The sequence below is a fragment of the Paenibacillus sp. J5 genome (genome assembly GCF_054955055.1).
In genome coordinates this window covers 403,076-460,746 of record NZ_JBUEDD010000003.1, presented here as the reverse complement: position 1 = coordinate 460,746, position 57,671 = coordinate 403,076, and the positions used below count along the sequence as shown (strand labels likewise).

45 protein-coding genes and 2 riboswitches (2 of these 47 running past the window's edge) are annotated in these 57,671 nt (G+C 55.7%); of the genes, 1 reads left to right on the top strand and 44 read right to left on the bottom strand.

Annotated features, from left to right (window positions below):
• The 41 genes from ACY1JZ_RS07180 to ACY1JZ_RS06980 form a co-directional block, all read right to left on the bottom strand.
• A protein-coding gene (locus ACY1JZ_RS07180) for a flagellar hook-basal body protein (RefSeq protein ID WP_270166272.1) crosses the window boundary here: on the bottom strand, positions 1-73 show its beginning. The gene continues 758 nt to the left of window position 1, outside the view; the window shows 73 of its 831 coding nt (coding positions 1-73); the start codon lies at positions 71-73; its stop codon lies off the left edge, out of view.
• Between the two features lie 10 nt (positions 74-83).
• Positions 84-950 (bottom strand): flagellar hook-basal body protein, encoded by an 867-nt coding sequence (locus ACY1JZ_RS07175; protein WP_270166274.1) that lies wholly within the window; start codon positions 948-950, stop codon positions 84-86.
• Positions 951-1,031: 81 nt separating this feature from the next.
• Positions 1,032-2,030 (bottom strand): rod shape-determining protein, encoded by a 999-nt coding sequence (locus ACY1JZ_RS07170; RefSeq protein WP_270166276.1) that lies wholly within the window; start codon positions 2,028-2,030, stop codon positions 1,032-1,034.
• A 157-nt stretch (positions 2,031-2,187) separates the two neighbouring features.
• Positions 2,188-2,475: a sporulation transcriptional regulator SpoIIID gene (gene spoIIID, locus ACY1JZ_RS07165; protein WP_270166277.1), complete on the bottom strand. Its 288-nt coding sequence runs from the start codon at positions 2,473-2,475 to the stop codon at positions 2,188-2,190.
• A 197-nt stretch (positions 2,476-2,672) separates the two neighbouring features.
• Entirely contained in the window at positions 2,673-3,407 is a 735-nt protein-coding gene (locus ACY1JZ_RS07160) for a M23 family metallopeptidase (RefSeq protein WP_270166278.1), read from the bottom strand.
• A gap of 74 nt (positions 3,408-3,481) precedes the next feature.
• On the bottom strand, positions 3,482-4,594 hold the full coding sequence (spoIID, locus tag ACY1JZ_RS07155) for a stage II sporulation protein D (protein WP_462628648.1): 1,113 nt from the start codon (positions 4,592-4,594) through the stop codon (positions 3,482-3,484).
• Between the two features lie 428 nt (positions 4,595-5,022).
• The gene (gene murA, locus ACY1JZ_RS07150) at positions 5,023-6,441 is read right to left on the bottom strand and encodes a UDP-N-acetylglucosamine 1-carboxyvinyltransferase (protein WP_462628647.1); all 1,419 of its coding nucleotides are present in this window, start codon (positions 6,439-6,441) and stop codon (positions 5,023-5,025) included.
• 200 nt (positions 6,442-6,641) lie between these two features.
• Complete coding sequence (locus ACY1JZ_RS07145; protein WP_333485635.1) at positions 6,642-6,896, bottom strand: DUF1146 family protein; 255 nt, start codon at positions 6,894-6,896, stop codon at positions 6,642-6,644.
• Positions 6,897-6,950: 54 nt separating this feature from the next.
• On the bottom strand, positions 6,951-10,070 hold the full coding sequence (locus ACY1JZ_RS07140) for a S8 family serine peptidase (protein ID WP_462628646.1): 3,120 nt from the start codon (positions 10,068-10,070) through the stop codon (positions 6,951-6,953).
• A gap of 128 nt (positions 10,071-10,198) precedes the next feature.
• Complete coding sequence (locus ACY1JZ_RS07135; protein ID WP_462628645.1) at positions 10,199-10,813, bottom strand: proton-conducting transporter transmembrane domain-containing protein; 615 nt, start codon at positions 10,811-10,813, stop codon at positions 10,199-10,201.
• An 8-nt stretch (positions 10,814-10,821) separates the two neighbouring features.
• Positions 10,822-12,447, bottom strand: a complete 1,626-nt coding sequence (locus ACY1JZ_RS07130; protein WP_462628644.1) for a complex I subunit 4 family protein — start codon at positions 12,445-12,447, stop codon at positions 10,822-10,824.
• A 3-nt stretch (positions 12,448-12,450) separates the two neighbouring features.
• Positions 12,451-14,187, bottom strand: a complete 1,737-nt coding sequence (locus ACY1JZ_RS07125) for a proton-conducting transporter transmembrane domain-containing protein (protein ID WP_462628643.1) — start codon at positions 14,185-14,187, stop codon at positions 12,451-12,453.
• Positions 14,188-14,385: 198 nt separating this feature from the next.
• Complete coding sequence (locus ACY1JZ_RS07120) at positions 14,386-14,853, bottom strand: Dps family protein (protein WP_462628642.1); 468 nt, start codon at positions 14,851-14,853, stop codon at positions 14,386-14,388.
• Positions 14,854-15,109: 256 nt separating this feature from the next.
• Positions 15,110-15,511: a F0F1 ATP synthase subunit epsilon gene (locus ACY1JZ_RS07115; protein ID WP_270166292.1), complete on the bottom strand. Its 402-nt coding sequence runs from the start codon at positions 15,509-15,511 to the stop codon at positions 15,110-15,112.
• Between the two features lie 25 nt (positions 15,512-15,536).
• Entirely contained in the window at positions 15,537-16,940 is a 1,404-nt protein-coding gene (gene atpD / locus ACY1JZ_RS07110) for a F0F1 ATP synthase subunit beta (RefSeq protein WP_462628641.1), read from the bottom strand.
• Positions 16,941-16,974: 34 nt separating this feature from the next.
• On the bottom strand, positions 16,975-17,835 hold the full coding sequence (gene atpG / locus ACY1JZ_RS07105; protein ID WP_270166296.1) for an ATP synthase F1 subunit gamma: 861 nt from the start codon (positions 17,833-17,835) through the stop codon (positions 16,975-16,977).
• Positions 17,836-17,939: 104 nt separating this feature from the next.
• Complete coding sequence (gene atpA, locus ACY1JZ_RS07100) at positions 17,940-19,454, bottom strand: F0F1 ATP synthase subunit alpha (RefSeq protein WP_462628640.1); 1,515 nt, start codon at positions 19,452-19,454, stop codon at positions 17,940-17,942.
• A gap of 25 nt (positions 19,455-19,479) precedes the next feature.
• Positions 19,480-20,019: a F0F1 ATP synthase subunit delta gene (locus tag ACY1JZ_RS07095; protein WP_462628639.1), complete on the bottom strand. Its 540-nt coding sequence runs from the start codon at positions 20,017-20,019 to the stop codon at positions 19,480-19,482.
• Positions 20,016-20,501 (bottom strand): F0F1 ATP synthase subunit B, encoded by a 486-nt coding sequence (atpF, locus tag ACY1JZ_RS07090; protein ID WP_270166302.1) that lies wholly within the window; start codon positions 20,499-20,501, stop codon positions 20,016-20,018. The genes ACY1JZ_RS07095 and atpF overlap by 4 nt, the downstream gene beginning before the upstream one ends.
• A gap of 105 nt (positions 20,502-20,606) precedes the next feature.
• Positions 20,607-20,822, bottom strand: coding sequence for a F0F1 ATP synthase subunit C (atpE, locus tag ACY1JZ_RS07085; protein ID WP_270166304.1), 216 nt, complete (start codon positions 20,820-20,822; stop codon positions 20,607-20,609).
• A gap of 100 nt (positions 20,823-20,922) precedes the next feature.
• Positions 20,923-21,693 carry a F0F1 ATP synthase subunit A gene (atpB, locus tag ACY1JZ_RS07080; RefSeq protein WP_462628638.1) on the bottom strand — a complete coding sequence of 257 codons (771 nt, stop codon included), beginning with the start codon at positions 21,691-21,693 and terminating at the stop codon, positions 20,923-20,925.
• Positions 21,694-21,701: 8 nt separating this feature from the next.
• Positions 21,702-22,082 (bottom strand): ATP synthase subunit I, encoded by a 381-nt coding sequence (locus tag ACY1JZ_RS07075; RefSeq protein ID WP_462628637.1) that lies wholly within the window; start codon positions 22,080-22,082, stop codon positions 21,702-21,704.
• Positions 22,075-22,296, bottom strand: a complete 222-nt coding sequence (locus tag ACY1JZ_RS07070) for an AtpZ/AtpI family protein (RefSeq protein ID WP_462628636.1) — start codon at positions 22,294-22,296, stop codon at positions 22,075-22,077. The genes ACY1JZ_RS07075 and ACY1JZ_RS07070 overlap by 8 nt, the downstream gene beginning before the upstream one ends.
• A gap of 188 nt (positions 22,297-22,484) precedes the next feature.
• Complete coding sequence (gene wecB / locus ACY1JZ_RS07065) at positions 22,485-23,633, bottom strand: non-hydrolyzing UDP-N-acetylglucosamine 2-epimerase (RefSeq protein WP_270166312.1); 1,149 nt, start codon at positions 23,631-23,633, stop codon at positions 22,485-22,487.
• Positions 23,634-23,646: 13 nt separating this feature from the next.
• Positions 23,647-24,282 (bottom strand): uracil phosphoribosyltransferase, encoded by a 636-nt coding sequence (upp, locus tag ACY1JZ_RS07060; RefSeq protein WP_270166314.1) that lies wholly within the window; start codon positions 24,280-24,282, stop codon positions 23,647-23,649.
• A 239-nt stretch (positions 24,283-24,521) separates the two neighbouring features.
• Entirely contained in the window at positions 24,522-25,769 is a 1,248-nt protein-coding gene (gene glyA, locus ACY1JZ_RS07055; protein ID WP_270166316.1) for a serine hydroxymethyltransferase, read from the bottom strand.
• A gap of 105 nt (positions 25,770-25,874) precedes the next feature.
• Positions 25,875-26,480: a TIGR01440 family protein gene (locus ACY1JZ_RS07050; RefSeq protein ID WP_462628635.1), complete on the bottom strand. Its 606-nt coding sequence runs from the start codon at positions 26,478-26,480 to the stop codon at positions 25,875-25,877.
• A 13-nt stretch (positions 26,481-26,493) separates the two neighbouring features.
• Positions 26,494-26,952 carry a ribose 5-phosphate isomerase B gene (gene rpiB, locus ACY1JZ_RS07045; RefSeq protein WP_270166321.1) on the bottom strand — a complete coding sequence of 153 codons (459 nt, stop codon included), beginning with the start codon at positions 26,950-26,952 and terminating at the stop codon, positions 26,494-26,496.
• Positions 26,953-27,148: 196 nt separating this feature from the next.
• A riboswitch (ZMP/ZTP riboswitch) is annotated at positions 27,149-27,229 on the bottom strand.
• Positions 27,230-27,285: 56 nt separating this feature from the next.
• Positions 27,286-27,870 carry a low molecular weight protein arginine phosphatase gene (locus ACY1JZ_RS07040; protein WP_462628634.1) on the bottom strand — a complete coding sequence of 195 codons (585 nt, stop codon included), beginning with the start codon at positions 27,868-27,870 and terminating at the stop codon, positions 27,286-27,288.
• A gap of 50 nt (positions 27,871-27,920) precedes the next feature.
• Entirely contained in the window at positions 27,921-28,481 is a 561-nt protein-coding gene (locus tag ACY1JZ_RS07035) for a manganese efflux pump MntP (RefSeq protein WP_270166323.1), read from the bottom strand.
• Positions 28,482-28,575: 94 nt separating this feature from the next.
• The gene (locus tag ACY1JZ_RS07030) at positions 28,576-29,652 is read right to left on the bottom strand and encodes an L-threonylcarbamoyladenylate synthase (RefSeq protein WP_462628633.1); all 1,077 of its coding nucleotides are present in this window, start codon (positions 29,650-29,652) and stop codon (positions 28,576-28,578) included.
• A 218-nt stretch (positions 29,653-29,870) separates the two neighbouring features.
• Positions 29,871-30,596, bottom strand: a complete 726-nt coding sequence (gene spoIIR, locus ACY1JZ_RS07025) for a stage II sporulation protein R (protein ID WP_462628632.1) — start codon at positions 30,594-30,596, stop codon at positions 29,871-29,873.
• Between the two features lie 285 nt (positions 30,597-30,881).
• A complete protein-coding gene (locus tag ACY1JZ_RS07020; RefSeq protein ID WP_462628631.1) occupies positions 30,882-31,595 on the bottom strand; it encodes an ECF transporter S component in 714 nt (237 codons plus the stop codon).
• Positions 31,556-33,451 (bottom strand): ABC transporter ATP-binding protein, encoded by a 1,896-nt coding sequence (locus ACY1JZ_RS07015; protein WP_270166329.1) that lies wholly within the window; start codon positions 33,449-33,451, stop codon positions 31,556-31,558. The genes ACY1JZ_RS07020 and ACY1JZ_RS07015 overlap by 40 nt, the downstream gene beginning before the upstream one ends.
• The gene (locus ACY1JZ_RS07010) at positions 33,424-34,329 is read right to left on the bottom strand and encodes an energy-coupling factor transporter transmembrane component T (RefSeq protein ID WP_270166331.1); all 906 of its coding nucleotides are present in this window, start codon (positions 34,327-34,329) and stop codon (positions 33,424-33,426) included. The genes ACY1JZ_RS07015 and ACY1JZ_RS07010 overlap by 28 nt, the downstream gene beginning before the upstream one ends.
• Positions 34,313-35,416 (bottom strand): DUF4430 domain-containing protein, encoded by a 1,104-nt coding sequence (locus ACY1JZ_RS07005; RefSeq protein WP_462628630.1) that lies wholly within the window; start codon positions 35,414-35,416, stop codon positions 34,313-34,315. Before ACY1JZ_RS07005 ends, ACY1JZ_RS07010 begins: the two co-directional genes overlap by 17 nt.
• A gap of 64 nt (positions 35,417-35,480) precedes the next feature.
• Positions 35,481-39,623: an S-layer homology domain-containing protein gene (locus ACY1JZ_RS07000; RefSeq protein WP_462628629.1), complete on the bottom strand. Its 4,143-nt coding sequence runs from the start codon at positions 39,621-39,623 to the stop codon at positions 35,481-35,483.
• A gap of 444 nt (positions 39,624-40,067) precedes the next feature.
• On the bottom strand, positions 40,068-40,865 hold the full coding sequence (locus tag ACY1JZ_RS06995; RefSeq protein WP_462628628.1) for a DUF4430 domain-containing protein: 798 nt from the start codon (positions 40,863-40,865) through the stop codon (positions 40,068-40,070).
• A gap of 191 nt (positions 40,866-41,056) precedes the next feature.
• Positions 41,057-41,237, bottom strand: a riboswitch (cobalamin riboswitch).
• Between the two features lie 260 nt (positions 41,238-41,497).
• A complete protein-coding gene (locus ACY1JZ_RS06990; RefSeq protein WP_462628627.1) occupies positions 41,498-51,874 on the bottom strand; it encodes a SpaA isopeptide-forming pilin-related protein in 10,377 nt (3,458 codons plus the stop codon).
• Between the two features lie 192 nt (positions 51,875-52,066).
• The gene (locus ACY1JZ_RS06985; RefSeq protein WP_462628714.1) at positions 52,067-52,663 is read right to left on the bottom strand and encodes a class D sortase; all 597 of its coding nucleotides are present in this window, start codon (positions 52,661-52,663) and stop codon (positions 52,067-52,069) included.
• A gap of 481 nt (positions 52,664-53,144) precedes the next feature.
• The gene (locus tag ACY1JZ_RS06980) at positions 53,145-53,402 is read right to left on the bottom strand and encodes a DivIVA domain-containing protein (RefSeq protein WP_462628626.1); all 258 of its coding nucleotides are present in this window, start codon (positions 53,400-53,402) and stop codon (positions 53,145-53,147) included.
• Between the two features lie 252 nt (positions 53,403-53,654).
• On the opposite strand from ACY1JZ_RS06980, the gene ACY1JZ_RS06975 reads away from it, so the two are divergent.
• Positions 53,655-54,326, top strand: coding sequence for a stalk domain-containing protein (locus tag ACY1JZ_RS06975; RefSeq protein WP_270166341.1), 672 nt, complete (start codon positions 53,655-53,657; stop codon positions 54,324-54,326).
• Positions 54,327-54,708: 382 nt separating this feature from the next.
• On the opposite strand, the gene ACY1JZ_RS06970 is transcribed toward ACY1JZ_RS06975, so the two are convergent.
• The 3 genes from ACY1JZ_RS06970 to ychF form a co-directional block, all read right to left on the bottom strand.
• The gene (locus ACY1JZ_RS06970) at positions 54,709-55,941 is read right to left on the bottom strand and encodes a N5-glutamine methyltransferase family protein (protein WP_462628625.1); all 1,233 of its coding nucleotides are present in this window, start codon (positions 55,939-55,941) and stop codon (positions 54,709-54,711) included.
• Between the two features lie 47 nt (positions 55,942-55,988).
• On the bottom strand, positions 55,989-57,062 hold the full coding sequence (gene prfA, locus ACY1JZ_RS06965) for a peptide chain release factor 1 (protein WP_270172676.1): 1,074 nt from the start codon (positions 57,060-57,062) through the stop codon (positions 55,989-55,991).
• 476 nt (positions 57,063-57,538) lie between these two features.
• Positions 57,539-57,671, bottom strand: partial view of a redox-regulated ATPase YchF gene (ychF, locus tag ACY1JZ_RS06960; RefSeq protein WP_270166343.1) — the 3' end only. Its footprint extends 968 nt past the window's final position; only the last 133 of its 1,101 coding nucleotides appear in the window; its start codon lies beyond the right edge, outside the window; its stop codon occupies positions 57,539-57,541.

The following is a 57,671-nucleotide window of genomic DNA, read 5'->3' as shown; positions in this document are numbered from 1 at the left end:
TGTCCGCCAGCACATCCAGCTTGCGCTGCATGCCGTTCATCGACACCATCGCATTAATCATCGAACTGTTCATGCCGCGCCTCCTATACTCGTCCTACTTCGTTCACTGCCTTCTCCAAGCTCCGGTCATAATACTGCACAACCTTCTGGTTAGCTTCATATGCCCGAAGCGCCGCCATGATGTCGATCATGGATTGGGAGGGGTCAACATTGGAACGTTCTACATAGCCCTGACGCACCTCGAACCGATCCTGATCATTCACAGGACGAGTCACGTTGCCCTCGCCAACAAGCTGGAATTTGCTGTTGCCTTCGCGCACGAGCTGATTCGGATTCTCGATCCGCGTCAGCAATAGCTGCTCTCCTGTCTCCAGCCCCGTCACGCTGTCAATGAACTGATGATTCGCCCCCAATATCAACTGGTTAATGGCAATATTCGGATCGAATTGAATCGGGTTGTTATCCGCGCCGAGCACGAAGGAGCCGTCTCCTGTTACGAGGAAGCCCTCATTATTGAGCGTAAACTTGCCGTCCCTGGTATAGCGGGTCTCCCCGTTGCGATCCTGCAAAGTGAAGAATACCTGCGGCTGGAAGGTCACCTGTCCGTTCGCATCGACGTATTTGCCCGAGGCGTCGAACGTCATGCCGGGAACGTCAATATCCGAGATAATCGCAAAGTCCGAGGCCCGGTCTGTCGCCGACAGATCGCCTTGAAGGTGAATGGACAAGCTCTCTTCCGCAAACACGCCAGTATTCACAGCTCCAAGGCGTTTACTATGCTCCTCACCCAGACCCGTCAGTTCAATCAGCATCTCAGGGAAAGAACGTGCGATCGCATTGACCTGCTTAAAGCCGGGGGTGTTGAGGTTCGATATGTTATTAGTCACGGTGTCGTGACGACGCTGCTGGGTCACCATGCCCGCCGCTGCGGTATACAGTCCTCTTAGCATAGAAGCTTGTCCTCCTTCAGGTAGTCCCGATAGTCTATACCTTCATGTATCGGATTCCAGGCGCTCATTATTTAGCTTCTATTAGAACATCTTCTTGACGACCTTGTCGAGATTATCCAGCATGATGCCGGTCCCTTTGACGACACAGTGCATCGGATCTTCGGCGATCAGCACAGGCACTCTCAATTCCTCTGCCAGCAGTGTGTCGAGACCGTCCAGCAGCGCTCCGCCCCCGGTAAGAATGACCCCACGATCGATAATATCCGCTGACAGCTCAGGCGGCGTGCGCTCCAGCACCGACTTGGCTGCTGCCACGATAGAGATGACGGAATCCCACAGCGCTTCGCGCACTTCATCCGAATGGATCGAGATCGTCAGCGGAAGGCCAGTTACCATATCCCGACCCCGTATGTCCATCTTTTCCTTGCGTCCGGTCTGATACACCGTACCGATCTTGATCTTGATGTCCTCGCTTGTGCGCTCCCCGATCAACAGCTTGTATTTGCTCTTGATGTACTTCATGATGGCCGAGTCGAACTTGTCCCCTGCAACCTTAATCGAAGAGGCGGTGACGACGTCGCCCATCGAGAGCACCGCTACATCCGTCGTCCCTCCGCCAATATCAACGACCATATTGCCGCTGGGCTGGAAAATATCCATTCCAGCCCCGATCGCTGCCGCCTTAGGTTCCTCCTCCAAAAATACTTCCTTGGCTCCGCTGCGCTCCGCCGCCTCGCGGATCGCCTTCTGCTCCACAGAAGTAATATTGGTAGGTGCACAAATCAGAATTCTCGGACGACTGTACCACTTACGGGCGCCAACCCGATCAATAAACGCTTTTAACATCATTTCAGTAATTTCAAAGTCGGCGATGACTCCGTCTCTCAAAGGGCGGATCGCTACAATATTGCCAGGCGTGCGCCCCACCATACGGTGCGCTTCCTCGCCAACTGCCAGAACCTTCTTGGTATCATTCTCGATCGCTACCACGGACGGTTCATCCAGAACGACGCCTCTCCCTTTGACATGAATGGAAACATTAGCTGTGCCGAGATCAATTCCGATATCATTGCTTAACATAAGGCGCAAATCCCCCACACTCTTTTATAATCAATTGTATTAGTTTTCTCACGCAAAATCCAGTTGCACTTCCCAGCAGGCAAACGCGCAGTGTTCCGAATCTAGTTCCTAATTCGCTATAAAAAGCGAAAATCCTCTATTTTTGTAGAAAAAAACGTTATCCCTTCCCCGCCGCAATCGCCTCCCTTTTCTTACCGCTCGTTTTCTTATATTTGATCTTGGTTGCTTCTCCTCCCCGCAAGTGGCGAATGGATTTGTGGTATTCGAGAATGTGCTTTACCTGATCCGCCAGGTCAGGATTTATCTCCGGAAGCCGCTCCGTCAAGTCTTTATGCACTGTGCTCTTGGAAACACCGAATTCCTTGGCGATCGTCCGAACCGTGTTCTTCGTTTCCACGATGCAGCGGCCGATTTTTATCGTTCTTTCTTTGATGTAATCGTGCACGTTCCCGCCTCCCTACTCGAGATAGTTTGGTACATTATATGAGTAGGTCGGGTAGATATTCTTTGTTGCCAAGCGTGACAAGCTAATTTGGCCCATAATTTTCTGAAATCGGCCGTTTTTGCGGCCATCGGCGTCACCTGGTCACAAAAGGAACGGACGAGGTCGCCCCCGCCCGTTCCTTTTGCGATGCTCGCAGCCTACGGTAGAACAGCCAGCGGATTAACCGCCTTGCCCTCCTGCCTCAGCTCAAAATGAATATGGTTGCCAAGCTCCTTCTTCAGCTCGCTCGTGCCCGACTTGGCAATCAGCGTGCCCTGCTTCACCTCATCGCCTGTCTTCACCTGCACATCCGACAGACTCTGATAGACGGTAAGGTAGCCGCCGGGATGAGTAATTTCGACAACATGTCCATTCAGCGGATGCTGCTCGACATGGGTGACCTTGCCACTGAGCGCAGCAACGACATCGAAGCTATCCTCGCTTGGACCGCCAAGATCAATCCCCATGTTCGGCGTGAAGGTGTTGTCATACTGCACCAGCGCTGCCTGACGCTCCTCATTGGTGGCGTTGGAATCGTAGAACGGCATCAGCACTTCCATTTCCTTCGGCTTGAGCACCGGCCATTGGAGCTCCTCCTCGCCGATCGTAACTTCCAGCGTCTCCTCATCCGGCGAGACTGCCACCGGCTCGTTCCCTTCCTGCTCTTCCCCGGAGATTTCGCTTGTCTGAGTTGGCAAATCCTGCTGCTGCGGTCCCTGGTAGACCCACATTAAGGTTACGATAATTGCTGCCGCGGCCATAAATGCTGCCGGTGTCACCCATTTTTTCGACAGCAGCCTTTTCCATGAAGAGGCCTTAGCAGCAGACGGTACTCCCTGAGTCGATTTGGGAGCTTCTTCATGTTTTTGCTTGGATTTATTTTGTTCATTCATCTTGATCACCTCACTAGCCATTGTTGCCAGATTCAACTCTTTTATACGTGAGGTCATCGTATTTTATAAGATTACTAACCTTTCAGACGGGGTAGCCATGCGGTCGCGGATTCAATACGTGTGCCAGAATAATAGTGCGCTAATATCTCCTCCGCCCGGCGGCCATTCTGCGCCATCGCCTCCGCTCCCCATTGACTCATCCCTACGCCATGCCCATAGCCATAGCTTGTCATTTCGATCTTGCTTCCCTTGATGCGCCAGGTGAACTGGCTTGAGGGAAGCCCCAGCAGCTCCCGGACTTGGCGACCCGTATATTCGGTCTCCCCCACCCGGATTCGTTTGATGCGGCGACCTGGCGTATACTCTTCAACGCTCAGCTTCTTCTCCGCCCCTTTCTTCACCCCTAGCTTGGAATAGAACTCCGTCAGCTTCATCGTTGTTGTCTGCTTGTACCTGGGCGAGAGCGTGACATCCCAGGGACTCGCTACACTACGCAGATAGGGAAGGACGCTCCCGAAGTAGTCTTCGGAATTTTCTGTATACCCATTGCTAGTAGAGAAGAATAGGGCTTCGATTGGCTCGCCGTCATAGGTCAAGATCTGTCCGGCCGTTTCCTCCACTGCACGGCTCAATTGCTCCAGCCGTTCCTTGGATGCTTTCCCCCAATGGCGGTCAAGCTCCTTCAATGGAATATATACTTGATCGCTGATGGTACCCGATACCTGCAACGGCTCGTCTGTATGCAAGGCCAGACGGCGTACAATATAAGTGCGCGCGGCGATCGCCTGGGCTTTAAGCGCCTCCAGCTCGAAATCCGCTGGCATCTCTCCCGCCAGTACGCCTCTTACATACAGCTCCAGTGGTACATTCTCGACCTGCTTGCTCTGACTAAGCTTCACACCAATCTGAATCATAGACAAAGCCTCGACTACCTGTTGATTGTCTGACGGGATAATGTTGCCTGGGCGTGTCTGAGAGGATAGGGAAGGAGCCTCCACGTTGCTCCCCGTCTGCTGTCGTGCCCTGGCCCTGATCTGACCCTTCTCTGCATGCGCCGAAATCACAGATTCCTCTGTTGGCTCCTCTCGTTCCGATGGCTTGTCCCCGGTCATGATCGCCCATCCTATGACGCTGGCTGCTCCAAGCACAAAAATCGCCAGCCATAGCCTCCATCCTATCAATCTCATGTCTGCTCTCCCTCCGCCAAGTGGAAGCCAGCAGACGACTTGCCGTGAACGGCTCTCTCCTTCATTATCACCCATGCCAAGCCGTTGCCGCAGTATAGCATCCGGCAAGCTGCTGCTGGTCTTCTCTAGTCGCTCTCTTACTGTCTGCAAGTTCAATACAGTCTATGAGCACATCTAATAGAATAGAACAGCCGGCCTGCAGATGGGCGAGAGGTTGTTCGGGTTAGCACAGCAACCATAGCAAGCGCATCAACGACAACCCCGATATACTGGCGTAGACGGCTGCCGCCATGTTGACGGGTAAAGCTTCGCTTGGATTAGATATAGAAGTAGTATAAGACGAGCAGCGCTTATCAAAAAGCAAAAAGCCTTCTGCGCAACGACAGAAGGCTTGAATTCATTTCATAGAGGTTGCCTGGTGTTCTTTCCTATGCCCACGTAGGCTGTACCTTCAGTACCGCCATTTCTTTATCCCGTTTGAAGGAGGCCACTTCAGTAGAAGCATCTGCTTCATGCGATACGACAGGAGCCAGCCCCCGCTTCGTCTCGGAGCTCTTACTAACAGCCGCCTCGACGATAGCTTCATCCTCAGGCTCGACCCGGCATATATCGGCTCCAAGGGAAGCTAGCTTGCTGGTCAAATTTACATATCCCCGGTCGACATGATGAATACCTGTGACCTCCGTCTCTCCGTCAGCGCGAAGCGCCGCGCAGATCAATGCTGCTCCGGCACGAAGATCCGTAGCACATACCTTGGCGCCTGCCAGCGGAACATTGCCTGTAATGATTGCACTGCGTCCTTCAACCTTAATCTGTCCCTGCAGCTTCTGGAACTCCTCCACATGCATGAAGCGGTTCTCAAATACGGTCTCTGTAACGACGCTCGTACCTTCTGACACCATTAGCAGCGCCATCATCTGCGACTGCATATCGGTTGGAAAGCCCGGATATGGCAATGTCTTCACATCCACCGCGCGCAGCGTGCCATTGGAGCGAACATGAAGGCCATTCTCACCTTCACTAATTTCTACGCCCATCTCCTCCAGCTTCGAGATGACCGGAGCCAGATGATTCGCGATGGCTCCCTCCACATACACATCGCCGCCCGTGATGGCTGCTGCAATAATATACGTACCCGCTTCCACACGATCCGGGATGACTGTATGGGAAGCGCCATGCAGCGACTCAACGCCCTCGATGCGGATCAAGCCTGTGCCTGCCCCTCTCACCTTGGCTCCCATCGCATTCAAATAGTTGGCCAGGTCGACAATCTCCGGCTCCATTGCCGCATTCTCAATTGTCGTTGTCCCTTCAGCCAAAGCTGCTGCCATCATTATATTCTCGGTAGCGCCAACACTGGCTACATCCAGATAGATCTTGGCTCCCCGTAATTTACCTGCTGTTCTGGCTTCTATGTAGCCCTGGCCAAGCGTAACCTCGGCACCCATCGCCTCGAAGCCCTTCAAATGCTGGTCTATTGGACGTGTGCCGATCGCGCAGCCGCCAGGCAGCGATATTTTGGCACAGCCTAGACGCGCAAGCAACGGTCCCATCACCAGAAAAGATGCGCGCATTTTACGAACGAGATCGTAGGGGGCTTCAACCGCAGTCAACTGGGAAGCATGGATACGCATCGTTTCATTCTGATAGGCCAGCTTCGCCCCGAGCGAATCCAGCACCTTCTGTATCGTCAATACATCATCAAGAGGCGGCACATCATAGATGGTGCTCTCCCCTTCCGATGCCAGCAGCGAAGCTGCAAGAATCGGGAGTACAGAGTTTTTTGCACCGCTGACTTTTACGGTTCCCGTCAATCTTCGGCCACCGCGGACGATGATTTTGCTCATTTCGTTATTCCCCCCGCGCGCTGCGATCATTTCCTTTACCAGTTAGAAAATGGCACATAGCTAATATCACAAACTCCATCTTAGCATTATCCTATGCAAGTCGACAAGCGTTATTTTCGTGAATATGATGCAAGCGTTGCCAGAGACTGGATACCGCTCGTATAGCTTCCTATCCCCATTATTTGCTCAACAGGGCGAGCTTATTCGACAAACCACCTTAACTTATCGAACCATTCCAGGTAATCAAGGAAAAAGCGGGCAAAACCATGTCCGAGCACTACGGCCAGCAGTACCTGAAGCATTCTCGCTTGCGCGGAGCGGGGGCGCTTCAGGAAGGCTTCCAGCTTAAGCTCCTGAACCACATACCAGGCAAAAATAATGCTAAGCAGCGTAATTGCGATGGCGATCAAGCCATTGATCCCGACTGCTGTTCCGATACTGCCAAAGTCCATCATCGTTCGCCCCCTTCTTATGATCGATTCCTATCCACGCCTTGCGGCGCGGTCAAATTACCGCATCGCCCGGTACAGGATAGCCGAGAATTCCGCGCGCGATGCTTCACCTGACGGCCTGAATCGGTTATCCGCATAGCCCCCGATCAGCTCGGATTGCTTCATGACAGCAATAACCGGAGCTGCCCAGTGGGACGGCTTCACATCACTGAATGGCGCAGTTACAACAGGATAGGTCTCCAGACTCATTGCCGCTGACAGCATCATCGCCATCTCTGCACGGGTTACATTGCGGTCAGGAGCAAAGGTATTATCGCTATAGCCTTGTATCCATCCTGCATGAACAGCATCCCTAATGGAATTGTATGCCCAATGGCTCGCCTTCAGATCCTTGAAGGATACGTCCCTCGTGCTCCCACCTGCAGGCGGGAAGGCCTTGATCAGCAGGGCTACCGCCTCTGCTCTGGTAATGGGACGATTCGGCTCGAATTTATAGCCGCCTGTGCCCTGAATAATCCCATTCTTCGTTAATGCTGTGATGGCATCCGTCGCCCAGTGACCATCAACATCGCGGAACCCTGCCACCAGCTTCTCAACCTCTGCTCTGAGTCGATAATATTGATAATTAAACTTGGAGCTGGCGCTCAGCTTAATATAATACGTTCCCGACGACAGCCTGCGATGGGTCGTCATGGCTGTCGAGCCGCTTGTAGAGCGCAGTGTGAATAGCGACTTCTGTGTGCGATCCAGCACTTCCATATTCATACTGCGATTTGAAGGAATATCCGATAGCTGGATGGAGACGATGCTGTCTCCTGTCAAGCGCAATTGGAACCAATCTTCATCGCTCACCGGGTCAATGACGCCCACATAGTCCGTCCCAGGACGCATCGATGTTGCCTCATAGGACTTATTATTCGGTTCATTCGGATCATCGAATACGGACAAAATTTCAATCGTCAACGTATACGTGCCGATGACTGGACTCGCATTGGAGGCCGCTGCATTATTCGTCCGAATAAAGTATTTGCCCGGCGTCACATTGATCAAAGCCGATTCCTCCGTCTCGCCATCGCTGTGCTCATCAATTTCCATCATCCGTTCGCCTGCCCGTCCAACCGCGATGGCAGGATCGATTCGCACCGTATTCGTCTCCATCTTGACCCTCAGCGTCCCCGATTGCGTGAAGGTAATGGCGAACCAGTCCCGATCTCCTGTCTGATGGAAATTCCCTGTAATCTTCTGGCTGCGCGCCGGCAGTGTAAAGGCCTTATAATTGGTGTCATTGTCCTCAAAATCATCTGGCGCTATCGTGAAGGCCGAGGTAAGTAGATAAGGAATGGTCTCCTTCTGAGCCGCATCCGCAAACTTCAGCTCCAGATAGCCTGTCCCCTTCTTCACCTTCCATTCCACCGACCTTGTTCCCGTCTTGACCAGCTTCTCCTCTTGCTTCTGCGATCCTGAATAGTACGCCAGCGTCACTGGCGGCATCGCTTGGCCTGAATTGACAAGCCCCTGGAACCGGATCTCAAGCGTCCCATCATACGGGATGTCCAATTTGAAGACATCCTTGTCCTTACCTGTTGTCAACTGCCCTGGCACCTCGGCAGACAATGGAAACATTGCCGCTGATGCCCGCGTGTCGTTAGGCTCTCTAGCATCAGGACGATAGGATGCCGTCAACGCCTGGTCGGCCTGCAGCAGACCGTAGCCTGTCTGCTCATCCCATCCCTTGGCACCGACATCCTTGGCTGTCTGGCGCAGCAATTCACGAATCTGATAAGGCTCCATATGCGGGTATTTTGCCCATACAAGAGCCGCCACACCTGCCGCCTGCGGAGCCGCCATCGAGGTTCCTTGCTCCTTGGCGTAGCCGCCGCCGAGTGCTGTTGTGTAGACATTCCATGGCGCGACAATATCGACCTCCGGCCCCGAATTCGACCGCGGCTCCGCCTTGCCATCAGCGCTTGCCCCGCCTACAGCCAGCACGGAAGGATAAGCAGCCGGGTATTTGACCGCTACCTTATTCTTAAACTTCAGGCCATCATTGCCGGTCGCTGCGATCAACAGCACTCCTTGATCCTCTGCATACTCTACAATGTCCTGCATGTAGGGTGATGCACGGTATAAACCGACAGACAGCACAACTATTTTGGCTCCATTCTTGACCGCGTACATGATGGCTTCGCCTAGCCGGTCTTCATCTCCGTAGCCGTCTGCGTCCAACGCCTTGATAGGCATGACTCTCGCATTCCACACAATGCCCGCCGTGCCTTTGCCATTATTGCCTATAGCAGCCAGCACCCCCGCTACTCGCGTGCCATGTCCGTTGTCATCCTGGGGCTGCTTGCCTTGCTGCACCAGATTGGTTCCCTTGACCAGATTATCCTTCAGATCCGGGTGGTTCAGGTCCACCCCCGTATCCACGAGCGCAATGGTCAGATCCGTCTGAGCGGTCACACTCTCCCAGGCTTTTCTGGCGCCAATCTGATCCAGATAGGATTGATATTCCAGAAACGGATCATCGGGCGTTACAGATGCCAGCAAACCCACTCTTCCGTTAGCCTGCACATACTCAATATCGGGATGACTGCGCAGCGCGATGAGCCATTCCTCGATGTCCATCCCAGGAGACGGACGAACCAGCTCGGTTCGCATCTGCTCCTCGCGATGCAGCACCACCGTGTCAGGAAGCGGCTGCGCACGCTCCAGATCACGCCATTTCACCAACCAGCTACCGTCGATAGCATCCTTGATTTCATGCTCAACAGGCTGGTCTATAACCGCAGGCGCATCGGTCTTCGGCGCTCCATCCTCTGCGGATGCCTGATCGTCTGTTCGCTGCTCCCCACGATCAGATTGTTCTCCATCCGCCTCGACAGCCGATGCAGGCGACTGCCCACTAGCGTCCGATCCTTCCTGATTCTCTTCATGCCACGGCTGGCTATGGCCTGCTGTCGTCTCCTCTTGTCCCGCCCAAACAGACGTTGCCCATTGGGTGGAATCACCCGGCTCCACGTTCGGTGCGGCTGACAACAGCGGCTGAGGCATAGCTGTGAGCAGCACCAACCAGACCGCAAGCAGCAGCAATACTGTTTTTTGAACTGTTTGTGACTTGTATGCCTTGCTAGAGCGATATATTGCTAGATGCCAATCGGCGAATAATTTTATCATCATAATTGCCCTTTAACCTTTGTTTTCTCATTTGAAACGGCTTCGTCACAGATTCCTAATCGAAGTGCCAATCCCATTATAGTTATATTTTATACGCCTGCCTATGGGTAATGTTTCAATTGAATATAAAGCTACGCGAACAGGCTCAGCCACGCATTCGGATATAGGCCCAGCAGCACGCCCGCTCCCGCGCACAGCCATAGAAGGATGGAAGATAACGGTGTGATACGCATATACTCTATCCCCTCATAGGATCGCATCCAGATCGATCTCAGAATGGAGAAATAACAGCTCAATGTCCCTAGCCAGGAGGCCAGCAACACAAGCAGCAGCACGTACTGTCCGTCACCTGCCGCCGCGGTCAACACCAGCCATTTGCCGATGAAACCGGCAGAGAGCGGCATACCAGAGAGCGATAATACAAGAAACATGAGGGCTACAGCGATATGCGGCGAACGATAATACATCCCGGCAAGCGCCGTCATCCCATCGTGCCGCGCAGCTCCCGCTACTTTATTCATCGCCACGTACAGGCCGAGGTGCATCAGAGCAGCCCCAACCAGATAAAATGACCACACGGCCGAGCCAGCGCCAGCTCCGGCGCTGCTCCCCGCGGCAGCCAGCACATTGCCGCCATGTACAGCCAGACTCGACAGCAGGAACCCTCCCATCTTCTGTTGTCCTCGCATCATAATGGTTCCGGCCAGCAGCAGCAGTATGGCCAATAGTTCAGGCAGTTGCAGCATAGATGGAATCAGCCTCCCGTTCGGATGTTGAGCCAGCTTAGCAAGCTCGAAAAGCTATGCGTCATCTGATCCAACAGCACAGAAGGATAGATGCCGAGCAGAATAATAAAGGCCAATAGCACAATCATAGGCACCGCCTCGCTCAGCCTGGCATCCTGCAGGCTGGCCAGCGAGCCGCGAGCGGGACCATAGGTGATGCTCAGCACAACCCGCAGCAAGGCTACGCCCGCAAGCAGCAGACCGAGCATGGTCGCCACAGCGGCTCCCTTCATCGTCTCGAACAAGCCGAGCAGTACCGTCAACGTCCCGCTGAAGCCGGACAAGCCCGGCATGGCGACAGCAGCCAGCATAGCTGCCATGAGCAAGCCGCTCATATAAGGCATGGGACGAGCCAAGCCGCTCAGTTGTCCGATGTCATACGTTCCCGTGCGCTCATAATAGCTCCCGAAAATCAATATCATCAGCGAGCCAACCAGTCCGATGCTCACCAGATGGAATAGCCCACCGGTCAACCCCCATTCATTCATAGCAGCTAGACCCAGCAGCACAACACCCGACTGGCTCAGCATACTGTAGCCCGCAACATGCCGAAGATCCGTCTGAGCTGTGATGGAGAGCGCGCCGTAGAGCAGATTCAGCAGCCCCGCGAAGACCCACAGCGCCGAACAAGCTGCCGACTGCTCAGGAAACAGCATGAAGACAAATCGCAGCAGGCCATACACACCTGCTTGCACCATAATCCCCGCGGCCAGCATGGATACAGGCGGGGGCGCCTGCCGATAGAACTGCAACAGCCACGTGTGAAACGGCATCACCGGCAGACGCAGCAGAAACCCCGCTGCCAGTAAGACATATATGAGCCACTTCAGCCCGTCTGCCATACCGCTATCCGCTGGGCCGACTGGCTCGTCAGGCGACAACAGGTTCGGGGCCTCCCACACTTCCCCTTCGCTATAAAGCTTCGAATATAGCGCATCATAGCTCCCGCTAAGGGTCTCCTGTGCAGACGCGTCCTCCAACAGCGCTGCATGGTTGCTAGGAGCGGAGCCCCAGCCTAGCAGCAACGCCAAGCCCAGCAGCAGCAGCGCCGAGCTTACAGCAGAATAATTAAGATAGGCTCTGGAGGCTTCCTCCTTCCGCTCCCCTCCCCATATGCCCAGCAGCATATAGATCACAACGAAGGCCGTTTCCATGAATAGAACGAACATGAATACATCACGTGACAGCAGCAAGCCGAACGAGCAGGTTTGAAGCACAAGAAACAGCACATAGTAAGTCTTCCAGCGCTTTTTAATATGTATGAACGAGGCCGCAGCCGAGATAGCAAACACGAGTGCCGCAAGCACTACAAGGGGCAGTGAGAGACCGTCAACAGCTAGATGATAATCAAATTGAAGCTCCGTATGGCCCCACGGAAGTCGAAACCATGGCAGCCGCTCATTAAACCCTTCGCCCCCGCGCCCTGGCTGATAGGAGATGAACAGCACCATCGATAGCAGCAACGGCAACGCCGAGATGGCGGCAGCGATGTAACGAAGCCATACCACCCGATATGAGGGTACCGACAGCAGCAATAGCGCACCCAGTGCAGGTGTAAAAAGAATCACGGTTAAAATTGGCAACCCGGTGAGCATCCGTTATTTCCTCCTTCTTCCCCGCCGCTCCCACACATCAGCCATCAGGCTGGGCAAAGCCTCCATCATGCGCTCATCCAGTCGTTGCAGCCAATGCCCGACCTTGTCCAGACCAGCCATCAGCTTGGCGCCGAATCGACGGAAAGCACCATCCAGCACAGCATCCGCCCATGAGACGATTGACGAATTTGTATGAGCCTCCCTCGAGAGGGAACGACCGTTATGGACAGCCAGATACAGGCCGCAGCCTGACGAGAGCAGCAATGGGAGCCATACCGACCAATCATAGGAAGTCACATCCACTTGCAGCCACTGGAACAGACCGCCCTGCTTCCCCCATATAAGTTCTATAGCTGCGAGCAGCACGAGCAACAAAGCCAGTGCAGCAGGCACAATGCCCTGCGCTCTGCCTGGAGCTTCAGCATGACGCAGCTCATCGCTCAGCAGCACGATAGCCCGTCCCGCATAGAATGCCGTACCCGCCAGTGCGGCGAGCGCAGCCGCGAATAGCAGCACATGAGTCGATAACGCAGCCTGCAATAACTGCTGATAGGCCCAGAAGCCGGGCAGTGGAGGCACGCCTGCCAGAGAGAGCGCCCCGATGGCTGTGACCCATCGTGCAAGAGATCGAGGTGAACGGCGACGGGCCTCACCCGCTGCTGGATGCAGAGCACCATACCCGAGCACCATCAAGAACCCCGCCAGGCTGTAGCCGATCAATAGATAGACAGTTCCCGAAGTTGCATAGGTACCCACTCCTAGCAGCATCAGACCTACTTGGCTGACGGCCACATAGCCAGCCATACGAGCGAGCTTGTGCTGCATGGCTGCAGCGGCTGCACCGATCAGCGCCGAAGCGGCGCCTAGCCAAGCCGCCGTCTCCATAATAAGTGGTGATGCTTGTAGTGCCGCCATAGCGCGCAATAGCAGTACAATACCGGCTGGAGCCAGTGCCATGCAGAACATCGCTGCCTTGGCTGGCAGCGGAACAGGGCCGAGGTGCTGAAGCCACAGATGAAAGGGAAATAGCCCGGATTTTGCAGCGGCAGCGATAAGGAGCAAAGCGGAGATGAGAGCCGTAATCCACTTGGCCATATTCGTTGCCTGCCCTTCAAATACGTTCTGTATGGATGCGAAATCAAGCGCGTGCTCCGGCATATACCAGAACAACAGCAGAATCACGAGCAGGAGAGCAAGGTCTCCTACAGCAGCGAATATATATAATCGCATCACCGTTTCTTTGGCCCCATTGCGCTCATGCCAGAAGCCTGCCAGCAGAACGGAGGCAAGTCCCAGAAGCTGCCAGCAGGCGAACAGGGTTAGCATATCGGCAGCTAACACCAGCCCCATCATCGCACAGCCGAGCAGCGACATATACCCGCAGAATAATCCAGCACGCCCATCCCTGCTCATATATGAAGCACTATAGATCAGACCACAGACATGCAGCAGACTGATGACGCATAATAATAGCGTGGTTAACTGAGTCACTTCAATACCAAGACTCACCTGAACCGAACCAACCTTGAACCAGGTGAACTTCCCGCTGAATTCATTATTCGCTTCCATGAGCTGCTCCTGCATAATACACAGCGATAGCATCAAGGAGCCTACGGAGGCAACGATGGCCGTCCAGACAGCTAGTCCTTCAGCAGCACGCCCCAGTGTCATGACAAATATAAATGCAACGAGCGGAAGCAACGGGACGACCCAAGCGTACTGGGCATATATCGTCGACATCATCTTCCTCCTTCTCCGATCGACCTTCTTCAAAGTGTAACAAATGGCGTGCCTTGCGTCTATAGATGTTCATGCGCGTGAATGATTCCTGCCTCCCGCCGTGCGACAGCTCCATAGAAACAGCACAAAGGCTGCCCCAAAGGCAAATAGCCCTCGAAGCAGCCTCCCAATCCAGCTTGCTTTGCTTAATAAAGCAAGCTAACCCTGGTACGCCTTGAGCATCCAGATCGTCTTCTCCATCCATTCCTGCCGACCAATCAACAGATCAGCGGTCGGTGCATCCTCGCTCGCCTCTGCCTGCTCCGCAAGCAGCTTGCTCTCAGCCGCTAGCTGCAGGAGATCGTCCGACAATTGACGTACCATCTCCTCCGCAGATTCTCCACCGTTCGCCTCCCGGATGGAGGCTAAGGACAGTTGCTCCTTTAATGTCGAGACGGGCTTGCCGCCGAGTGTCAACACTCGTTCCGCCAGCTCATCCAGGATAAGGGTTGCCTCATTGTACAGCTCTTCAAATTTCTCATGAAGGGTAAAAAAATGAGGGCCTTTTACATACCAGTGAAAATGATGGAGCTTCATATACAATACACTCCAGTTAGCGACCTGCTTGTTTAGGCCTTCGATGGTTTCAAGGGAATGCTGCCTTTTCTCCGGCGCTTTGGTTGCCATTGCAAATCCTCTCCTTCTTCGTTGTACTCTTGGACAATCGATCGTCCTTCATTTCACTCAGGACAGCCGCATAACAGCAGCTTGCCCTGCAGATCGGGACTCCCTATATCAAGCGAGCAGCATGGATCGCCTGAGCGCATAGGACTGCTCTTAGTCTGTCCCGTTCATCTTGTCTTATCCTTACCCTCGCCCCACCCGGCTGAAACAGACCTAAAACTAAAAATCGCCCTCCGCAAATGCGAAAGACGATTTTAGTTTATGCGTGTTTTTTGACGCTAATCCGGTTCATAGCGCGTTGCAGAGCCAACTCGGCACGACGGAAATCATACTCATCCTGTCTTGCCTTCAGACGCTGCTCGGCACGATTTTTGGCTGCCATTGCGCGGTCGAGGTCAATATCCGGTTGCCGCTCGGCGCTCTCTGCCAAGATAACAACTTTATCTTTACGAACCTCTACAAAACCACCGTTTACTGCAATAAATTCATCGCGCTTGCCCTTTTTAATAACGACAGCCGCAATCTGCAGCGGAGTAACGAATGGAATGTGGCCCGGCAAAATACCAAGCTCCCCTTCCATACCTTTAACGGTGACCATTTCTGCCTCTTCGGCATAAACCTTACGCTCAGGCGTTACAATTTCCACTAAAAAGGTGCTCATGTGAAATCCTCCTGCCTTGTTTGCATTACAGCGTTTTGGCTTTCTCCACGGCCTCTTCAATCGCTCCTACATACATGAATGCCGCTTCCGGCAGATCGTCATGCTTGCCGTCCAGAATTTCTCTGAAGCTGCGCACGGTATCTTTAACCGATACGTACTTGCCCGGAGTACCTGTGAACGCTTCGGCAACGTGGAACGGCTGGGACAGGAAGCGTTGAATTTTGCGCGCGCGCGCAACCGTCAGCTTGTCTTCCTCGGACAGCTCGTCCATACCCAAGATCGCGATAATATCTTGAAGCTCTTTGTAGCGCTGCAGCAACTGCTTCACGCCTTGAGCTACATTGTAATGCTCCTCGCCCAGAACCTCTGGCGCCAAAATACGGGAAGAAGAAGCGAGCGGGTCTACCGCAGGGAAGATCCCCATCTCGGAGATTTTACGCTCCAGGTTCGTGGTTGCATCCAAGTGAGCAAACGTTGTCGCAGGAGCCGGGTCCGTGTAGTCATCCGCAGGAACGTAGATCGCCTGGATGGATGTAACCGAGCCCTTCTTCGTCGATGTGATCCGCTCTTGCAGTTGACCCATCTCGGTAGCGAGTGTAGGCTGGTAACCTACCGCCGATGGCATACGTCCCAGCAATGCGGATACCTCAGAGCCCGCTTGTGTGAAGCGGAAGATGTTGTCGACGAACAAGAGTACGTCCTTGTTCTCCACATCGCGGAAATATTCAGCCATGGTCAGACCTGTCAGAGCAACGCGCAGACGTGCGCCTGGCGGCTCGTTCATCTGTCCGAATACCATCGCTGTTTTTGTAATAACGCCAGCGTCCTTCATCTCGTGGTACAAGTCATTACCTTCACGGGTACGCTCGCCAACACCGGCAAATACAGAGATACCGCCGTGCTCCTGCGCGATGTTGTTGATCAGTTCCTGAATCGTTACCGTCTTACCTACACCGGCACCGCCGAACAGACCGATCTTACCGCCCTTGGCATAGGGAGCCAACAGGTCGATAACTTTAATGCCCGTCTCCAGAATCTCAGCTTGAGTCGACAGCTCATCGAACGATGGCGCCTCACGGTGAATCGGGAGCTTAACTTCCGATTTTGCATCGCCTGCATTATCGATCGGCTCTCCCAGTACGTTAAAGATCCGTCCAAGCGTAGCAGAACCAACAGGAACAGTAATCGCTGCACCTGTATCAATAACCTCTGTTCCACGAATAAGACCGTCAGTAGAGCTCATAGCGACCGCACGAACCTTGTTGTCGCCCAGGTGAACAGCAACCTCAAGCGTCAGATTGATCGCTTTGCTGTTCTCGTCACCCTTATGGTCGATTTTGATCGCGTTCAAAATTTCCGGCAGGTGACCGCGCTCGAACTCCACGTCGACAACTGGACCCATGACGGATACAACGCGTCCTTTTTTCATGTTTTTCCCTCCTGCTTCCTTCATGAATTCCGTTCTATGATTGTGCGTTCGCTCCGGCAACGATCTCGGAAATTTCCTGGGTAATCGCAGCCTGGCGCGCCCGGTTGTACGTCAACGTAAGATTGCTAACCATCTTCGTCGCATTTTTCGTCGCGCTGCCCATTGCGGTCATACGAGCACCGAATTCGCTCGCTTTCCCGTCAAGCAATGCCGTATAGATCAACGTCTCGGCATATTTCGGGAGCAGCACCTCTAGCACGCCCTCAGGCGAAGGCTCGTACTCATAGCTAGGCGCAGACCCGGAGCCGCTCATATCCTCCAGGGGAAGCAGGCGCTTTTCGACCGGGATTTGCGTCAGGGCATTGACGAACTCATTGTAGTACAAGTACAGCTCATCATAAGCACCCTCTGCAAATTTCTTCACAGAAGTGTATGCAATCGACTTAATATCCGCAAATGCTGGAGCGTCAGGCAAACCTGTCACTTCCTCCAAGATCGGCATATTGCGTCGATTGAAGTAATCCCGTCCCTTGCGTCCGATGACGAACAGCACATATTCATCCGCAGACTTATGGCGCTCGCGAATCGTCTGGGTTACTTTGCGCAATACGTTAGCGTTATAGCCGCCAGCCAAACCACGATCAGATGTAATCACGAGATAGCCTGTCTTCTTGACCGGACGCTTCTCGAGCATCGGATGCTTCACATCCTTGGTACCCGAAGCAATGCTGTCCACGACTTCTTTGAGCTTCTCCGCATACGGGCGAGAGGCTTGGGCAGCTTCCTGCGCACGGCGCAGCTTAGCGGCTGACACCATCTCCATCGCTTTCGTAATTTGCCTCTGGTTCTGAATTGATTTGATCTGGCGTTTTATTTCGCGCATGCCTTTAGCCATTCATTTCACCGCCTTTATTGCCCGGCCATGAAGCAGCCCTTGCCCTGCTTAGCCAGCAAGCAAGAACGCTGCTTCATTACCTCCGGGCCTGGTGTTGTTATATATTAACCGGATACGGAAAAGCTGCGTTTGAACTTGTTGATCGCGTCAACGAGAGCCTTCTCATTGTCGGCAACCAGATCCTTGGTATCACGGATCGAGGCTGCAATCTCTGGATGGTTGGAGTCCATGAACGCCATGAACTCCTTCTCGAAGCGGAGGATGTCCGCGACTGGAATATCATCCAGATGACCCTTAACGGCTGTATAGATGCTGATAACCTGCTTCTCAACCGGCATTGGCTGGTTGACGCCTTGCTTCAGAATCTCCAGTGTGCGCGCACCACGATTCAGACGGGCAAGCGTAGACTTGTCCAGGTCGGAACCGAACTGTGCGAATGCTGCCAGCTCGCGATAAGCTGCCAGGTCCAGACGGAGTGTACCCGCAACCTTCTTCATCGCCTTGATCTGTGCAGAGCCGCCTACCCGGGATACCGAGATACCAACGTTAACCGCTGGACGCTGACCGGAGTAGAACAGATCAGACTCCAGGAAGATCTGGCCGTCTGTGATGGAGATTACGTTCGTCGGGATGTATGCCGATACGTCAGAAGCCTGTGTCTCGATGAATGGCAGCGCAGTCAGCGAGCCGCCACCCAGCTCGTCGCTCAGCTTCGCTGCACGCTCTAGCAGACGGGAGTGCAGGTAGAATACGTCACCAGGATAAGCTTCGCGACCCGGTGGACGACGGAGCAGCAAGGACAGCTCGCGATACGCAGCAGCCTGCTTGGACAGGTCATCATAGATTACCAGTACATGCTCGCCTTTGTACATGAAGTATTCGCCCATTGCGCAGCCAGCGTATGGAGCCAGGAACAGCAATGGAGATGGCTCGGAAGCAGAAGCGGTCACGACGATCGTATAGTCCATCGCGCCATTGCGACGCAGCGTTTCGACTACGTTCGCTACAGTCGACTGCTTCTGACCGACAGCAACATAGATACATTTCATGCCGCTGCCTTTTTGGTTGATGATCGCATCGATTGCGATGGCAGTCTTACCTGTCTGGCGGTCACCAATGATCAGCTCGCGCTGACCGCGACCGATAGGAACCATGGAGTCGATCGCTTTGATACCGGTCTGCATCGGCTCATGAACCGATTTACGGTCAATAACGCCAGGAGCTGGCGATTCGATCGGACGGAATTGCTTGGTATTGATCGGGCCTTTGCCGTCGAGCGGCTGTCCAAGAGGGTTCACAACGCGACCCAGCAGCTCTTCGCCTACTGGAACCTCCATGATGCGACCCGTTCTTTTGACTTGGTCCCCTTCACGAATGTCAGTGTATGGACCCAGGATGATGGCGCCAACATTGTTCTCTTCAAGGTTCTGCGCCATGCCTACTACGCCGCTGGCGAATTCAAGCAATTCGCCGGCCATAACGTTCTCCAGGCCGTGAATGCGGGCGATACCGTCACCAACGTTGATTACTGTACCAACATCAACGACTTGGATTTCGGATTTATACTTTTCGATCTGCTGTTTAATCAGCGTGCTGATTTCATCAGGTCTGATACTCAATTCGCTCACCCCTATCTACAGTGCTTTATGCTTTCAATGATTTTTCCAGACGCTCAAGCTTGCCGGACAGGCTGCCATCGTACAGACGATCGCCGATCCGCACTTGAATGCCTCCAAGCAATTCAGGACGCTCCACCTGCGTCGCACGAACCTTCTTGCCAATGATCGCACCGAATTGGGCAGCTACCTTGCCTAGCTCGTCATCAGACAGCTTGTGGGAGGTATAGACTGTAGCATCCGCTTGTCCCAATGCTTCCCCGGCAATCTTCTTATAAGCTTCATAGAGTTCTTCGGTAATGCCGATGCGTCCGCGGCCAATAAGCAGCTCTACACTTCTTAGCACATCATCCGATACGCGGCCGGTCAGCGCACTCTTCATGATTTCGGATTTCACATCCGAAGCTATATTTGGAGTTTCGAGAAATTTGGAGACCTGCGCATCGCCAGCTACTGCCTGAGCAACAAGACCAAGCTCATTTTCGAACTCCGCTACCTTGCCGCTCTGCTGTGCCAGCTCGAACAGCGCTTTGGCATATCGCTTCGCTACGACAGTATCGCGGCTCATGATTTGCCTCCTACCTCTTTGAGGTATTTGTCTACAAGCTGCTGCTGAGATTTCTCGTCAATCTGTTTTTCCACGATTTTGGAAGCAATCTGAACCGACATGCCGCTAACCTCGCCGCGCAGCGCAGCGATCGCTTTATTCTTCTCGGTCTCAATATCTTTCACTGCTTCATTCTTCAGACGGCCTGCCTCGGATTTAGCGGTATCGATAATATCGTCGGCTTGCTTCGTGCTGGTCACTCTAGCTTGTTCTATAATGTCATAAGCTTCCTTACGAGCGTCTTGAAGAGCTTGCTTCTGCTCTGCCAGCTGCTGCTCAGATTGCTTGCGATTTTGCTCTGCCGATGTAATCTGCTCCTGAATAAGCTCCCTGCGCTTTTCCATAATACCGAACAGCGGCCCGAAAGCATATTTGTTAAGGAACCAGTACAGTACCAAAAAAGCCACTATAGCAATGAGCGTTGAGGATGGTACAAAATCCAATGCTGACAACTCCTTTCGCAAATGGTTTCCTATTGAAAAATGCGCCAATCATAACGAAGGCGTGGAGGCAAAGGCCTTCCCCGCCTTCAAATGTTTAAGGTTAAATTATTGACCAAAGAAAATAAGGAAACCAAGTACAACGCCGATGATTGGAACAACCTCGACGATACCAACACCGATAAACATTGTCGTTTGCAGAGCGGACTTCGCTTCTGGCTGACGAGCGATACCTTCTACTGTTTTGCTTACGATCATACCGTTACCAAAACCTGCGCCAATCGCACCCAAACCGATAACAATTGCTGCTGCCAATAATTCCATTTTCAAATATCCTCCTTAAGGATGTTTTTTAGAAGCACGTTTGTATGTTGCTCATCCCGGTTAATGAAGCATAACCTTCCTAACCAAGCTTATACAGAAATCAATGATCATGCTCTTCGTGGACAGTCGCTTGTGCGATGTACACCATCGTCAGCACCGTGAACAGGAAGGCCTGAATCGCGCCGACGAAGATACTGAAGCCTTGCCATACGGCAAGCAGTGGAACACCTACCCAGTTCAGCATCAAGATGGTGGAAATCAGAACCTCACCGGCAAAGATATTGGCGTAAAGCCGCAATGCCAATGTGACTGGCTTCGCAATCGTCTCGATGATATTGAGCGGAAACATAATCCAGAATGGCTGGAAGTAGTGCTTGATGTAATGCTTCGTATTCGTCGTAAGACCAAGTATATGGATGACGAAGAATACAAGCAGAGCCAGACCTGCCGTTACTGAAATATCCGCAGTCGGAGATTTCCAGAAAGCAACGTGAGCGTGTCCGCCCTTGGAGTCAAGCAGCTCTTGAGAAATGATGACGAGATTGCCCAGCTTTACTTCCTCATGAGCATCAAAGACAATTCCAAATGGCAGACCAAGCAGGTTCGATACAAAAATGAACATGATCAGGGTCAAGCCAAAGGTAACAAATTTCTTCGCCTTCTCAAGCGGCATCGTACTCGCAACGGTGCTGTGCATGAATTCAAGCGCCCACTCCATGAAGTTTTGCATTTTCGTCGGATTGGCGACAGACAGCTTGCGCGTGGCAAGAACACCAAGCACCATACAGATGATGGTTGTGACCACGATTGCTATGACTGTAGAAAGGTCGAAACGAAGTGACCCGAGTTCAATTATCGGGAATAAATGCATACTAGTTTTCACCCCTTTCCACTGGAATCTCTTACACTGTGTACAAATGCAATGACAAGCGCAATAAATTGAACATAAAAGCTCGAAATGAGGGTTGCGGGCACACTGAACTGCTCAGGCAGCTTGACGGCAATCATGACGACCAGCAGCACGACAGCGAGGCGCGCGCCTAACCCGATGCTAACTCTCTTGGGGCGATCCTGCTGCATCGCTTGATCGATGGCATGGATTCTTCTGCGCAGCAAAAGCGCATTCATAAGACTCGCTATTAGGCCGAGTATGACTCCAGCGACAACCGTTCGGCTGTCTGGAACCAGGAACCTGAAGGCGATACAGGCTGCTACAAGCAACAGAGAAGAACGAATCGCACGCCTCACAATTTCATCCATCGGTATTCCCCAGCACCTTTCTCACCAGCATGACGCAGGACAGTATACCGACCGCCAGACCAGCGATCAGGCCCACTGCGGTCCAGCCCTTCGAGCCGCCAAGCCAATCTCCGGCAAAATACCCTAAAACCATGCAGATTGCGACATTCAAGCCGAGCGCGCCGACCATGCCGGCGGCGAGCAGCGGGTTGTCCTTCTTATTGTTTGGATTCATGGCCATACCCCTGTCAATCCTCATATATTTTATCGAAGCGACGCAAGGTTTGTCAATCAATATAAATTCAAACATTTAGTGAACGGAACCCGCTAAACCCTTGATCCTCATGGGTTCTCTGCTCACACTAACCGTACAGTAGCACTGTACACTGTAGACTTTTTCAGCAATAGCACGCGATACGCAAATTATGAACGTTCTGTGAACGAGTCCGGCCGTTCTTCATTCCTGCCAAAATGATGCAGGATGGCTTGTGCAATGCGGATAGACGCTTTGCCGTCTCCATATGGATTAGCGGCATTGCTCATCCTGCTATACAGCTCCTGATCCTCCAGCAGCGCCTTCGCTCTGGAATAGATCAGCTCCTCCTCCGTACCTACCAGCTCCAGTGTTCCAGCATCGATGCCCTCCGGGCGCTCGGTCGTATCCCGCAGCACAAGCGTAGGCACGCCGAAGGACGGGGCCTCTTCCTGCAGGCCGCCAGAATCGGTCATAATCATGTACGTGTGAGGATAGAAATTGTGAAACTCAAATACATCCAGCGGCTCGATCAGCCGAATGCGCGGATGATCACCGAGCAGCTCCTGAGCCGGCTCACGAACAGCCGGATTCGGATGTACCGCATAGATGATCGCGACATCCTCATGCTCATCGGCGATCCGCTTGACCGCCCGGAATACATTGCGGTGCGGCTCACCGAGCGATTCCCTGCGATGCGCAGTCATCAGTATTACCCGTTTCCCCTTCGCCCAATCAAGCACAGGGTGCCCGAAGTCTTCACTGACCGTGTACTGGAATACGTCGGTCGCCGTATTGCCAGTAACATAGATACGGCTGTCCGGCTTGTTCTCCTGGCGCAGATTATTCGCTGAACGCTCTGTAGGCGCGAAATGGACGTCCGACAAGACACCCGCAAGCTGGCGATTCATCTCCTCCGGGTACGGCGAGAGCTTATTCCATGTGCGCAGTCCGGCCTCCACATGCCCGACCTGAATCTGCTGCAGGAAGGAGGCGTAGCTAGCTAGAAATGCAGTCTGTGTATCGCCATGCACCAGCACCATGTCCGGCTTCGACTCGCGCAGGATCGGCTCCAGCCCCTCCAGCACGCGCACGGTCGTCTCGGTCAAGGTCTGGCGTTCCTTCATCACGTTCAAATCATAATCTGGCTGAATCTTGAAAAATTCCAGCACCTGATCCAGCATCTGACGATGCTGAGCCGTGACGCACACGAGCGACTCGATATGCTCGGGATGCTTCTGAAGCTCCAGTACGAGCGGAGCCATCTTCACCGCCTCGGGACGGGTGCCGAAAATGCTCATAATTTTCAATTTGGACAACGTTCCCTCACTCCTAATTATGCATCGTTCCGAACATCCGGTCTCCAGCGTCGCCAAGTCCAGGAATAATATAGCCATGCTCATCCAGATGGCTGTCCTGCGCGGCAACATAAATATCGACATCAGGATGCGCCTTCTGCACCGCTGCCACACCCTCCGGCGCAGCGATCAGACACATCAGCTTGATCTGCTTGCAGCCGCGATTCTTCAGCGATTCAATCGCTGCATTGGCCGAGCCGCCTGTTGCCAGCATCGGATCAATGACGATCAACAGCCGCTCCGCCGCATCTGTCGGCAGATTAATATAATATTCGACCGGCTGCAGCGTCTCCGGATTGCGAGACAGGCCAATATGTCCCACCTTCGCCGACGGAATCAGCTTGAGCATGCCTTCGACCATGCCAAGACCTGCTCGCAGGATAGGAATGAGTCCAACCATGCGACCGGACACCACCTTGCACTCCGCCGTCGCTACAGGTGTATCCACATTTATACTTACAAGCGGAACATCCCGTGTAATTTCATAGGCCATCAAGGTTGCTACCTCATCCACGAGCTCCCGGAAGTCCTTCGTATTGGTATGTTTATCGCGAATAAATGTCAGCTTGTGCTGAATTAGCGGATGATCGCAAACGATCAATCTGCCCATGAGTTCGTCCTCCTTAAACCATCTGTGGTAGCTGTTTATCCAAACCATTATAGCATTGTCGGGACGAGGCTGCACGCAAACAATTGAACAACTTCAAAAATTATGTCGCTTCAGCCACTCAGTTGAGTCAGATCATCTCCGAGATCGCCTCATGATGCAAGCTACCTCCCGCCTGCAAATTCAAACGCCCGAAAGTCCAAGAGGACCTCCGGGCGTTCTGTTCGGGCTAGCAAGCCAAATTAGTAAGTCAGACCAGAGTACAATGGATACTGAGCAGTCAGCTCGCGCACCTTGGCTTTGGATGCTGCCAGCACAGCCTCATCCTTAGGATTCTTCAGCACGTCAGCAATCACGTCGGCAATGACCTTCATCGCCGCCTCATCCATGCCGCGGGAAGTAGCCGCCGGCGTTCCCAGACGAATGCCGCTTGTAACGAATGGGCTGGTCGGATCGAATGGAATCGCATTTTTGTTCGCTGTAATGCCAACCTGATCCAGCACATGCTCAGCTTCCTTGCCTGTAATATTCAGATTGCGCGTATCGATCAGCATCAGGTGGTTGTCTGTACCGCCAGATACCAGATTCAGGCCGCGAGCGACCAGTCCTTCAGCCAGCACCTTGGCATTCTTGACTACATTCTCGCCATAGGCTTTGAAGGAAGGCTGCAATGCTTCACCCAGCGCAACCGCTTTGGCCGCGATCACATGCATCAACGGGCCGCCTTGCGTGCCAGGGAATACCGCTTTGTCAATCGCTGCTGCCCACGGCTTGCGGCACAGAATCATCCCGCCGCGCGGACCGCGCAAGGTTTTGTGTGTAGTGGTCGTTACGAAATGGGCATGTGGAACAGGGCTTGGATGCTGGCCGGATGCAACCAGACCCGCGATATGCGCCATGTCCACCATGAACAGCGCGCCTACGTCGTTTGCGATTTGTCCGAGCTTTTCAAAATCGATGATGCGCGGATACGCGCTCGCACCGGCAACGATCATTTTAGGACGATGCTTGAATGCCGCCTTGCGTACCTCTTCATAATCAATGGTGAAGCTGTCTTCGCTAACGCCATACGCTACGAAGTTGTACAGCAGACCGGAGGCATTGACCGGGCTGCCATGCGTCAGGTGACCGCCGTGCGCCAGGTTCATGCCAAGCACCGTATCGCCAGGCTTAAGCGCCGCCAGGTAGACCGCCATATTGGCTTGTGCGCCAGAGTGCGGCTGCACGTTCACATGCTCTGCGCCAAACAGCTCCAGCGCGCGCTTGCGGGCGATGTCCTCCGCGATGTCCACATACTCACAGCCGCCATAGAACCGTTTGCCTGGATAGCCTTCCGCATATTTGTTGGTCAGTGCAGAGCCCATTGCTTCCATAACGGCCTCGCTGACGATATTCTCCGATGCGATCAGCTCGATGTTATCGCGCTGGCGCTGAAGCTCCAGATTAAGCGCATGTAAAATTTCAGGGTCCTGCTTGCGTAAGTTTTCCATTGTCTGCTCCTCCTAACCGCTCCATGGCGGCAATATAATTGAATGCTGAACGCTCCATCTGGCACCCGATTCGGCTTACACCCATCGGTCATAAGGAACGGACTGCTACTTGCATGTATCGTGCTGCGAGTCGTCCATCGGGTGGGCAGTAGGCTGCGCCTCCAGCTCGTAAACGGCTCGCGCGCCGCCGATCAGCTTCGGACGTGTCCATGCCATCGAGACATGGGCTTCGCCCAACTGCTTGATAGACGGTCGAACCGGCACCGCCACCTTGCGCAGATGCATCCCGATGAAGGTATCGCCGATGTCAATGCCTGCATGAGCTTGTACGGACTCAACCAGCACGGCATCCGGCAGGCTGCGATAGGCATATGCAGCCATCGACCCGCCCGCACCAGGCACCGGCACCGCCCCTACTTCCTCCAGCCCGTATCGATCGGCTGCCTCCCGCGAGAGGACAAGCGCCCGATTCAGATGCTCACAGCACTGGAAGACGGGGTAGAAGCCTAATTGTTCCTGAACGGCCGAGACTCCGGCATAGATCTGCCTGGCAACATCAAGCGTACCCGCCGTTCCGATACGCTGACCGAGCACCTCGCTGGTGCTGACGCCAATAACCAACAACTGGCCGGCGCGAAGCCTGCCAACCTCGGCAAGCTCCCTCACCAATTTCTCCGTCTGGACGGCAATTGCGTGAAGTCTGGTATCCATGGCCTGGCCTCTGTTAAGACTGGACGCTGAACTGCTGTTCCAACTGCTTGACCTTGTTGACCCGCCCGACATGCCGTTCTCCCTGGGAGAACGGCGTCTCCAGCCAGATGCGGATGATCTCCTGGGCTACCCCAGGTCCAACCACACGCTCGCCGAGCGCCAGCACATTCGTATCGTTGTGCTCGCGTGTCGCTTGGGCGGAGAACAGGTCATGCACCAGCGCGCAGCGAATGCCCGGAATCTTGTTGGCAGCAATCGACATGCCGATGCCAGTGCCGCAGATTAATATCCCTCTGTCTGCCGTCCCTTGCACGACGCGATCGCACACGCTCATTGCATAGTCGGGGTAATCAACAGACTGGTCGCAGCTACAGCCGAGATCTTCCACCTCATGCCCCAATTGTTGAATAAACGGAATAACAACATCCTTCAGCCGATACCCGGCATGATCGGCTCCAATAGCGATTTTCACACTAACAACCTCCTCGCAGGATCATCTCCGCCAAGCGTACCGCGCACGCACAAGGCGGGCACAGCTTCTTGCGGTTGCATACTGATCTTATTATACCTGATTTATCCTTACTTAACAGACAGGCTCCTATGGTTGCCATCCAGACCCCTGTCAGCCGCCACAAGACAAAAAAAGAGCAGGCGCGCACATGCACGCTAGCTCTTGCCCAGGCGACCGGCCGTATCATCCGATGCTCCATCGTGGTTACCCACTTCCGTCGCCAGTTACATCGGATCTGTCTTTGATATTCTCATCATAACGGAAATCGCAGCCAAAATCAATCATCGATCGCGCCTACTTGCCATCCTTCGACAATATGCCCAGCAGACGGTCAAGCGCCCTGTCAATCTCCTCCGCAGCCTGCGCATAGCGCTCCAGCGTACCCCCGAACGGGTCGGCAATATCGAATCCTGGAATACGACCCTCGAGCTCCAGCAGCCGCTGCCGCTGCTCATCGCTCAGCCTTCCGCCCAGCGCCTGATTCATATGCAGCTCCGTATATAGCCCCTCCAGCTCAGCAATATCAGCCAGAACGCGCGGATCATCCTCCACAAATTCCCTCAACGTGTGAGCCTTGTCCACCGCCTGCGGGTAGCGTTCAAGCAGATGTCGCTTATGCCCCGCGGTCATGGTCAGAATCAGATCCGCCCAGGCAACCGCCTCTGCCGTCAAGGCCCGCGAGACGCCATCATGCTGGACATTGAGCTGCGCCAGTGTCTTGGCTGCATGCGCGGAGACAGGCAATCCGTCCACTGTCGACACGCCCGCTGAACGCACCTCAATTGCCACTCCCTGCGCCTTGCTCTTATGTCGCAGCAGCGCCTCCGCCATCGGACTTCGGCATGTATTGCCTGTACATACAAACAAAATGCGCCTCACTGTATAACGCCCTCCTTATAAGCCCTCATACAATAGCTTACCACTTCCAATTATAATAAAAACATGATGCCGAATGCGAGCAGAACCATTCCTCCGCACGCCTCTCCATACTCGCCCAGAGTATGACTGACCCGTCGACCCAGAAGCAGTCCGAGCACCGACATCAGACCGCCGAAGAACCCGAACAGCAGCACCGTCATGACGACATCTGTTTTGAACATACCCATGGACACCCCCACCGAGAATGAGTCGATGCTGACGCTCAAGGCGAATACCGTTATGCCCCAGGCGGAGCGATGATTAAATGAACGCGCAGTCTCTCCCCGGAGCGAGTTATAGATCATATGCCCGCCCAGCAGCACAAGCAGACCTCCGGCAGCCAGCACCGCTACATCGCCGAGCAGATCGCTCATGTATCCACCTGTATACATACCCAGCAGAGGCATCAGAATATGGAATAACGCGATGACTGTGCTCAGCTTCAGAATATCCAGAAGACGGATGCCCCTCAATCCGATACCAATCCCCAAGGAGAAGGCATCCATACCTAGCGCAATTGCCATTAACAGCAAGGTAATGAACTGGCCAGCCTGCACGTTCGCTTCGATCATCCTGCTCCCCCCAACCCATGTCCGAATTCTCTCTCATTCATATGCGGACAGGTTAGGGATCATGCCGACAAGCTACAACGGCAGCGTGTGCTGCCTAGACCTGATCTATATGGCCAGAGGCGGCCTTGAGCAACCGGTTCATCAATGCCGCTCCAATCCCTTCCACTGGGCATGCTTCCGCCCAGATCGATTCGATCTGCTGCGCATCGAAGGCTCGCAAGGCGGCATATAGCCCGCGGGCAGCCGTTTCCAGATCGTTCAGACTGCCACAGACCGCCACCAGATCGGCCTCGAACAGCCCCTTATGCTCCTCATAGGTGAGCACTCCGGTTCTGAGGCCATTGCGGCTGGCCTCGGCCAGCTCGCGCCGAATATGAGCCGTGACGCGCTCCGCGTCTCCTGCTACCACAGTCAAACGACCCTGTGGTGCATAATGCCGGTACTTCATGCCTGGAGAACGCGGCGCCTGCTTTCCCGGATCCCAGCCGCTATCCTCCAGCACCTCGCCCACCTCCCGCAGCTCCTGCGCAGAGACGCCTCCAGGCCGCAGAATGCGAATCGCCTCACGCCCGCCATCGCCACCGCCAGGCACCAGTTCCACGACGGTCGATTCCAGTCCGACGCCCGCCGGACCGTCATCGACAATGCCACTGATCGCTCCAGCCAGATCGTCTGCCACATGCGCAGCCGCTGTCGGACTGGGACGGCCTGAGCGGTTCGCGCTTGGCCCAGCGACCGGGCAACCGGCAGCCGCAATCAGCCGCAGCGCGGTCTCATGGCGTGGCATTCGCACCCCCAGCGTATCCAGACCGGCGGTCACAAGCGGCGACACAGCTCCGGCGCGAGCGGGAAGCACCAGCGTCAGCGGGCCCGGCCAGAAGCGCTTCATCAGTTGCCCCGCCAGCTCGCTCCATGGCTCCAGCAGCTCCTCCAGTTGGCTGATGTCGGCCACATGAACGATGAGCGGATTGTCCGATGGCCGCCCCTTCGCGCGAAAGATGTCCGCCACTGCCTCTGTATTGCGGGCATCCGCCCCCAGGCCATAGACCGTCTCCGTCGGGAAGGCGACCGTGCCGCCCTCGCGCAGCATTGCAGCCGCTTCTCTTATTGCTTGCTCGTCCTGGTCTCCGCCTGCTCCCAAATGCCAGATACGGGTTGAGATTGATTTCAAGATGGATCATCCTTTTTATGTCATAATCATTATTACGAAGCTTCAATTGACTATCCTTCATGCATGGCTTCAATGGTTTAATATCACAGTATGGCATTTCCACTTGAATATCAACCGTCAAATGAAAAAATCCAGAATGCTAGATTCCGGATTCCCCCTCTTATCTTCTTCTCCATCCCAACGATAAACTAGCAAGCTGCATATTAGACTCAGGAGTGTTAAGAGAACAGCCCCTTCACAAATTGGATCATCGACTTGAGCATTTCCCAGAGGAAGAACTTCACCTCCGTCTCCGGCGCATCCTCCCCGTCTCCTGCCGAATCTGCCTGTGCGTCTGCCGATACCGCCTGCACCTCTCCGTCGGGTGCTTCCGTGGCGGATTTCGTTGTCCCCTCGCTGCCGCCTGCTGCTGCGGAAGCCGTCGCTTCCCCGCTCACCCCGTCTACGAAGCACAGGGGAGGGAACAGCACACACCACCAGTTCTGTCCTTCACCGCTGCCCAGCGTAATTCGCAACGCTTCATAGTCGCCTGCCGGATACACCGTATGTCCATACATCTTGGTAGGGAATGGAACGACGCCCAATTCAACGCTGTAGCCATATTGGAAGCCCCGTGCTTGGAGCTCTTCACCAACCGCCTGCTGGAGTTCAGGAAGTCTCGCAGTAATCACAGCACGCGCTTGCTCGATCGTCTGCAGCTCCGGAGCCCAGTCCGCCATCTTCGCGATGACTGCATCCCGTACCTGCCGTTTCACCAGTTGATCCTGCGGCGAATCGGAGTTTGCCAGCACGCGCAGCCGGATCGCCTCCTGCGGAATTTCTCCTTCAGCAACAGCGGCATCCAGCCGATGTCCCTCCCAACTCATCAGAACCACTGCCAGTACAAACAACATGAGCGACGCCGACCTGCGAAATGAACGACGAGTATGATTGCGAATGACCATAAGACACACAAGCTCCTCTCATCCGCACCCGTCGGTGCGCGGCTTGCGTTCCGGAACGTCTATGTCCCTAGTATGTCCGCCCTCGCAATCTTTAAACCTAGCATTCTCAAATTACAAGACGCTTTAAGAGGCGTGAAGATGCATGCGTCCGTTGGGTGCCGCACCTTTCGATAGGCTTCATGCCCGTCCGAGGTGCATCACTAGCCGCCAATAACGCAAAACACGCCGCCAATCGGCTTGGTAGCCGCTTGACGACGCTCCTCTGTGCGATGCTCCTTCTATGCTCTACATTCTATGTCTCCACTCATCCTGCAGCACGCCATATTTCGTCTTCATACGGGACAGAATGTTGATCCATCGTTCGGCAAACAATCCCAGAAAAAACACATTGCTCAGGGCATGCGCCAAATCAAAATAGAAGCTGGCTGCATAGACGCTGGCAAAGACAGGCCAGGTCAGCTCGCCGAAGTAGCCGATCAGATACCATATATTCATGATCCAGCCGAACACAAAGCCCCAGATCAAGCCAAATGCTATCTTGCCCCACCGCTGCAGCATCCACCCCTGATGGCGAAGCAATCCCGCTGTGAAGCCCATCATGCCCCAGCAAAACATCTGCCACGGCGTCCACGGCCCTTGCCCCAAAAACAGGTTGGAGACGACCGCAGCAACGCTGCCGATGATGAAGCCGACCTCTGGCCCCAGCACCAGCGCACTGACAATGATGACGAACGAGGTCGGCTGCACGCTTGGAAGCGACACGAACGGCACACGTCCGATTGCGGCGATAGCGGACAGCACTGCGATCATTACCATGCTCTCGGCATGGAAGGAGCGACGCTCGAAGCGTACCCAGAAGGGCATCATGACCGCTGCCAGCATGAGCAGACTGAGCGGCAAATAATATTGCTCCCACCATAGCGCCGCCGCCAGCAGCACAAAGGCGATCGCAAACCCGCTTACATAGAGCGCTCGCCTAAGCCCAAGCCTTGCCTCCATCTGCCCACATCCTCCTCAGTTATCAGCTCAGGCCATCTGCCGCCCGCCGCGCGCTGAATGGCTGTTGTGTAGAAATAGTTTTGCCTGAAAAATTCGCCGGTCGCCTCTGGCCCGATCATCTGTCCATCGAACAGCAGCGCGCAGCGCGTAGCATAGCGGGCGGCAAACTCTACATCATGGCTGACCATGACAATCGTGCGCCCGCCGCGGCGCCACCGCTCCAGCAGCTCCGCCAGCCGATGCTTCTGATACGGATCAAGTCCCTTGGTCGGCTCATCCAGCAGCAGCACTTGCGGGTCAGCGAGCAGCACCAGCGCCAGCGCCACCTTCTGCTGCTGTCCGCCACTCAGATCATGAGGATGCGCATGCAGGAGCGGCTCCAGTCCCAGCAGCCCCTGCAGCTCATCGAGCCGCCGCTTCTGCTCCTGGGCAGGCAGCCCAAGCCGCTCTAACCGATCATCGAGCAGTTCCTTGACCGTATCGCGGTTGAAATAGAGCAGCGGGTTCTGAGCCAGATAGCCAAGCTGCTCCATCCGCTCCTGCAGCTTCCACTTCGCCAGCGGACGGCTGGCCAGCTCCACATTCCCGCGCTGAGGCTTCAGCAAGCCAGCCAGCAGGCGCAGCAGTGTCGACTTGCCCGCTCCGTTGCCACCCATCACCGCCAGCAGCTCGCCAGCTTGCACCTCGAAGGAGCAGCCGTGCAGCAGAAAGGGCCCCTCCTTCTCATACTGGAAGAAGATCGAGCGGCAGGCTAGCACGGCTGCACGATCCGCTCCTATATCCGCCGCAGCCCGCTCGCCCAGCCTGCTGTCCGCTCCTCTGCTACCTGCTCGCACGCTGCCTTCTTGGCCGAAGCCGCCTTGCTCTTCCCGGCTATCCTGCGTCTGCTGCTGACTCTCGCGCGATGCGTCTCCTGCCTGCTCAGCCTCTCTCGTAGCGCGGTCACCGCTCATGCTCTTGCCTGCCGCGCCGGGCAGTTCCGGGCCACGAGTCCTCTCGTCGCCAGTTCCCGCACGCTGCTGATCCGCCAGCGCAGCGAGCCAGGCTTTGCCCTCGCGCACCGTCAGCGGCAGCCCTGCGCCCGGAGCGCCAGCCTGCAACGCCATCCGACTCACGGATGGCAGCAACGGCAGCAGCGCCTCCTCGCCGCGGCTGGCGATCCGCTCGATGACCTCGCGGGGCGTCCCCTTGTCGCAGATCGTCCCCTGCGCGAACACACATACCGAGGTCGCCAGTTGGAAGAGCTCCTCCAGCCGATGCTCCGCGATGATGATCGTCAGCGACAGCTCCTGATTGAGCCGCTGCAGCACCTGCACGAATTCCTTGGCGGCGATCGGATCAAGCTGTGCTGTCGGCTCGTCCAGCAGCAGCACCTTCGGCCGCATCATTAATACCGAGGCAAGGTTCAGCAGTTGCTTCTGCCCGCCGGACAGCTCATGCACTGATTGCCGCAGCCAGCTCTCCATTCCAAGGAAGGAGACCATCTCTGCCATCCGGCGCTGAATGACTGCAGGCGGCAGATTGAGATTCTCCAGAGCGAAGGCCAGCTCCTGATGCACATTGCCCATGACGATCTGCGCATCGGGGTGCTGGAACACCATGCCGATCTCGGCGGCTGCCCGCATAGGGGACAGCGCGGCAATCGGCTGCCCTTCATAGACAATTTCGCCGCTGCGATGGCCTTCCGGCCACACCTCCCGCTTGAGCTGGCGCAGGAAGGTCGTCTTGCCCGAGCCTGTCGCACCGCACAGCAGGAGAAACTCCCCTTCTGCGATCGTCAGCGAGATGTCCGACAGGGCAGGCACCGTCTGCTCCGGGAAGGTAAATGTTACATGTTCGATCTGATATTGCGCCATCTCAGCACCTCTCTAGCATCCATTACAACCGGCGTCAGCACGAAGCCGACAAAGCAGACATAATGCATTACGGTAAGATAAGAAAAATCAGGCGGCAGCAGCTTGGGATAGACCGAGTAACGCCCCAGCCCCGCCGCCGCTCCCGCTATCGTCGCCAATCCTGTGCCGCCCAGCCACCAGAGCGCCAGCTTGTCGCGACGTTCCATTCGGTAGACGAGCGCATAGCTGCGCTTGCCTAGCCCATAGCCTCTGGAGCGCATCGACATGCCCGTCTGCAGCGCCTCCTCCAGCGACCAACTGACGAGCGTGTGCAGCGTGTCCATCGCTTCCTTCGCCTGAAGCCATTTTTTCTTCTTATAATGAAAATAACCCTGTGACCGCTGCACCTGAATAATCTCCTTCATCCTCCGCTTGAGCAGCGGCACGAAGCGCATCGCGACCGTAATGACAAAGGCCGACCTGGGCGCTACTCTGGCGAACAGATATAAGAATCTGCCAGGGGTAATGACCTCGTTGTAGCCGATGAATGCAATGAGCACTGTCAGCAGAGAGACGGCGAGCATCGCGCCGTAGGCGATCGACTCCAGCGTGACCGGCAGATCGCGGAAATAGAACAGGATCGTCCGTCCGCGGCTCGTAATGAGCGGATTGGCGATCAGGATGACGAGCGCCAGCAGCACATAGTAAGGGAGCGGACGGATTAGCCCGCGCGCTCCCCCTTGGAACCCGGCGACTGCGGTCACGACCAGCAGCAGCGTTAGCAGATAGACGGGATGCTTGAGCATCATCGCCGCCGCGAACAGGAATACGAAATAGCCAAAAGCCAGAGCCGGGTGCAGCGAATAGAAGCCGCCCGGCCAATTATTCTTCTTTTCCATCCCACAGACCGCCCATCTCGACCCCGAGATCATTGCCCAGATCCTCGGTATAGCGCCATTCAATATGCTGTCCGGCCTTGACCGTCCATACCCCGGCTCCGCGGTTCGGATATTTGCCGTTAATATTGTACATCCAGCCGCTGCCGGAGCCGTAGTCAAATTCATATATATTGTCGATGCCTTCAATATAGGCTGTCGCGCCGCGACCGCGGAATTCCATATGAATCTTGTTCTCCCGCGTGACCCGCTTCAGCACATCCAGCACGGTATCCTCCTGCTCGATCTCCACTTCCGTCTTCGTGAGTATATCGCCGACATCCGACGGCCCTACGATCGAGACGGTCACTGTCGCCGCCTTCACCTCCGAAGCAGCAGGCTTGCTGCCCTTAGCAGCAGCATCGCCAGTGCCTGCGGCTGCGCCTGATGGCGGCACGCTCTTGCCGTCTGCCGCCCCGCTCGTCGCGGCCTTGCTGTCTCCAGCCTTGTCTGACGAGCCCGCGACGGAGCCGCCAGCACCAGGCTTGCTCCCTGACGACGAGCCTTCGCCAGTCGTCGGCTTCGCCTTGCCGCCATCGGCTGCGCCGGCCTTGCTGCTGCCTGCGGGCTCACTGCCAGCCGCAGAGGGCTTGGCCCCGGCCTCACTGCCGTCCGCGGCAGGCTGCTTCGCGGTCGTCCCCTCCTGCGACTTCGTCTCTGCCCGGCCGGCTTGGGCTGCGTCAGCAGGCACAGCCTCGCCGCCAGCACCGGACGCCGCGGTCGCATCAGCGCCGCTCGCCCCGGCAGCAGACGCTCCGCCTTCGCTATCTCCGCCAGCCGCCGCACTCGCTTCGCTGTCACCGGCTGCTCCGACATCGCTGTCGCCCGCATCATTCACGCTCGCGCCATTGGCGTCTTCCTCGGCGTCAGCCGCACTGGACACCTCGCCCTTGTCCGGCAGGTTGGCCGCAGAGCCAGCAGCCAGCTTGCCTGCCCCCGTCCCGCTAGCTGGCTGCTCGGCTGTCACGCCTGCGCAGCCTGCCAGCAGCAGCAAGAGGAGGACAAAGCTTGCCAGCAGCAGCGAGTATTTGCTTGCCCATCGCCTGTTCATCGGTATCCCCCGTTCTCATCCATACACGTCTTCTTTAGCTTCTCACCCTGCTTGGCAGCTTCTGTCAGGCCGCTGGCTGCTCTGTGCGAGCCGCCTGCTGCTGCTGAAGCTGCAGCAGCAGCACTACTGCCAATTCCCTTGTTACAGGAGCTTCCGGATAGACATTCCCCTTCGCTCCGGGCAACAGATTCTGGTTATAGAAATAGACCACCGATCGCTCCGCCCACGGAGCCACCAGCTTCAGATCATCCGGGAGCAGGTCGTCATCCGTAATGACAGCATCGGCGAAGCCGAACGCCCGACCCAGCATGACCATCATCTCCTGCCGGGTAATGGCCTCATTTGGCGTGAACATGCCTTTGCTGCCCCCTTGCACCAGTCCTGCGCGGGTAGCTGCCATAATCGGAGACGCATACCATTGCGTATTCATTACATCAGTGTATACCGAATCGTGTGGTTGTTCAATCGCCAATCCGAGCATTCTGACCAGCATCGCCGCAAATTCCGCACGGGTCATATTCCGCTGCGGCTCAAACCTGCCCGATTGTCCAGCGCCTTGCACAATACCTGCTCCCACCGCTTTGCCGACAGCCTCCAGCGCCCATGCCGAGATCGATCCTTCGTCGCGGAAGCCCGTCACACTGCCATGCAGCGGTGTTTCCTCCTCCGTCTGCTCCATCTGCTCTGCCTGTCCGCGAAGATCGGAGAAGTCATAGACCCCCTTCTCCTGCTGCAACGCCCGCTTGTAAGCGAGCAAGCCCAGCAGCCCTTGGTGAGTCGCCATATAATTGCTCGCTCCGCCCGCGGTGTGGGCAATTCCACCATCCTGATTGACAAAGCTTCGCAGATTACTATAGAGATTGCCCTGCGCCTTGACGAACCGCGGGTCGTCGAGCGGTATGCCGAGCGCAGACAAAGCAATGATCACCTGTGCGACGCTCTCGCTATTCTCCTGTCCCCATGCGTTCATGCCCCCACTGGCAAGCTGCTGACCGGACAGCCAGCTTAGCGCTTGGGACGTTGCCTCCATGACCCGCTCCTGCCTGCTGTATCCTGCGAGCGCCTGCAAGGCCATGGCCGTAACATCAACATCGCTTGCTCCACCCTCCTCCTTGCTGAGCGGGAAGCCTCCGTCTGTATTTTGCTGCTCCAGCAGCCACTCAACCAGCTTGCTCCGGCTCCATGCCGCTTCTGGCGGAATAACAGCCTGAACGGCATCCAGCGCCAGCAAGGCATAGATCGCGCCATTGGTGCCTTGAGCCGTCATGCGCTCGTTATTGTAGATTCTCTCGAGGAAATTATAGCCTGCAATATTGGTCGGGTCTTTGCCTATAGCGGCTGCCGCCAACGCTGTCCGCTCATAATCCGTCACCTTGCGGAAGCGCCCCCCGTTGTCACGGATGTACTGCTCCAGCGTCTCATAATAAGCTGCCGGAACCGTCCTGCCCGCACGCGCCAGCGCCAGCGCATCCCAATCATGGAATGGGTCATATTCGGCAAAGTTGGCGCTCGCTGCGATCCAGTCCGCCGCCCCTCGAATCGTCTCGTCCAGCTTCTCCGGCAGTACCTTCTTGCTCTCCTCCGCTTTGCTGCCCGCTACGCCTGTTCCTTGGCCTGCTGCCACCAGCTTGTTCTGAGCGTCTGTCAGCTCCTTCAGCAGCTTCACCAGCTCCAGGCTGTCGCTCCCACTCTCGTTCAGCGTCTTCTCCGACAGCTCTAGCACTCGCTTCAACTCGTTCCATGATGCGGCAGTATAGTCAGTCGCCACCAGGCCCTTGACCTCATTCACCTTGCTGCGCAGCGCTTCTCTGTTCTGACCGCCAATGATCGAATCGAAGCCGCCGATATCCTTGCCCAGATCCTTCGTATAACGCCAGCGCAGCACATCGCCAGCCTGAAGGGTCTTCGTCCCCGCACTGTACGACGGATAGCTGTCGTTGACCGAATACATCCAGCCGCTATAGATGCCATGATCGAATTCGGACAGCCCATCGATTCCCTCTACATATAAGGAGTCTGCACTCCCTCTGTAGGCAACGGACTTGCCTTGGCTCTCCGCATACCGCTCCATAAGTGTAAATGCGGTATCCCCGCTCTTCAGCTCTACATAGACAGGCTCAATAATATAGCCCTGGCCGATCGATATTTTCTCAATCGACAGCTTCACTTGGGGCGCATGACCACCGCCATTGCCAGGTGAGGGAGTACCCGTGCCTGGGTTCGTGCCTGGGTTCGTGCCCGGATCGGTTCCGGGATCAGTTCCGGGGTTCGTACCAGGATCGGTTCCGGGGTCTGTTCCGGGGTCTGTACCCGGATTCTCTCCTCCCGGTTCATCCAGAGCGTAGGTCACAAACCGGCCAAATGCATTCGTCTGTACGATCAGACTGCCATTGTCCTCATAAGCATACATATCCTGCGTTGGATCATTGGCGCGCGGCACCTGCTTGAAGAGGTCATCGCTTCCCCAGAAGCCAGCCTGCAGCTTCCCGTGGCCCGCAAACTTCAATGTCGCTTGCGCCTTCAATTCCTTGAATGACGGCCCCGACAGCTCGATGGCGGTGCCGATCGACACCACCTTAGCCGGGGCAGCGTCCGCCTCGATGGCCGCTGTCAGCTCTTCGTTCGACAGACTTGAGAGCATCGGCAGTTGGAAGAGCGCTCCTTTGCCGCCAGTCGTGCGCGGCCAGCCTAGCGAGACATCGCCATAGGTGAGCTCCAGCTTCGGAATGCGGCTCCCCAGCGTCTGCAGTCCTATAGGCGCGGTATGATCCTGCGGAAGGGTAATGCTCAGCTCCGAATTTCTCGGCTCGACCACAATCGATAGGCCGGAGCCGAGCAGATAAGGGGTCAGTGTCACCTTCACCCTGGGGCTGACAATATACAGCGTGCTGTACTCGGAATCATCCGCTGTGCCCTCCGCATCGCTCATGTCATACAGCTTCGGCTTCCCTGTCAGGAAGCGCTCATACGCATTGAGCGCCAGCATGGCCTGATGGGTCGCTATGTAACTAACTTTTTGGTCCAGCTCATGTTTGAACCCGCCAGACGTGTCGAGATGCGCGATCAGCGCGTCGATGGCAGTTCTGCCTTGCTTCTGGAACCTTGCATCCCTAGCTGGATCAATGCCGAGGCTGGTCAAGGCGATGATGACCTGCGCGCTGCTCTCGCTTGATTCACCAGGGGAGAGCACGGAGCCGAAGCCGCCGGTGTCCCGTTGTATCGAGGACAGCCAGGCAAGGGCGCTATCTACCGCCTGCTTCACCTGCGGACGATCCGTATAGCCCGACAGCGCCTGAAGCGCCATGGCGGTCGTATCGACATCCTCCGTCTGATTGATCAGGAAGGCCCCTTCACTCGACTGCATGGTCAGAAGGTGGGCGATCAGTTCGTCCCGGCCGATGTCCGCCCCGGCAGGCACCTCATAATGGCGTGTATCCAGCGCGATCAGGGCAAAGGTGAGCGCATTGGCAGCCTCTGCCACCATGCCATGACGGATGAACTTGTCGATCAGATCATAGCCGCCAACATTGCGCGCATCCTTGCCGATAGCCGTCACGGCCATCGCGATCCTCTCCGGGTCGGTAGCCTTGGAGAAGTCGCCCCCTACCTCGATAACGCTGCTCCGCACATAATCATAGTAAGGCGATTCAGGTAGAGCCAGACCCGAGCGCACCAGCGCCATGGCATCCCAATCATTAAACGGATCATAGGCGTTGTACGCCTTCCTGTCCACGATCCACTTACCGGCGCCTTCAATAAGCACGCGCAGCTCCTTCAGCTCAAGAGGTGCGCTCGCGTCTCCAGCCTGAGCCGGGTCGCCCTCCGCTTGTGATGGCAGCGCCGACTCAGGCTGCGTGCCCCCTGTGGTATCGACCGGAGCAGTCTCCGTATCCGGTTGAAGCGCTGCCTCCTCGCCCGGCTCCAGCTCCGCGCCAGGCGCCGAGGCACTTGCCCCGTCTGTCTCAGACGCTTCTGTCCCAGCCTCTGCTTGCCCGGCAACAGACTGCTCGTCTGGTAAGCTTGCCGTTGACTGCTCGCCTGACGACCCACCCTCTGACTGCTGTGTGTCAGTAGTGGAGGTTCCCTCCTGCTCGATGCCTGCCAGCTCCTGTGCGGCCGCCGCACCAAGCGCTGGCTGCAGCCCCGTAACAGCCAGCACTAGCGCTAGCCAGAGCGCCAGCATTCTGCGCCCGAATAATGTCTTCATATCGTGTCCCTCTCCTTAACCTTAGGTTTACTATGTATGCTGTTCCCGTTCTTTAGCGTTTATTTTGGCAGGGCGTGTCTTCTGGCCCGCTCATCGGGCATCGTTCGCCACCCTTTTCTCCTGCGCTGCGTCACATCTTCTTCACGTCCCCTTGTTCTCTTGACGAACCCCCGGTATGCCTGCGGCAGCGTGCCCCGAACCGAACGAGCATTCAATTCCACCCGCTCCCTTCGGAGCTTGAGGACACCGCCAGGGCCTCCTGCGCTATTTTGTCGTTCAAATCGTGGATAAGCGTCCAACTGCCCTCTCTTATGAACACGATTTAAAAGACAAAACACTCTGCTCCCTCCTTGCCGTCAAGAGCGGGCTTCCAGTTAAGCCAGGATGCCTGCCGACAGCAGGCGGCTGGTGTTGCCAGCCTGCCTCCTGTCCAGCCAAGGTAGGTCAGTGAACTGTAATTACAATCGGTATCGGACGAACCAGATTATAGGAGCTGCTGCCGAACTTGTTCGCAGTAATGCTGTAGGTTCCCGGCGTAGCGAAGGTAATGGTTGCTTGCCCGCTGGCATTGGTCGTATAGGAGCTGGCTATGCCGTTAATACTGATCGTTGCACCGGCAATCGGCCCGTATGGCAGCGGTGTACCCCAGCTTGCAGGCTGACCCGTCACAGTGAAGGTTACGCTCTGTCCAGCAGAAATAGACGTCGAAGATGCAGAGATCGCGCCAAAATCATACGTGGAGTAGTCGCCAATGTAGAACACCTCGACCAGATCATTGGCCTGCAACGTCTGATCGCCCACACCGACCAGCGGCAGTACCCCATTCACCTTATACATCCAGCCGGAATTCAGGCCTTGATCCTGCTCCGCCTCTCCAGCAATCGCGGAGATATAGTTCCCGCCGTAGTTGACTTCGATGACATCCGGGTCAGTCACATCATATCCATTTTGCTCCAGCACCTTCAGTATGGCGTGAATAGCAAGCGGAGTTGAGCTGGTCTGATACCAGTTGCCCACACTGTTATTGCCTACAACATCGGTAATATCATACGCTTCCACGTCGATCTCCTGTAGCGGAATAACGGTACTGCTCCAGCCCTCAATTCTTACCTGTACCGGAATTTCACCGCTGCTCGCCGCGGCAACGCCGGAGGCCAGGGGCAATCCGGGGTGTGCAACAGCCAGCAACAGGAGCAGGCTAAACCATAGGGATAGCGTTTTTTTCCATAATTTTGTTGTCATCGTCATCTTTCCTTTCCATCAATGAAAATAAGTACCGAGCTTGCCTCTACATGCGGGCATAACACAAAAACACCTTTCCCCAAGCGCGAGCCTGAAAAAAAGATGTGAAATACAAGCCAGCCGGGCTCCAAGCCAAATAAGCCGCCCCAGGCAGACCGTTCTATCTCACCCCCTTCTCATCCTCGTGAGTGTGGCAAAGCTCCATCATGGCAGGTCTCCTGGCTTGGCATCATTGCATGAGCTGCACCTTCCCGTTATACACAGTGGCACTTGCAGCCTGCTCCGCTTCACAGTGGCGGGACCGCGCCGGGATTGCACCGGCCTTCCCTATTAAGCCTGATCTCCCCTGCCACCCATAGGGACGACAGATATGGAAATAAGGCACCATCATGGGATATGAAGTTATGTAACCTAGCAACTTCCAATCGCCTAAAAGTATACTATACTGACAGGATAAATCAATAACAATTAGCGTTTAGTTGACGATGAGTGCAGACAACTTGTATCCATACAAAAACAACCGACCCAAAAACAATGTTTTTGGGTCGGCTGCCAGGGAGAGGTGCACTACAGGCAAAGCTGCAGTGCCGCCCGGAAATGTCGGACACTCCCTTTAAGATTGCAAAAATGTATTACCTTCTTCGGCGTACAGCCGGACTGCGTCCAAGCAGCAGCCATGCGCCTGCAGCTATCGCCAGCATACCCATAATGAGCGTTGTATAGGAAGCTTCCTCGCCCGTTCTAGGCAGCTCGGCACCACTGCCGGACAGCGCTTGACCGCCATTCACTTCACGGTCGCCATTGCTGCCTGCCCCGGAATGCTCGGCTCCAGAGCGGTCGATGCCTGTTGAATCACCGTCACCGTTCTGGCCGTTGCCGGAATGCTCGGCACCGTCGTGGCCGCCTGCACCATTGCCGGATGGGTCTGGCGTTGTGCTTGAGCCGTCGCCATTGCCACCATTTCCGTTATCCTCTGTGATCGGGTGATCCTCATCGTCCGAAGAATCCGGCTGCTCTGGCTCCTGATCACCAGGCTCCGGTGTCCCTGTCCGTGGTGTCTCGATTCCTGGATTTTCTGTCCCAGGTGTTTCACCTTCAGGAGTTTTGGTGCCTGGCGTCTGAGTTCCAGGTGCTTCCCCTCCAGGTGTTTTCGTTCCTGGCTCTTCATTGCCAGGTGTTTCATTCCCCGGCGTTTCTCCTGGCTGACCAGGATCAGGCGTTGTGCCGCCTTCACCACCTTCGACTGGTGTGCTTGGCTCCGGGTTCGTCGGTTGGCTCGGATAATACACATTGTACTGGTTCGTTACCGTCAGTTCGACAGCCGCTTGCGGATTGAAGTCGATCGTGAACCGTATAGGTGTCGCATCCAGTCTGTAGCCGCTTGGGGACTTGGTCTCCACAAGCTCATAATTGCCCGGCTTCAGTCCGTCTACAACCAGTTGACCGTTATCATCGGTTTCCAGTCCAGTATGAACGACCGTACCGTCTGCCTGGCGCAGCGTGAACTGTGCGCCCTTCAGCATACGTGTCTTATTAGTCTGGTCTACCTTGGTCAATTGTACAGAGCCGGTCGTCTGCTCATTCGACACTTGAACCCTAAGTGTCTCCTGCTGCCCCTCTACAATTGTAAATGGAATCGGCGCTGCAAGCCGGTCATAGCCCGCCGGAGCAGCCGTCTCTACCAATTGATAGGTACCAGGCTTCAACTGATCTGCAACAATCAGACCGTCGTTGCCTGTCGTCAGACCAGAGTAGACCTCTACACCCGCTTCATTCATAATCGCGAACACTGCGCCCGCCAGCGGAGCATTATGATTGTCGGCATCCACCTTCAACAGCTCCACTGCGCCTGGTGTCAGCGTGTTCTCGAATGAAATACTGAGCGTCTGCTGCTGGCTTTTTACAATGTCAAATGAAATCGGTGTGCTGTCCAGCTCGTAGTTGGCTGGCGCCTTCGTCTCGATCAGCTCGTAGCGCCCTGGCACAAGCTCATCAATGAGGAGCTTGCCCTGCGCATTCGTCGTCAGGCCGCTGGCCACTTCAACGCCTTGCGCATTCAACAGCTTGAACTCTGCTCCTGCCAGCACGCGATCTACATGATCCGCATCCCGCTTCGTCAGCTCCACCGCACCGCGATCCAGCTTATTCGCCACCGTCAGCTCTACAGCCTGCTGCGGATTGAACGGTATAGTGAAGTTTATCAGTGTCGTCGGAGATACCACGTAATGCTCCGGTGCCGCGGTCTCGACCAGGGCGTAGACCCCCGGCTTCAAGCCAGCTACCCGCAATTTGCCGTCCTGGTCGGTCATCAGTTCGCTTCTCAGCGTCTGACCCGACCCGTCGCGCAGCTCGAATACGGCACCTGGCAAGGTTAAGCTCGCGTCCAACTCATCGACCTTGGTCAGCTCTACGGCTCCGGTCATCCGTGCATTGGACTTGCTTACTGCAAGCATCTCCTGCTGGTCCTTCACGACCGTAAAGGCGACAGGGGTCGTGTCCAGCACATAGCCTGGCGCAGCACTCGTCTCTACGAAGCGGTAGTCGCCCGGCAATAGATCGCTTACCGTGATCTTGCCGCTCGCATCGGTCGTCAGCCCGGAGAGCATCATCTGATTTTGCGCATCGCGCAGCTCGAACACGGCCCCGGCGATGACCATTCCGGTAACATCCGCGTCCTGCTTCGTCAGCTCAACCGCGCCGCGAATCAGTTCATTCGTTACCGTCCGCTCTACAACAGCCGTCTGGCTGTAGCTGATCGTGAAGGTAACTGGTGTCTCATCCAGCTTGTAGTGCTCCGGTGCCTTCGTCTCCACCAGCTTGTAGCTGCCTGGACGAAGATGGTTCACTACCAGCTTGCCTTCTGCATTAGTCGTCAAGCCACTCGCAAGCTCTACATCCTGCGCATTCAGCAGCTTGAACTCCGCACCTTCCAGCGGAAGGGTGTTATCCTGTGCGTCGACCTTCGTCAGCTCCACTGCGCCATCGATGATCTCATTGGCTGCGACAACCTGCTTCACAGTCTGCTGCCCCTTATCGATGGTGAAGGCGACAGGCGTTGTCAGCATCACATAGTGCTGTGGCGACTTCGTCTCGATGAAGCTATACGCTCCTGGCTTCAAGCCCTGAACCTTGATCTTGCCAGCGCTGTCGGTCACCAGACTCTCATAGCCAGGTACGGTAGCGCCAAGTGCATCGACCAGCTTGAACTCTGCACCTGCAAGTACAATACTCTGCTCATCTGCATCGACCTTCGTCAGCTCCACCGAGCCAGGTGTCAGCGTATTGCTGTGCTGCAAGGTCGCTGCTGCCGTCTGCCCCAGCGCAATCGCGAACGGAATCGGCGTAGCATCCCGCTCATAATTTGCCGGTGCTGCCGTCTCGATCAGGCGATAGTGCCCAGGACGCAGCCCGCTGGCTGCCAGCTTGCCCTGCTGATCCGTCGTCAGGCTGGAGCGGATGACATTCCAGTGATCGGCTGCTGCATCGTATTGCTCCAGGCTGTAGACTGCCCCCTCCAGCACGATACTGTGATCCTCGCTATCCACCTTGGTCAGCTCCACCGAGCCCAGTTGGATCGCATTGCTGAACGTCTTCGTTACCAGTTGCTGCTGGTCACGGACAATCTCGATGTCGATCGGCGTGCTGTCCGCTACATAGCCGAACGGCGCGCTCGTCTCCACCAGCTTGTAGCTACCCGGCTGGAGGTCGGTTACCGTCAGCTTGCCTTGCGCATTCGTCGTCAAGCTGGAGCGAATCTCTGTATTTGCCGCATCCAACAGCTTGAACGCTGCTCCCGCAAGCGGCCGCTGGTCGAAGCTGTCGATCTTCGTCAGCTCGAAGCCGCCGGATATAAGCGTATTGCGTGCTTCTACCTGCAAGGCTGACGCCTGGCTTCTAACAATTTCGAACCGAATCGGAGTGGCATCCAGCACGTAATCTGCAGGCGCCTTCGTCTCGATCAGCTCGTATCGCCCTGGCACAAGCTCACCAATGAGGAGCTTGCCCTGCGCATTCGTCGTCAGGCCGCTGGCCACTTCAACGCCTTGCGCATTCAACAGCTTGAACTCCGCTCCTGCCAGCACGCGATCTGCATCATCCGTATCGACCTTCGTCAGCTCCACCGCACCGCGATCCAGCTTATTCGCCACCGTCAGCTCTACAGCCTGCTGCGGATTGAACGGTATAGTGAAGCTTACCGGTGTAGTCGATACCACGTAATGCTCCGGTGCCGCTGTCTCCACCAGGGCGTAGACCCCCGGCTTCAAGCCAGCTACCCGCAATTTGCCATCCTGGTCTGTCGTCAAGCCGCTTCTCAGTGTCTGATCCGACCCGTCGCGCAGCTCGAATACGGCACCTGGCAAGGTTAAGCTCGCGTCCAATTCATCGACCTTGGTCAGCTCTACGGCTCCGGTCATCCGTGCATTGGACTTGCTTACTGCAAGCGTCTCCTGCTGGTTCTTCACGATCGTAAAGGCGACAGGCGCCTCATCCAGCACATAGCCTGGCGCAGCACTCGTCTCTACGAAACGGTAGTCGCCCGGCAGCAGATCGCTTACCGTGATCTTGCCGCTCGCATCGGTCGTCAGCCCGGGGAGCATCATCTGATTCTGCGCATCGCGCAGCTCGAACACGGCCCCGGCAATGGTCATCCCGGTAACATCCGCGTCTTGCTTCGTCAGTTCCACTGCGCCGCGGATCAGTTCATTCGTTACCGTCCGCTCGACAACAGCCGTCTGGCTGTAGCTGATCGTAAAGGTAACAGGGGTCTCATCCAGCTTGTAGTGCTCCGGTGCCTTCGTCTCCACCAGCTTGTAGCTGCCTGGACGAAGATGGTTCACCACCAGCTTGCCGCTAGCATCGGTCATCAAGCCGCTCGCAAGCTCTATATCCTGCGCATTCAGCAGCTTGAACTCCGCGCCTTCCAGCGGAAGGGTGTTATCCTGTGCGTCGACCTTCGTCAGCTCCACTGCGCCATCGATAAGCTCATTGGCGGCGACAACCTGCTTCGCAGTCTGCTGTCCCTTATCAATAGTGAAAGCTAGAGGCGTAGCCGACAACATATAGTGCTGCGGCGCCTTCGTCTCGATGAAGCTATACGCTCCTGGCTTCAAGCCCTGAACCGTGATCTTGCCGGTGCTGTCAGTTACCAGATTCTCATAGCCAGGTACGGTAGCGCCAAGTGCATCGACCAGCTTGAACTCTGCACCTGCAAGTACAATACTCTGCTCATCTGCATCGACCTTCGTCAGCTCCACCGAGCCAGGTGTCAGCGTATTGTTGTGCTGCAAGGTCGCTGCTGCCGTCTGCCCCAGCGCAATCGCGAATGGAATCGGGGTAGTATCCCGCTCATAATCTGTCGGTGCTGCCGTCTCGATCAGGCGATAGTGCCCCGGACGCAGTCCGCTGGCTGCCAGCTTGCCCTGCTGATCCGTCGTCAGGCTGGAGCGGATGACATTCCAGTGATCGGCTGCTGCATCGTATTGCTCCAGGCTGTAGACTGCCCCCGCTAGCACGATGCTGTGATCCTCGCTATCCACCTTGGTCAGCTCCACCGAGCCAAGCTGGATCGCATTGCTGAACGTCTTCGTTACCAACTGCTGCTGGTCACGGACAATCTCGATGTCGATCGGCGTGCTGTCCGCTACATAGCCGAACGGCGCGCTCGTCTCCACCAGCTTGTAGCTGCCCGGCTGGAGGCCGGTCACCGTCAGCTTGCCTTGCGCATTCGTCGTCAAGCCCGTGCGAACCTCTGTACCAGCCGCATCCAACAGCTTGAACGCTGCTCCCGCAAGCGGTCGCTGGTCGAAGCTATCGACCTTCGTCAGCTCGAAGCCGCCGGATATAAGCGTATTGCGTGCTTCTACCTGTAAGGTTGCCGCCTGGCTTCTAACAATTTCGAACCGGATCGGAGTGGCATCCAGCACATAATCTGCAGGAGCTTTAATCTCTACAAATTGATATAGCCCCGGACGCAGATGCTCAACTAGAAGCGTTCCATTCGCATCTGTGGTCAGCACACTGCTGACACCTGGAACCGGATTTCCATTCCGGTATTCCAGTCTGAACTCAGCGCCTGCCAGCTTTACCGCGGTATTGTACTGATCCACCTTGGTCAGCTCGACAGAGCCTTCGATCAGATCATTCTCCACCTCTACAGTTGTCGTCTGTAGATTATGAACAACAACTTGATGCGGAGTTGCATCCAATTGATAATGCTGTGGCGGCTTCGTCTCCACCAGCTTGTAGGTGCCAGCCGCCAAATCATTGATGAGCAGCATGCCCTGACTATCCGTGGAGAAGGTCGCTGGCAACGGCTGACCTAGGCGGTCGGTCGTCACCCGAGCATCATGCTGATCCCGCAGCTCGAATTCCGCACCCGCCAGTAGCGATCCGTCGAATCGATCCACCTTAATCAGCTCGATTGCATTGCGAATCCGGGTATTGGTGAATTCGATCTGCAATGTCTGCTGCTGCCCTCTAGCAATCGTAAACGAAATGGGTTCGCTGTTCACCAGATAGCCTGTCGGCGCCTGGGTCTCAACCAGCGAGTAGTCGCCCGGCTTCAGGTTATCCACGAGCAGCTTGCCCGTTGCATTGGTCTGCAGGCCGTAGCGGATCGCGTTGCCCGCTGCATTGCGCAGTGTAAATACCGCGCCTGCCAGCAATACCGCAGCATCGTCCTGATCCTTCTTCGTCAGCTCCACCGCACCTGGCTGCAGCTCATTAATCGCCAGCACCTCGTCCGCCTCGGTCTGCTGGGCCTCGATGGTGAATGGTACAGGATTGCCGGAAACAACATAATCCTGCGGAGCGGTCAGCTCTACAAATTGATAGCTGCCCGCATCCAGATCCTGAATCTTGATTTGGCCATTCTGATCGGTGGTCAGGCTCGTATACCCAGGCACATCCTGATAGCTGCCATTGTGCTGCACCTGCAGCTTATAGACCGCGCCAGGCAGTCCCAGATTGCGATTATCCTCGCCGACCTTCGTCAGAATGACATCACGAATAATCTTCTTGTTCGCCACCTTGACCTGAATGGAAGCAGCGTTCAGCTCCACTGTACGGGTATCGGCGATGCCAACCACATAGCCATGCGGCGCTTCGCTCTCACGCAGCACATAGTTGTCATAGAGCAGATTCGAGAAGGTCGCCTTGCCATCTGCGCCGGTCACCAGCGAGCGAAGCTCAATCTGACCCGTGCTGTCATACAGGGTGAAGCTTGCTCCTGCAAGCGGCACATCATTGGCCGCGTCGACCTTGAGCACCTCTAGCGCGCCCAGATCGCCAACAGCCGTGCCCGAGCCGGTGGAGAAGCGCACCACATAGCTCTTCTGCGATTCGGTAATTGCGCTCTGCACGTTGTCGCCTGTGAATTTCACACTGTTGCTCACTGTGGAGCCGCTGATGGCGTTCACGAACGACTGATACTCCAGGATGTATGGTCTGTCGATCGTGTTCGCAAAGGTCAGCTCGAAGCCCTCCGAGCCATCGCCCAGCGTCACGAAGCTCAGACTGTAGTCTGCTTCATCCGCAAGACTTCCCTTGCTCACAGCTCCGTTAACCGCCACCACCGCTTCATAGAGCTTGAAGGACGCCTTCAGGAGCAGTTGGTTCGCTGACATCGCGTCGCTAACCTTCACATTGCTCACCGTCGACTGCCCGCGGTTGATGTCCAGTCTCCACTGAATCGCTCTGCCGTTCTGGACACCGTCCTTGGCGACATATTCGCCGCCATGCTGCACCGGAACCGAGGCATTCAGCACGGCAAGCTGGGATGCGCCGTCATACAGTGTAGCGGTGTTGTCATAGCTGCTCACGACAATCTCGTCTTCCACCGTCGTCTTGTACGTAATCTGATAAGCGGTCGTAATCGGGTCATTGAAGGTCAGCCTGAAGCCGCTATTGCCCGAGCCGTCTACCAGGGTATAGTCTACGGCATACTTGTCGCTCCCCAGCTCATCTTTGACGATGACGCCATTGGCTGAACCATCCAGCTCCAGCGCATGCACCTTGAGTGAACTGGCAACCAGCTTCTGCTTGCCCTTGTAGTAATCGACGACAACGGGTGCCGCCACCGGCTGCTTGTTGTAGTTCAGACCTACGGTCCATGTTATTTCCTTGGTCAGCGCATTATAGCTGCCGCCCTTGAATCCATTGGCCCTCGTGTAGTTATCCGGCGAGAAGATCGCTTCTCTCGTCTTGTCCGGCATATTCACGGACTGCTCCACCCAAGCGATATGCGCTTGATTGCGATATTCATGCGTATCGCTCACGATCGGATCGAAGCTGGTCGTATAGGTAATGGTGTAGTGATCGGCAAATGTGCCCTGGAAGCGAAGGACGAAGCCTTCATGGTACCCATTTCCATAGGCTTCTAACGTATAATGCGTATTCAAGTCCAGTGTATTCCCCTGGCTGTCGCGGATGACGAGCGAGCCTGGCTGAAGCTCCAGTCGGCTGCCGACAAAGGTGTCGGTAATAACCGGATTTTCCATTGGAAAATGATTGCCGTTAAATGTAATCGTCCAGTCTGTCGTCTTCGCATTATAATTCGTGCTGCCATTGCTCTTATCCAGAATGACCTGCTGAATCGGTTGCGTCTTGGTTATCGTCTCGCCGTCCCAGGTGACACGATTGGCGACCGTTCCGTCATCGTAGACACGATCTTGAATCCGGGTCGCATAGACCACCTCATAAGCAGCGTCGATGTCCTCATTGAACTGTAGAGTGAACTGGCCGGCAGTTTCCGTATCGAGCGTGTAATCGCTCGCCGACACTTCATCTCCCCGAACCGGCGACCCGCTCTCATCGAAGGTAATCGGATAGACCTTCAATGTACCTTGCACCAGCTCCTGACTGCCATCATATTCATCTAGCAGCAGCGCATTGGCCTGCGTGATCGGCTTCTCATTATAATTGTACTGAATCGCCCACTGGATCGTCTGGGTGGCGGCATTATAGCCAGCAGCGCCCTTATCCAGCGGCTTGCCATGGTTCACGCTTACTGTGGCCGATGTGCTCTGGCTCTGAATGTTGCTCCCGGATAGCTGCGCCTTGTTCTCGAAGCTGGTCGGCAGCTCATCCGTAATCGTCGTTGCAAATTCGACCTCATAAGCGCTGTTGATCGCCGATGCGAAACGAATCTCGTAGGTATTGCCTGACCCTGGGACAACCGTATATTGCGCCGGGTCAACGGGATCGCCCTTCTGTACCGTGCCATCAAGATTTACGGTCAGCTCATAGACTTGAACCGACGTCTCATCCAGTTGCAAGCCTGCAGGCAGCTCATCGCTCAGCACCGGGTCCTCAATCTCTCGCTCGGCCTTATTCATCTCGATCGACCAATGAATCTGAGTCGGGTTGAGCGGCTTGTTCGGCACGCCGCGCTTATCCAGCTCGGAGCCGGAGGCCGACTGGAACTGAATCGGGATACGCTTCAGGTCATTCTTGATCGGGAACACAATCTCTTGCCGTGTGCTTCCGACTATGGTGCGTTCGCTGAACTTGGTCTCTGCCTTGAATGTTCCTGATATATCCGAGCGCTGCTCAACCAATGCATTAAAGGTGAACGTGACTGTCCCATCCATCGTTACAGCGAAGGTGCCGTACTGGTTCAAGGGACCATCAAACTCATTATACAATTCGAAGGCATCCGGCAATTGGAATACAAAGGTATCCCCGGCCTTGTAGCCATGACCATTCTCCAGCGCCCATGTGTAGGATACGCTGACCGGATCGCCCAGCTTCGGCCGATTGCCCGGATTGACAGAGGAATCGATGAGTTGATCGTTGTCATCGCGCAGCTCTACGCTCGTCAGGATGCTGTCCGTAGATAGCAGCATATTCCTTAGCATAAGCTGTTGGACGGGAACAACGATCGTCTGGATTCGCTCTCCGAGCTGGAATACCAGCTCCGCGTACTCCTGCCCGGCCGTCACCTCACCTAGCTGCGCTTCAATCGTCAGGGTGCCCTGTATTGTCCGTACTACAGCGCCATTGTCATCTGTTCCCTGTACGGGCTGGCCAGGCGTCCCCTCAGCATCTTCATGAGGCGCAGAATTCTCCCCCGAGTCCGCCCCGCCGGATGTGTTGTCCTCTGAGGGCTCCACGCCCGAATCAGGTACAGCATGGCTGTCGGTTCCCGATTCGCCTGATGGCTCCGGGCTGTTGTCAGGAGCCATGCCGCTCGCGTCAGGCGTTGCTTCGCTCTCTCCGTCCGCTTCATTGTCGGCCGATTCAGTAGCAGCCGGCTCATCGGCGATCGGAGCCTCTTGGGCACTAGCTCCCCCGGTAGCGGGCGAATTCGCAGAGCCTGCCTCCTCTGTGGACACAGATGTCGCGCTGCTGCCCGCTTGATCAGAGGCAGCTTCCCCGGCAGAGCCTTCAGACGCTAGAGCGCCTTCTTGTGCTTCATCGGAGGATGCCGGGGCAGATGATGCTTCACCATCATTACCAGCAGCCGTCGCTGTGTCATCACTCTCCGCAGGGGCAGTCTTATCCTCTGTCGTCTCATGACCAGTCTCCCTGCTGCCAGAATTGTCGCCCGATGCCTCGCCCTCTGGCGCTATCGGCGGCTGACGATCCAAAGCGGCTTCCCCGCTCTCAGTCGTCTCAGGTGCGCCAACTGCATCGAAGCTTAGACGGACTGTACCATCCGAAGCGATCACATAGCTGCCTGCCTGCTGTTGATCTGTAGTTCGCAGTTCTCCCTGCTCAGAGACAGCATGAACCAGCTCTGGCAGTTGAAAGCTATAACTCTCGGCATCCTGCCGATTACTGTGGAGCGTCCAGTAGTACGTGATGCGAAAGGTTTCCCCCGCATGCAGCACCCGCTCAGGATACTGTGCGACATCGATAGGCAGACCTGCTTCGTTCTCAAGCCTTACATCCTCTAGTACCAACGGACTTCCGCCACCGGCTTTGGCCGACACGATGGACAGCGGTACGAGCAGGTTGTGAAGCAGCAGCATCAACGCAAGCGCCGATATTCGTAGCCTCTTGCTCACTTTCCATCTCCTCTCCGTTCTTAATTAGGGCGTGTCTGAACACTCTGAACGGACCAGATCTGGCCGAATTTCCGTTCCAGGCAAGACGCTTTTTCGCAGGCGTGCCGGGGGTACGTCAAGAAAAGGCAACGCGGCTTAGGGCGAAAAAGGCGGGGAGAGATGCCCTTGAACGGGCGTTCAGACACGACCTAGCTAACTCGCAGATGTGGAGGATGTCTCCTCATCCCTTAACTCTGCGGTGACAATCAGACGGTCGGGCGGATTCTTCTTGCCCGCCGGCGTACATGTCACCAGCGTCAGCAGCGGTTTGCTGCCGTCATGTAGCACATCCACACGGCTTTTAGGAACAGAGAAGCTTTCCGTTACGACGAAGGACAGGCTCCGTTCAAGGGTCTGCACCTCGATGACATCGCCAGGCTCAAGCTCCACCAGACGGTTAAATTGCTTCCCATAGGTCAAGGAGCGGTGTCCTGCCAAACCCACATTATGTACTCCAATCTGCTTTTTGGGCTCAATCATGCCGATTCCCTCACGAAGCGTCTGCAGTGAGGCGCCCTCGAATATCACAATCTCCAGCTCCAGCTTAGGGATGCGCAGGATGCCTCTGGCGCCCTTGAGCTCCGCGGCCCCTTCAGGGCTGACCTCCACGGGTTGCCCTGATGAGGATAGCTGCTCCAGCCACTCCGTATTGCCAAGCTGCTCGAAGCTCGCAATCAACTCCGCCTGATGAGCTTCATATTGCCTGTTCTCCAATAGAGGGTACAGTATCAGTGCAAGCCCCGTCAGCATCAGCGCCAAGCCGATCCATCTCCTTCGTAGGATACGAAAAACCTCCCTTCCATACGCACAGTAGACAGCTCTCCTCCTGGCAGGCCGAGAGCTGTATCTAGTTGCACCGTTTGGATTTGCTCCAGTTCGTGTCAATATAGAACACAGTACCTGGAAGCAATAAACAGTATATCTCAGTTACCTAGACAGAATCTGAACAGGGATTTTTTTGCATAAAATCCACACGAGTTCACCAGAAAAAATATACCCCTCCCTTTCATATCAAAGGATAGGAGCCCGAAGGCTCAAAATAAAGCTGGGAATTTTCATGGGAAATATTACCACTCGCGCGCATACATTGGAGGGCAGTTTAGTTGTATAGGGACAGAGGTTGTCCCATATCCATACTTGACGGTGGAGCGAGGAATTGTGGGGAAGGGAAAGCTGACATATTCGCTCTTGCTGCGCTTGCCACCCGGCAATGAGAGTATCAGCCCTACGGCTACACTCGGCGTTCCAGCTCTTCTACCCGGCGCTCCAGCTCCTCCAGCTTGTTCAGCAGCTCCATATCTCCAGGGCTTCTGACCACCCCATCGGAAAGCCTCTTCAGACGCAACAGCTCGTGCTTCACCCACTCGTAGTCCTGTACAATAATATCCAGAAATTCATTGACCTGATCCCGGTCATACCCTCTCCATCGGGTATCAAATTCTTTCGTATGTACGTCTAGCGCCGTAAGTTGAAGTCCATTTTGCTTCATAATCTAGTACCCCCTTGATCTTTATCTATAATTTGTACGATTTAATATAATTATGGTTTCAATAATTTCCGACAAGATGCTGTGTTCCGCAAGGCACATGTACGTGAACAGGGACTCTGCCGACCGTCTGGCGACTTCCTACCATACTATATACCTATTTTCCCCGCCGGCTTCACCCATCTAGCGTCCCTTGCAGGTCATGCTATGCTCCTCTATAATAGATTCAAATCCTTTTGAGGGAGTTGGAATCACTTGAAGAAGAAATGGTTCGCAACTGTTGCCGCAGCCTCCCTGCTGCTGAGTGCCAGTGCTGGTGTCTACGCTGGAAGCAATCTGCAGGAGATTAAAGCCTACTTCGATTCGTCGATTAAATTTGTCGTGAACGGAACAGCATTTGAGCCAACGAATGAAAAAGGGGTGCCCGTGCTCCCGATTATTCATAACGGAACGACGTATCTGCCTGTACGATCCATCTCGGGCGCACTGGACGTTGCCGTCAATTATGATAGCAAGACCAAGACGGTGTATCTTGGCGAAAAACTTGAAGGTACCCCCATCTCCGCAGGCTTTGACAACATGTACCATACCAAGGACCCTGAGATGACGGTATATAAAGGAAAAGACTATAAGGACGTCTTCTTCGATAATGCGACGGGCAGCCGCTCAAGCTCCTTCATGCTGTATCCAAAAGGGAAATATCAGAAGCTGTACTTGCAGATAGCCGCCATCGGTGAGGACATCGAGCAATTCAAGGTGGAGGATAGCAAGAGCGGAACCGTGCTGAAGACCGAAACGGTCGCAGTGGCGGATGGACTGAAGACGATTGAGGTCAATATCGCGGGTGTCCATGAGCTGTACATTCACGGTGATGTAAGCGACTCGGGCAAGGTGTTTGTCCCGCTGACAACTTCCTATTATAAATAGCATACTTCAGCGTGAACGGCCGATGCCCCTGTTCGCGGACTAAGCTTCATCTCGCGTAGATTCAGTTGAAGAGATCAGGCGTGAGCGGATCTGCTCGGTCATTATAGAGGTCTGCCTGAGCATGATATACGAAGACGCCTCCATAACCACTATGATAGTGGAGATGGAGGCGTTTTTGGGTATGGCAAGGTAATTATAGTGGTCAGCTTCTTCGTGCGGGAGCAGTCTGGAATAGGCGCAAAGGATAAACTCCGCTCATGAAGCCATCCCTTGATGTCGCGCGGCTGCTCGCACTTACCTGCCTCTGCGGCTAGACAGTCACAGCCTTGCCTATCCACTGATCACATCCAAGCAAGGCCAGGGCGCGGCGACTGCTGTAATGTTACCTACAGCCTTCTGCGCCACGCTTGTTCAATCCCAGGACATGACGCTCAATCCCCGCATAGTCGGTAATGATGCGGATCTCATCCCATGCGCCGTAATCCCTCAGTAGCTGCGCCACCTCAGGCGCCTGGCCCATGCCCAGCTCGAAGGCGATCAGGCGCGGCGTCTGTGCCAGCTTGGGGAGCTGTGCCAGCATGCGCCGATACGGGTCGAGACCGTCCGCGCCGCCATCCAGCGCGAGACGCGGCTCGTAATCCCGCACCTCACGCTGTAGGTGCGGGAGCTCACCCGCCGGTATGTACGGCGGGTTGGAGACGATGACATCGGCGCACAGCCCGGCGAGCTCGCCCGGGCTGCCGCCTTCGGGCCGTAGCTGCGCGAACGGCCCGAGCAGGTCGCCCTGCACGAACTGCAGCCGCCCGTCAACTCCGTGACGGGCCGCGTTCGTGCGGGCGACTGCCAGCGCGTCCTCCGACAGGTCGGACGCGCATACGCGCCACGCGTGACGCTGCACAGCGAGCGTCACGGCGATGGCGCCGCTGCCGGTGCCGACGTCGATGACCGTCGGCACCGCTAGGCGGGCCTGAGCGCAGCCAGGCCCGGCGGGCGATGGCGCCGCCGCCATGGGCGCCTCGGCGGGCGATCGCATGCCCGCCTCCGCTGCCGCTGCCGCCGCAGATGCTTCGGCAGGTGCGGGCGCTCCCGCCTCTCTCACCGCGGCTTGCGGCTCCTGCTGCACGGCTTGCGGCTCTGTCGGCACGGCTACTTCGACGGGCGCCCTACTCGTGCCCGCCTCCGCTGCCCCTCCGCCACTCGCAGGCCCCGCGTCCGCTCCCGCGCTGCCCACTGCGGCGGGCCACAGCTCGTCCGCGGCTAGCAGCACAGCCTCGACGAGCAATTCCGTCTCCGGGCGTGGGATCAGCACGCCGGGGCGCACCGTGAAGGGGAGCCCGTAGAACCATTGCTCCCCTATAATATACTGCACCGGCTCGCCTGCCGCCTTGCGCCGCAGCAGCTCGCTCCAGCGCTCCCATAGCGCCGCATCCAGCGGCTCGTTCCAGTCGCGGAGCAGTTGAGCCCGCTCCATGCCGAGCAGATGCATCAGCAGCAGCTCCGCATTGGGACGCGCCTCATCCACCCCCGCCCCGGACAAAAGAGAAGAAGCCTGCAAGCAGGCTTCTCTTAACGTCATTCCGGGGCGATAGGCTATCTCCAAGTCGTTCACGTTCATCCTTCACGCCTCCACCCATTCACATCGCCTCGCTGTGCAGCTTTAGCTTATGCCAGATTCTCTCTCTCCAGCAGCTCCGCCTGCTCTGCAACGGTCAGCGCATTAATAATTTCTCCCATGTCGCCATTCATCACCGTATCCAGCTTATGCAGCGTCAGACCGATCCGATGATCTGTCACACGGCTCTGCGGGAAGTTATACGTGCGGATGCGCTCGCTGCGGTCGCCTGTTCCGACCTTGCTCTTGCGCTCCCCCGCATACTTCGCCTCTTCCTCCTGCCGATGAATATCGTAGATTCTGGCGCGCAGCACCTGCAGCGCCTTCGCCTTGTTGTCATTTTGCGATTTGCCGTCCTGACAAGTCGCCATGATGCCTGTCGGAATATGTGTCACGCGCACTGCCGACTTGGTCGTGTTAACGGACTGTCCGCCAGCGCCGCTGGAGCAGAAGGTATCTACACGAATATCCTTGTCGAGAATCTCAATCTCGACATCCTCCACCTCAGGCATGACCGCCACTGTCGAGGTCGAGGTATGGATGCGTCCGCCGGACTCTGTCACCGGAATCCGCTGCACGCGATGGGCGCCGCTCTCATATTTCAGCTTGCTGTAGGCTCCCTTGCCGGAGATCATGAAGATAATCTCCTTGTAGCCGCCCAGATCGCTCTCATTAGCGTCCAGCACCTCAACCCGCCAGCCCTGGCTATCTGCATAACGCGTATACATCCGGTACAGATCGGATGCGAAGAGCGCCGCCTCGTCACCGCCTGCCGCACCGCGAACCTCAACAATGACGTTTTTCTCGTCATTAGGGTCCTTGGGCAGCAGCAGGATGCGCACACGCTCCTCCAGCTCTGCCAGCTTCTCGCCCAACTCCTCGATCTCCAGCTTCACCATCTCGCGCATCTCGTCGTCCAGCTTCTCACCCTGCAGAAGCTTGGCATCCTCGTACTGCGCCAAGGTCTCTTTGTACTCCATAAATGCATTGTATGGCTCTTGCAAATCAGACTGCTCCTTGGAATAATCCCGCAGCTTCTTTGAATCGTTCGCTATATCCGGGTCGCATAGCAGCTCGCTCAGCTTCTCATAGCGGTCGGCCAGCGCCTGCAGTCGGTCCAACATCATTGTTCATACACCCCTAAACTCAATATCTCCGTCCCTTCATTATATCACATCTGAACGGAAAATGAGCAAGACGCCGCACAATCCCATTCGTTTCTTCTGATATACGATCATTGTCGACAGCCTTGCGCCATCGCACCTTCCGCAAGCAACCTCAAGGGGGCAGCCGGACGCCTTCATGTGAGCGAACCACCGCCGTTGTCCGCTCATTCAAGCTCCTGACAGATGTCCAACGCCGTAGCAGGCATCGATCTGCGGTGTCCTCTTATATCCAGTTGTGGATAACATCCATTCAAGCCGAAATGTAATATTAAATGAATTTATCCACAGACTTATTCACAATGAATCCACATTATCCACAGGATGAGGACGATAATATGTAATCTGTATGCTGTCAATGGCTGGTGTGATCAGCTAAGCACGCAATCAATAGAAAAAGAGGCGCAATCGCGCCTCTCCTCTTGCCCTGCTTATGCTTAGACATTGAAACGGAAATGCATCACATCGCCGTCCTGTACCACATACTCCTTGCCCTCCAGCCGCAGTTGTCCGCGTTCCTTGGCTACGTTCATGGAGCCTGCAGCGACCAGATCATCATACGAGACCACC

Bases quoted from the DNA above. Each gene is read 5' to 3' on its own strand.
- ACY1JZ_RS07125 (WP_462628643.1), bottom strand. From the start codon at position 14,187: ATGTCGACGATATATGCCCAGTACGCTTGGGTCGTCCCGTTGCTTCCG.
- upp (WP_270166314.1), bottom strand. From the start codon at position 24,282: ATGGGCAGATTGATCGTTTGCGATCATCCGCTAATTCAGCACAAGCTG.
- glyA (WP_270166316.1), bottom strand. From the start codon at position 25,769: ATGGAAAACTTACGCAAGCAGGACCCTGAAATTTTACATGCGCTTAAT.
- ACY1JZ_RS07005 (WP_462628630.1), bottom strand. From the start codon at position 35,416: ATGAACAGGCGATGGGCAAGCAAATACTCGCTGCTGCTGGCAAGCTTT.
- ACY1JZ_RS07135 (WP_462628645.1), bottom strand. From the start codon at position 10,813: ATGCTGCAACTGCCTGAACTATTGGCCATACTGCTGCTGCTGGCCGGA.
- murA (WP_462628647.1), bottom strand. From the start codon at position 6,441: ATGAGCAAAATCATCGTCCGCGGTGGCCGAAGATTGACGGGAACCGTA.
- atpG (WP_270166296.1), bottom strand. From the start codon at position 17,835: ATGGCTAAAGGCATGCGCGAAATAAAACGCCAGATCAAATCAATTCAG.
- spoIIR (WP_462628632.1), bottom strand. From the start codon at position 30,596: ATGGTCATTCGCAATCATACTCGTCGTTCATTTCGCAGGTCGGCGTCG.
- atpD (WP_462628641.1), bottom strand. From the start codon at position 16,940: ATGAAAAAAGGACGCGTTGTATCCGTCATGGGTCCAGTTGTCGACGTG.
- ACY1JZ_RS07070 (WP_462628636.1), bottom strand. From the start codon at position 22,296: ATGAATCCAAACAATAAGAAGGACAACCCGCTGCTCGCCGCCGGCATG.
- ACY1JZ_RS06985 (WP_462628714.1), bottom strand. From the start codon at position 52,663: ATGCTGACGGGGCTTGCACTGATACTGTACCCTCTATTGGAGAACAGG.
- ACY1JZ_RS07170 (WP_270166276.1), bottom strand. From the start codon at position 2,030: ATGTTAAGCAATGATATCGGAATTGATCTCGGCACAGCTAATGTTTCC.
- ACY1JZ_RS07140 (WP_462628646.1), bottom strand. From the start codon at position 10,070: ATGATGATAAAATTATTCGCCGATTGGCATCTAGCAATATATCGCTCT.
- prfA (WP_270172676.1), bottom strand. From the start codon at position 57,062: ATGTTGGACCGACTGCAGGCGCTGGCCGACCGCTATGAGAAGCTGAGC.
- spoIID (WP_462628648.1), bottom strand. From the start codon at position 4,594: ATGAGATTGATAGGATGGAGGCTATGGCTGGCGATTTTTGTGCTTGGA.
- atpB (WP_462628638.1), bottom strand. From the start codon at position 21,693: ATGCATTTATTCCCGATAATTGAACTCGGGTCACTTCGTTTCGACCTT.
- ACY1JZ_RS07010 (WP_270166331.1), bottom strand. From the start codon at position 34,329: ATGGAAAAGAAGAATAATTGGCCGGGCGGCTTCTATTCGCTGCACCCG.
- ACY1JZ_RS06970 (WP_462628625.1), bottom strand. From the start codon at position 55,941: ATGAACGTGAACGACTTGGAGATAGCCTATCGCCCCGGAATGACGTTA.
- ACY1JZ_RS06980 (WP_462628626.1), bottom strand. From the start codon at position 53,402: ATGAAGCAAAATGGACTTCAACTTACGGCGCTAGACGTACATACGAAA.
- ACY1JZ_RS07145 (WP_333485635.1), bottom strand. From the start codon at position 6,896: ATGATGGACTTTGGCAGTATCGGAACAGCAGTCGGGATCAATGGCTTG.
- ACY1JZ_RS07000 (WP_462628629.1), bottom strand. From the start codon at position 39,623: ATGAAGACATTATTCGGGCGCAGAATGCTGGCGCTCTGGCTAGCGCTA.
- ACY1JZ_RS07160 (WP_270166278.1), bottom strand. From the start codon at position 3,407: ATGAATGAACAAAATAAATCCAAGCAAAAACATGAAGAAGCTCCCAAA.
- ACY1JZ_RS07020 (WP_462628631.1), bottom strand. From the start codon at position 31,595: ATGGAGGCAAGGCTTGGGCTTAGGCGAGCGCTCTATGTAAGCGGGTTT.
- ACY1JZ_RS07120 (WP_462628642.1), bottom strand. From the start codon at position 14,853: ATGGCAACCAAAGCGCCGGAGAAAAGGCAGCATTCCCTTGAAACCATC.
- ACY1JZ_RS07015 (WP_270166329.1), bottom strand. From the start codon at position 33,451: ATGGCGCAATATCAGATCGAACATGTAACATTTACCTTCCCGGAGCAG.
- ACY1JZ_RS06995 (WP_462628628.1), bottom strand. From the start codon at position 40,865: ATGACAACAAAATTATGGAAAAAAACGCTATCCCTATGGTTTAGCCTG.
- ACY1JZ_RS07115 (WP_270166292.1), bottom strand. From the start codon at position 15,511: ATGAGCACCTTTTTAGTGGAAATTGTAACGCCTGAGCGTAAGGTTTAT.
- ACY1JZ_RS07050 (WP_462628635.1), bottom strand. From the start codon at position 26,480: ATGGATACCAGACTTCACGCAATTGCCGTCCAGACGGAGAAATTGGTG.
- ACY1JZ_RS07175 (WP_270166274.1), bottom strand. From the start codon at position 950: ATGCTAAGAGGACTGTATACCGCAGCGGCGGGCATGGTGACCCAGCAG.
- ACY1JZ_RS07130 (WP_462628644.1), bottom strand. From the start codon at position 12,447: ATGCTCACCGGGTTGCCAATTTTAACCGTGATTCTTTTTACACCTGCA.
- ACY1JZ_RS07035 (WP_270166323.1), bottom strand. From the start codon at position 28,481: ATGATCGAAGCGAACGTGCAGGCTGGCCAGTTCATTACCTTGCTGTTA.
- ACY1JZ_RS07095 (WP_462628639.1), bottom strand. From the start codon at position 20,019: ATGAGCCGCGATACTGTCGTAGCGAAGCGATATGCCAAAGCGCTGTTC.
- atpE (WP_270166304.1), bottom strand. From the start codon at position 20,822: ATGGAATTATTGGCAGCAGCAATTGTTATCGGTTTGGGTGCGATTGGC.
- ACY1JZ_RS07075 (WP_462628637.1), bottom strand. From the start codon at position 22,082: ATGGATGAAATTGTGAGGCGTGCGATTCGTTCTTCTCTGTTGCTTGTA.